The organism is Pseudomonas entomophila, from assembly GCF_029478665.1.
Lineage (GTDB): Bacteria > Pseudomonadota > Gammaproteobacteria > Pseudomonadales > Pseudomonadaceae > Aquipseudomonas > Aquipseudomonas entomophila_F.
In genome coordinates this window covers 1-55760 of sequence record NZ_JARPQB010000057.1, presented here as the reverse complement: position 1 = coordinate 55760, position 55760 = coordinate 1, and the positions used below count along the sequence as shown (strand labels likewise).

At 63.5% G+C, this 55760-nt stretch carries 60 protein-coding genes (1 of these 60 running past the window's edge); 39 read left to right on the top strand and 21 right to left on the bottom strand.

Annotated elements, in window-relative coordinates; all coding sequences use genetic code 11:
- From P5705_RS22930 to P5705_RS22910, 5 genes are all read right to left on the bottom strand, one after another.
- Positions 1-546, bottom strand: the 5' portion of a protein-coding gene (locus tag P5705_RS22930) for a chemotaxis protein CheW (protein WP_431196972.1). The gene continues 120 nt to the left of window position 1, outside the view; only the first 546 of its 666 coding nucleotides appear in the window; it begins with the start codon at positions 544-546; its stop codon lies beyond the left edge, outside the window.
- Positions 543-1787, bottom strand: coding sequence for a CheR family methyltransferase (locus tag P5705_RS22925; RefSeq protein ID WP_277463146.1), 1245 nt, complete (start codon positions 1785-1787; stop codon positions 543-545). The genes P5705_RS22930 and P5705_RS22925 overlap by 4 nt, the downstream gene beginning before the upstream one ends.
- Positions 1784-2305: a chemotaxis protein CheW gene (locus P5705_RS22920; RefSeq protein ID WP_277463145.1), complete on the bottom strand. Its 522-nt coding sequence runs from the start codon at positions 2303-2305 to the stop codon at positions 1784-1786. The genes P5705_RS22925 and P5705_RS22920 overlap by 4 nt, the downstream gene beginning before the upstream one ends.
- A 5-nt stretch (positions 2306-2310) precedes the next feature.
- Positions 2311-3933, bottom strand: a complete 1623-nt coding sequence (locus tag P5705_RS22915) for a methyl-accepting chemotaxis protein (RefSeq protein ID WP_277463144.1) — start codon at positions 3931-3933, stop codon at positions 2311-2313.
- Positions 3934-4061: 128 nt separating this feature from the next.
- Positions 4062-4748, bottom strand: a complete 687-nt coding sequence (locus P5705_RS22910) for a tellurite resistance TerB family protein (RefSeq protein WP_277463143.1) — start codon at positions 4746-4748, stop codon at positions 4062-4064.
- 260 nt (positions 4749-5008) lie between these two features.
- Between P5705_RS22910 and ydcS the strand changes: the two genes are divergently transcribed.
- The 7 genes from ydcS (at position 5009) to P5705_RS22875 (ending at position 11271) form a co-directional block, all read left to right on the top strand.
- On the top strand, positions 5009-6148 hold the full coding sequence (gene ydcS, locus P5705_RS22905; RefSeq protein WP_277463142.1) for a putative ABC transporter substrate-binding protein YdcS: 1140 nt from the start codon (positions 5009-5011) through the stop codon (positions 6146-6148).
- A gap of 195 nt (positions 6149-6343) precedes the next feature.
- A complete protein-coding gene (locus P5705_RS22900) occupies positions 6344-7369 on the top strand; it encodes an ABC transporter ATP-binding protein (protein WP_277463141.1) in 1026 nt (341 codons plus the stop codon).
- The gene (locus P5705_RS22895) at positions 7366-8304 is read left to right on the top strand and encodes an ABC transporter permease (RefSeq protein ID WP_277463140.1); all 939 of its coding nucleotides are present in this window, start codon (positions 7366-7368) and stop codon (positions 8302-8304) included. The genes P5705_RS22900 and P5705_RS22895 overlap by 4 nt, the downstream gene beginning before the upstream one ends.
- A complete protein-coding gene (locus P5705_RS22890; RefSeq protein ID WP_277463139.1) occupies positions 8294-9100 on the top strand; it encodes an ABC transporter permease in 807 nt (268 codons plus the stop codon). The genes P5705_RS22895 and P5705_RS22890 overlap by 11 nt, the downstream gene beginning before the upstream one ends.
- Before the next feature lie 17 nt (positions 9101-9117).
- Positions 9118-10542 (top strand): gamma-aminobutyraldehyde dehydrogenase, encoded by a 1425-nt coding sequence (locus P5705_RS22885; protein WP_277463138.1) that lies wholly within the window; start codon positions 9118-9120, stop codon positions 10540-10542.
- 145 nt (positions 10543-10687) lie between these two features.
- The gene (locus P5705_RS22880; RefSeq protein WP_277463137.1) at positions 10688-10942 is read left to right on the top strand and encodes a type II toxin-antitoxin system HicA family toxin; all 255 of its coding nucleotides are present in this window, start codon (positions 10688-10690) and stop codon (positions 10940-10942) included.
- Positions 10939-11271 carry a type II toxin-antitoxin system HicB family antitoxin gene (locus P5705_RS22875; protein ID WP_277463135.1) on the top strand — a complete coding sequence of 111 codons (333 nt, stop codon included), beginning with the start codon at positions 10939-10941 and terminating at the stop codon, positions 11269-11271. The genes P5705_RS22880 and P5705_RS22875 overlap by 4 nt, the downstream gene beginning before the upstream one ends.
- A gap of 1 nt (position 11272) precedes the next feature.
- Here P5705_RS22875 and P5705_RS22870 read toward each other — a convergent pair whose 3' ends face one another.
- From P5705_RS22870 to P5705_RS22850, 5 genes are all read right to left on the bottom strand, one after another.
- Positions 11273-12379, bottom strand: a complete 1107-nt coding sequence (locus P5705_RS22870) for an NADH:flavin oxidoreductase/NADH oxidase (protein WP_277463134.1) — start codon at positions 12377-12379, stop codon at positions 11273-11275.
- Positions 12380-12573: 194 nt separating this feature from the next.
- Positions 12574-13332, bottom strand: coding sequence for a collagen-like protein (locus P5705_RS22865; RefSeq protein ID WP_277463133.1), 759 nt, complete (start codon positions 13330-13332; stop codon positions 12574-12576).
- On the bottom strand, positions 13325-13600 hold the full coding sequence (locus P5705_RS22860) for a DUF1145 domain-containing protein (protein WP_277463132.1): 276 nt from the start codon (positions 13598-13600) through the stop codon (positions 13325-13327). Before P5705_RS22860 ends, P5705_RS22865 begins: the two co-directional genes overlap by 8 nt.
- Positions 13601-13700: 100 nt before the next feature.
- Complete coding sequence (locus P5705_RS22855) at positions 13701-14420, bottom strand: OmpA family protein (RefSeq protein ID WP_277463131.1); 720 nt, start codon at positions 14418-14420, stop codon at positions 13701-13703.
- 89 nt (positions 14421-14509) lie between these two features.
- The gene (locus tag P5705_RS22850) at positions 14510-15202 is read right to left on the bottom strand and encodes an OmpA family protein (RefSeq protein ID WP_277463130.1); all 693 of its coding nucleotides are present in this window, start codon (positions 15200-15202) and stop codon (positions 14510-14512) included.
- 159 nt (positions 15203-15361) lie between these two features.
- Here P5705_RS22850 and P5705_RS22845 point away from each other — a divergent pair, with 159 nt between their 5' ends.
- From P5705_RS22845 to P5705_RS22820, 6 genes are all read left to right on the top strand, one after another.
- Entirely contained in the window at positions 15362-15856 is a 495-nt protein-coding gene (locus tag P5705_RS22845; protein WP_277463129.1) for a DUF6231 family protein, read from the top strand.
- Between the two features lie 4 nt (positions 15857-15860).
- On the top strand, positions 15861-16337 hold the full coding sequence (locus P5705_RS22840) for a YchJ family protein (protein ID WP_277463128.1): 477 nt from the start codon (positions 15861-15863) through the stop codon (positions 16335-16337).
- A 2-nt stretch (positions 16338-16339) separates the two neighbouring features.
- Positions 16340-16816: an LEA type 2 family protein gene (locus P5705_RS22835; protein ID WP_277463126.1), complete on the top strand. Its 477-nt coding sequence runs from the start codon at positions 16340-16342 to the stop codon at positions 16814-16816.
- Positions 16817-16823: 7 nt separating this feature from the next.
- Positions 16824-17027, top strand: a complete 204-nt coding sequence (locus P5705_RS22830) for an SEC-C metal-binding domain-containing protein (RefSeq protein WP_176517944.1) — start codon at positions 16824-16826, stop codon at positions 17025-17027.
- A 181-nt stretch (positions 17028-17208) separates the two neighbouring features.
- Positions 17209-19644, top strand: coding sequence for a penicillin acylase family protein (locus P5705_RS22825; RefSeq protein ID WP_277463125.1), 2436 nt, complete (start codon positions 17209-17211; stop codon positions 19642-19644).
- A gap of 153 nt (positions 19645-19797) precedes the next feature.
- Positions 19798-20913, top strand: coding sequence for a succinylglutamate desuccinylase/aspartoacylase family protein (locus P5705_RS22820; protein WP_277463151.1), 1116 nt, complete (start codon positions 19798-19800; stop codon positions 20911-20913).
- A 19-nt stretch (positions 20914-20932) separates the two neighbouring features.
- Here the strand turns inward: P5705_RS22820 and P5705_RS22815 are convergent, their stop codons facing one another.
- Entirely contained in the window at positions 20933-21163 is a 231-nt protein-coding gene (locus tag P5705_RS22815; RefSeq protein WP_213659826.1) for a hypothetical protein, read from the bottom strand.
- Positions 21164-21261: 98 nt separating this feature from the next.
- Positions 21262-21828, bottom strand: a complete 567-nt coding sequence (dcd, locus tag P5705_RS22810) for a dCTP deaminase (RefSeq protein WP_044487781.1) — start codon at positions 21826-21828, stop codon at positions 21262-21264.
- 327 nt (positions 21829-22155) lie between these two features.
- On the opposite strand from dcd, the gene P5705_RS22805 reads away from it, so the two are divergent.
- Positions 22156-22365: a cold-shock protein gene (locus P5705_RS22805; protein WP_003254922.1), complete on the top strand. Its 210-nt coding sequence runs from the start codon at positions 22156-22158 to the stop codon at positions 22363-22365.
- Between the two features lie 21 nt (positions 22366-22386).
- On the opposite strand, the gene P5705_RS22800 is transcribed toward P5705_RS22805, so the two are convergent.
- Together P5705_RS22800 and apbC are read right to left on the bottom strand one after the other, a co-directional pair.
- Positions 22387-22515: a hypothetical protein gene (locus P5705_RS22800; RefSeq protein WP_277463121.1), complete on the bottom strand. Its 129-nt coding sequence runs from the start codon at positions 22513-22515 to the stop codon at positions 22387-22389.
- A gap of 32 nt (positions 22516-22547) precedes the next feature.
- On the bottom strand, positions 22548-23642 hold the full coding sequence (gene apbC / locus P5705_RS22795) for an iron-sulfur cluster carrier protein ApbC (protein WP_277463120.1): 1095 nt from the start codon (positions 23640-23642) through the stop codon (positions 22548-22550).
- A gap of 158 nt (positions 23643-23800) precedes the next feature.
- On the opposite strand from apbC, the gene metG reads away from it, so the two are divergent.
- From metG to P5705_RS22760, 7 genes are all read left to right on the top strand, one after another.
- Positions 23801-25840 carry a methionine--tRNA ligase gene (gene metG, locus P5705_RS22790; RefSeq protein ID WP_277463118.1) on the top strand — a complete coding sequence of 680 codons (2040 nt, stop codon included), beginning with the start codon at positions 23801-23803 and terminating at the stop codon, positions 25838-25840.
- A gap of 89 nt (positions 25841-25929) precedes the next feature.
- Positions 25930-26478, top strand: a complete 549-nt coding sequence (locus tag P5705_RS22785) for an Rnf-Nqr domain containing protein (protein ID WP_277463117.1) — start codon at positions 25930-25932, stop codon at positions 26476-26478.
- Between the two features lie 51 nt (positions 26479-26529).
- Positions 26530-27501, top strand: a complete 972-nt coding sequence (locus P5705_RS22780) for an RnfABCDGE type electron transport complex subunit D (protein WP_277463116.1) — start codon at positions 26530-26532, stop codon at positions 27499-27501.
- Complete coding sequence (locus P5705_RS22775; RefSeq protein WP_277463115.1) at positions 27498-28109, top strand: RnfABCDGE type electron transport complex subunit G; 612 nt, start codon at positions 27498-27500, stop codon at positions 28107-28109. The genes P5705_RS22780 and P5705_RS22775 overlap by 4 nt, the downstream gene beginning before the upstream one ends.
- Positions 28106-28627, top strand: a complete 522-nt coding sequence (locus P5705_RS22770) for an NADH:quinone oxidoreductase (protein ID WP_277463114.1) — start codon at positions 28106-28108, stop codon at positions 28625-28627. Before P5705_RS22775 ends, P5705_RS22770 begins: the two co-directional genes overlap by 4 nt.
- Positions 28628-28631: 4 nt before the next feature.
- Positions 28632-29270 (top strand): endonuclease III, encoded by a 639-nt coding sequence (gene nth, locus P5705_RS22765; protein WP_277463112.1) that lies wholly within the window; start codon positions 28632-28634, stop codon positions 29268-29270.
- 104 nt (positions 29271-29374) lie between these two features.
- Complete coding sequence (locus P5705_RS22760; protein WP_277463110.1) at positions 29375-29551, top strand: PA3496 family putative envelope integrity protein; 177 nt, start codon at positions 29375-29377, stop codon at positions 29549-29551.
- Positions 29552-29597: 46 nt separating this feature from the next.
- Here P5705_RS22760 and P5705_RS22755 read toward each other — a convergent pair whose 3' ends face one another.
- Positions 29598-30224 carry a response regulator transcription factor gene (locus P5705_RS22755; RefSeq protein ID WP_248918929.1) on the bottom strand — a complete coding sequence of 209 codons (627 nt, stop codon included), beginning with the start codon at positions 30222-30224 and terminating at the stop codon, positions 29598-29600.
- 371 nt (positions 30225-30595) lie between these two features.
- Here P5705_RS22755 and P5705_RS22750 point away from each other — a divergent pair, with 371 nt between their 5' ends.
- Complete coding sequence (locus tag P5705_RS22750) at positions 30596-31123, top strand: hypothetical protein (protein WP_277463109.1); 528 nt, start codon at positions 30596-30598, stop codon at positions 31121-31123.
- A 55-nt stretch (positions 31124-31178) separates the two neighbouring features.
- Here the strand turns inward: P5705_RS22750 and P5705_RS22745 are convergent, their stop codons facing one another.
- Complete coding sequence (locus P5705_RS22745; protein ID WP_277463108.1) at positions 31179-32396, bottom strand: argininosuccinate synthase; 1218 nt, start codon at positions 32394-32396, stop codon at positions 31179-31181.
- Positions 32397-32524: 128 nt separating this feature from the next.
- Positions 32525-33502 (bottom strand): flagellar protein MotY, encoded by a 978-nt coding sequence (locus P5705_RS22740; protein ID WP_277463107.1) that lies wholly within the window; start codon positions 33500-33502, stop codon positions 32525-32527.
- Between the two features lie 130 nt (positions 33503-33632).
- On the opposite strand from P5705_RS22740, the gene pyrC reads away from it, so the two are divergent.
- Both pyrC and rnt read left to right on the top strand, forming a co-directional pair.
- Entirely contained in the window at positions 33633-34679 is a 1047-nt protein-coding gene (pyrC, locus tag P5705_RS22735; protein WP_277463105.1) for a dihydroorotase, read from the top strand.
- Positions 34680-34738: 59 nt separating this feature from the next.
- Entirely contained in the window at positions 34739-35350 is a 612-nt protein-coding gene (gene rnt / locus P5705_RS22730) for a ribonuclease T (protein ID WP_275679263.1), read from the top strand.
- A gap of 164 nt (positions 35351-35514) precedes the next feature.
- Here rnt and P5705_RS22725 read toward each other — a convergent pair whose 3' ends face one another.
- Positions 35515-36117, bottom strand: coding sequence for a peroxiredoxin (locus P5705_RS22725; RefSeq protein ID WP_009684560.1), 603 nt, complete (start codon positions 36115-36117; stop codon positions 35515-35517).
- A 213-nt stretch (positions 36118-36330) separates the two neighbouring features.
- Between P5705_RS22725 and P5705_RS22720 the strand changes: the two genes are divergently transcribed.
- Together P5705_RS22720 and bfr are read left to right on the top strand one after the other, a co-directional pair.
- Entirely contained in the window at positions 36331-36552 is a 222-nt protein-coding gene (locus P5705_RS22720) for a bacterioferritin-associated ferredoxin (RefSeq protein WP_011532520.1), read from the top strand.
- Positions 36553-36754: 202 nt separating this feature from the next.
- Positions 36755-37228, top strand: coding sequence for a bacterioferritin (bfr, locus tag P5705_RS22715; RefSeq protein WP_166884408.1), 474 nt, complete (start codon positions 36755-36757; stop codon positions 37226-37228).
- A 169-nt stretch (positions 37229-37397) separates the two neighbouring features.
- Here the strand turns inward: bfr and grxD are convergent, their stop codons facing one another.
- Entirely contained in the window at positions 37398-37733 is a 336-nt protein-coding gene (grxD, locus tag P5705_RS22710; RefSeq protein ID WP_011532518.1) for a Grx4 family monothiol glutaredoxin, read from the bottom strand.
- 91 nt (positions 37734-37824) lie between these two features.
- Positions 37825-39933 (bottom strand): molybdopterin-dependent oxidoreductase, encoded by a 2109-nt coding sequence (locus P5705_RS22705; protein WP_277463104.1) that lies wholly within the window; start codon positions 39931-39933, stop codon positions 37825-37827.
- A gap of 363 nt (positions 39934-40296) precedes the next feature.
- On the opposite strand from P5705_RS22705, the gene argF reads away from it, so the two are divergent.
- Both argF and P5705_RS22695 read left to right on the top strand, forming a co-directional pair.
- Entirely contained in the window at positions 40297-41217 is a 921-nt protein-coding gene (gene argF / locus P5705_RS22700; RefSeq protein WP_277463103.1) for an ornithine carbamoyltransferase, read from the top strand.
- A complete protein-coding gene (locus P5705_RS22695) occupies positions 41214-42323 on the top strand; it encodes an ABC transporter ATP-binding protein (RefSeq protein ID WP_277463102.1) in 1110 nt (369 codons plus the stop codon). Before argF ends, P5705_RS22695 begins: the two co-directional genes overlap by 4 nt.
- An 86-nt stretch (positions 42324-42409) precedes the next feature.
- Here P5705_RS22695 and ybaK read toward each other — a convergent pair whose 3' ends face one another.
- A complete protein-coding gene (gene ybaK, locus P5705_RS22690; RefSeq protein WP_277463101.1) occupies positions 42410-42880 on the bottom strand; it encodes a Cys-tRNA(Pro) deacylase in 471 nt (156 codons plus the stop codon).
- 306 nt (positions 42881-43186) lie between these two features.
- On the opposite strand from ybaK, the gene P5705_RS22685 reads away from it, so the two are divergent.
- The 11 genes from P5705_RS22685 (at position 43187) to P5705_RS22635 (ending at position 55635) form a co-directional block, all read left to right on the top strand.
- Entirely contained in the window at positions 43187-44038 is an 852-nt protein-coding gene (locus P5705_RS22685; protein ID WP_213659810.1) for an MIP/aquaporin family protein, read from the top strand.
- 80 nt (positions 44039-44118) lie between these two features.
- Complete coding sequence (gene glpK, locus P5705_RS22680) at positions 44119-45618, top strand: glycerol kinase GlpK (protein WP_213659809.1); 1500 nt, start codon at positions 44119-44121, stop codon at positions 45616-45618.
- A gap of 142 nt (positions 45619-45760) precedes the next feature.
- A complete protein-coding gene (gene glpR, locus P5705_RS22675; RefSeq protein ID WP_277463100.1) occupies positions 45761-46516 on the top strand; it encodes a DNA-binding transcriptional repressor GlpR in 756 nt (251 codons plus the stop codon).
- A gap of 219 nt (positions 46517-46735) precedes the next feature.
- The gene (glpD, locus tag P5705_RS22670; RefSeq protein WP_277463099.1) at positions 46736-48265 is read left to right on the top strand and encodes a glycerol-3-phosphate dehydrogenase; all 1530 of its coding nucleotides are present in this window, start codon (positions 46736-46738) and stop codon (positions 48263-48265) included.
- A gap of 497 nt (positions 48266-48762) precedes the next feature.
- Positions 48763-49680, top strand: a complete 918-nt coding sequence (locus tag P5705_RS22665) for a glutamate/aspartate ABC transporter substrate-binding protein (RefSeq protein WP_277463098.1) — start codon at positions 48763-48765, stop codon at positions 49678-49680.
- A 144-nt stretch (positions 49681-49824) separates the two neighbouring features.
- On the top strand, positions 49825-50571 hold the full coding sequence (locus P5705_RS22660; RefSeq protein ID WP_194789279.1) for an amino acid ABC transporter permease: 747 nt from the start codon (positions 49825-49827) through the stop codon (positions 50569-50571).
- Positions 50572-51243 (top strand): amino acid ABC transporter permease, encoded by a 672-nt coding sequence (locus P5705_RS22655; RefSeq protein ID WP_277463095.1) that lies wholly within the window; start codon positions 50572-50574, stop codon positions 51241-51243. It begins immediately after the preceding gene.
- Positions 51240-51974 carry an amino acid ABC transporter ATP-binding protein gene (locus P5705_RS22650; RefSeq protein ID WP_011532505.1) on the top strand — a complete coding sequence of 245 codons (735 nt, stop codon included), beginning with the start codon at positions 51240-51242 and terminating at the stop codon, positions 51972-51974. Before P5705_RS22655 ends, P5705_RS22650 begins: the two co-directional genes overlap by 4 nt.
- 68 nt (positions 51975-52042) lie before the next feature.
- The gene (locus tag P5705_RS22645; protein ID WP_277463094.1) at positions 52043-53947 is read left to right on the top strand and encodes a sensor histidine kinase; all 1905 of its coding nucleotides are present in this window, start codon (positions 52043-52045) and stop codon (positions 53945-53947) included.
- On the top strand, positions 53944-55272 hold the full coding sequence (locus tag P5705_RS22640) for a sigma-54-dependent transcriptional regulator (RefSeq protein ID WP_277463093.1): 1329 nt from the start codon (positions 53944-53946) through the stop codon (positions 55270-55272). Before P5705_RS22645 ends, P5705_RS22640 begins: the two co-directional genes overlap by 4 nt.
- Before the next feature lie 27 nt (positions 55273-55299).
- Entirely contained in the window at positions 55300-55635 is a 336-nt protein-coding gene (locus P5705_RS22635; protein WP_277463092.1) for a GlpM family protein, read from the top strand.
- Positions 55636-55760 lie beyond the last annotated feature (125 nt).

Sequence of the window (55760 nt, the reverse complement as noted above, 5' to 3'; positions counted from 1 at the left end):
GCGGGCCGGATCCAGCCGGTGAATACCATCGATTTCATCCACCGGCACCACCACCGGCCCGCCGTCGGCCGCAAGAATCAGCATTCTCGGCAGCACCCGCCCATTGCGCTCGACAGTTGCCTCGGGCGGCACGCCCAGCAGGTCGGCCAGCGACAGGCAAGGCACCAGTGCTCCGCGCACGTTGGCAACGCCCTGCAGCACCCGCGAGCGCTGGTGCGGCAGCGAATGCACCTGCTGTTGCGGGGCGATTTCGGCCAGGCACGCGGTCGCCAGGGCCAGCCATTCCTCACCCAGACGGAACAGCAGCATGGAGCGGCCGACAGCGACCTCCTCCACGACGCTCGCCTCGACGTCCTCCCCCTCGATCAACGCATAGCGATCCAGCAGGCGGGTGGCCGCGGCGGCATACACTTCGCAATTGCGGCAGTGGACATGCCGTTCCAGCAACGGGCACCGCTTGTCGCCGCGCACGCCGATACGGTTCCAGCAATCGTCGATGACCTCGTCATCGCGGGCGATCAGATGCATCTGGTATCCGCCACTCATCGTTCAGACTCCCTTCCCGCCCGGGCCGCGCGCTCCTGCAAGCGCCGCGCGCCCGCCTCGTCGCCCTGCGAAGCCAGCAGCGCGGCCAGGTGCGCGAGGGTTTCCGCGTGCTGGGGTTCCAGGTAGAGGGCCTTGCGGTAATGGGTGATGGCCTGCGTGGCATCGCCTTCGGTGTCGCTGAGCAGGCCCAGCCAGTAGTAGACCTGCGCCTTGGGCGCGTGCTGGCGAAGATAGCGCTCACAGCTGGCCCTGGCCTGCTCGCTGTCACCGGTGTTGGCATGGCGGGCAATAGCGCCCAGCAACTGCGCCTCGCTCTCGTGGGGCTCGATGGTCGGCGTCAGCGCGGGAGTCGGCCTGACGCTGCGGGTTGGCAGCACGACCACTTTCGGCGGCGGTGCGATCGGTCGCACCGCCGGTAGCGAACGGCTTACCGGCGCGGCGGGCACCGGTTCCTGGCGCACGTAGGCGAACGACTGGGCGATCCCCAGTGGCCGCATGCCCAGGCGCGCCAGCAGGCTACCCTCGGCCGGGCCGATGAACAGCACGCCATGGGCATGAATGAGGTGCTTGAGCACCTCGAACACCCGCTGCTGGGTCGGCACATCGAAATAGATCAGCAGGTTGCGGCAGAACACGAAGTCGTACAGGCCGTCACGGCTCTTGAGCGCAGGGTCCAGCACGTTGCCCACCTGCAGGTTGACCTGTTGGCGCACGCGCTCATTGATACGCTGCAGCTCTGCGAGCGTACTGAAATGCCGCTCACGAAACGCCAGGTCACTGCCACGGAACGAGTTGCGGCCATAGTCCCCCTGCAGCGCCTTGGCCACGGAGTTGGGGCTGATGTCCATGCCATCGATGCGAAACGCAGCTGGGGCGACGCCTCCGTCGAGCAGGGCCATCGCAATCGAATAGGGCTCCTCGCCGGTCGAGCAGGGCAGGCTGAGGATACGCAAGGGGCGTGTCCCAGCCAGTTCGGCCACTCGCTTGTGGGCCAGGCCAACCAGGGCGCCGAACGATTCGGGATAGCGGAAGAACCAGGTTTCCGGGACGATGACCGCCTCGATCAGCGCTTGCTGTTCCTCGGTTGATTGCTGCAGGCGCAGCCAATAGTCGTCCAGGTCCGCCGCCAGCACCGCGACACAGCGCTGCTGCAAGGCACGCTCGATCATCGGAGCCCCCACCGACTCCACATCCAGGCCGATGCGCTCGCGCAGAAAGCGGAAGAACCGTTGCTCGCTCATGCTGGCACCTGCCCGTTCTCGGCGGGATACAGCAGCTCACGGACAGCGGGCGGGAGCAGGACGTCGACACTGATTCGCTGCAGCAACCCTTGGCTGTCCTGGCGCACCGGCCCCAGATAAGGGGCATCCGCGTTGTCCAGGCCATAGGGCTGGAACTCATCGGGCTGGCAGCGCAGGGTATCGGTGGCCTGCTCCAGCACCAGCCCCAGTTGCAGGTCGGGGCGCAACGGGTCGGCGCGGTAATGCACCAGCACCAGGCGCGTGCTGCCGCGCGCGGGCGCCGCGACACCGAAGCTCAGGGCCGACAGGTCGATCACTGGAATCAGCGCGCCGCGGTGGGCAAGCACACCGACGACCCAGGACGGCGCCTGGGCGATAGGTTTGAGTGCACGTCGCGGCAACACCTCGATCACCTCGCGCACGTCGAGGGCAAAGCGTTGCTCGGCAATGCGAAACTGCAGGTAGAGCGCGCCCTTGCCAACGGCCGCGCGCGTTTCACGGGGGTGCAGGTCGTTCATCGTCGTCAGACTTTGAAGCGCGACACACCGCCACGCAGGCCGGTGGCCACCTGGCTCAGTTCGTCGATGGCAAAACTGGCCTGGCGCAACGACTCGACGGTCTGGGTGCTGGCGTCGCTGAGCTGGGCCAGGGCCTGGTTGATCTGTTCGGCGCCCGTGGCCTGGGCCTGCATGCCTTCGTTGACCATCAACACCCGCGGGGCCAAGGCCTGGACCTGATGAATGATCTGGCCCAATTGTTCGCCTACCTGCTGTACCTCGAACATGCCACGGCGCACTTCCTCGGAGAACTTGTCCATGCCCATCACCCCGGCCGAGACCGCTGACTGGATTTCGCGCACCATCTGTTCGATGTCGTAGGTGGCAACGGCGGTCTGGTCGGCGAGGCGGCGCACCTCGGTGGCCACCACGGCGAAACCACGCCCGTATTCGCCGGCCTTTTCCGCCTCGATGGCGGCGTTGAGCGACAGCAGGTTGGTCTGGTCGGCGACCTTGACGATGGTCACTACCACCTGGTTGATGTTGCTGGCCTTCTCGTTGAGGATCGCCAGCTTGGCATTGACCAGGTCGGCGGCGCCCATCACCTGGTGCATGGTTTCCTCCATGCGGGCCAGGCCTTGCTGGCCGGAGCCAGCGAGGCTCGAGGCCTGGTCGGCCGACGAAGTGACCTCGGTCATGGTGCGCACCAGGTCGCGCGAGGTGGCGGCGATTTCCCGCGAAGTCGCGCCGATTTCGGTGGTGGTGGCCGCGGTTTCGGTGGCCGTGGCCTGCTGCTGCTTGGAGGTGGCGGCGATTTCGGTGACCGAGGTGGTCACCTGCACCGACGAGCGCTGGGCCTGGGCCACGAGGTTGGCCAGGGACTCGGCCATCTCGTTGAAGCCCCCTTCGATGGCGCCGAACTCATCCTTGCGGTCCAACGCCAGGCGCATGCTCAGGTCGCCCGAGCGCAGCTTGTCCAGAGCATGGACGATACGCTGCATGGGCGCGGTGATAGCGCGCAACAGCAACAGGCCGCAGATGCCAGCGGCAATGATCGCCAGCAGCAGCGAGACGATCATGCTGCCCTTGGCGGTGGCCACGGAGCTGACGATATCGTTGGTCGCCGCATCGGCCGATTCACGGTTGCGCTCGATCACCCCGTTCAGGTGCTTGCGCCCATCCACCCAGGCGGGTGTGAGCACATCGATGATCAGGCGTTGAGCCTCGGCATAGTTTTTCTGCCGATACGCGTCCAACACCTGGTCGACGATCTTCACGTAAGCCTCCTCGAGCTTGGTGAATTCGTCGAAGGCAACCTGGTCGTCCTTGTCGCGAATGGTCGCCTGGTAGCTGGCCATGTGCTGCTTGAGACGGTCGTCGAAACTCTTGAACAGTTCGATGTCCGCCGAGGTGAACTCCCGGTGGTTCGACAACCCCACCAGCTGTTGGCTGGTGACATAGCTGTCGACCCAGGCGCTGCGGATCATCGAGCTGTAATAGACACCGGGAATGCTGTCGGACCCCACCGCCTCTTCGCTGGACTCGATCGCCACCAGCCGGGAATAGGCGGCCACGATCATCAGCAGCATGATGGCGATGATCACGGCGAAACTTGCCAGGATCCGTTGGCGCAAGGTCCAGTTCTTCACATTCAGCCCTCAGGAATTCGATACGAGCGGGAAAAATCGCCGAAGTATAGCCCAGGCTTCCTACGCATTTACGGCTGAATACGGATAGATTCAGGCATCCATGCCTGACGAATTGGCCAAATGCCAGCTCACTGACCTGCGGCAAGCCTGACCTGGTTTTCCAGTTCCTGGCGCAGCGCCGGGTCTAGACGCAGTTGCCGTGCCAGCTCATCGAGGTAGGCGCGCTCCATGAAGTTCTCCTGATCGACCATCATCACACTGGCCAGGTACATCTCGGCAGCCATTTCCGGTGTTTGCGCGGCACGGGCCACTTCGGACGGGTCCAATGGCTTGTTCAGTTCGGCGTGCAACCAGTGCTGGAGTTCCTGGCTACTGTCCAGGCGGGTGAACTCCCCCTCGATCAACGCCCGCTCACGCTCGTCGATGTGGCCGTCGGACTTGGCCGCCGCCACCAACGCACGCAGCACCGCCTGACTGTGCTGCTCGACCTGGGCCGGCGGCAGGCGGTCCAGCGTCTGCGGCTCGTGGTTGCCCGCCCCCTGGCGCGCCTGCCAGTTGCCGTAGGCCTTGTAGGCCAGCACGCCCAGCGCGGCGAGGCCACCGTAGGTGAGGGCCTTGCCGCCATACTTGCGCGCTTTCTTGCTGCCCAGCAGCAAGCCCATGGCGCCCGCTGCCAGCGCACCGCCACCCGCGCCGGAAAGCAGGCTGCCCAGGCTGTTGCCAGCAGACTTGCCGGCCACGCCCTTGCCGGCCTGGTTACCGAGCAGTTCCTGACCCGATTTGAGCAGTTGGTCGAGCAGGCTCCGAGTATTCATCTGGCATGTCTCCGCTGTAGGAAAAGAGGCCCCCAGAGTAGGCCCGGGCAGCCGCTTCGCCACCCGTGCAAATGCTTCCGAATGTTGCGCGGGAAGTCGACAAAAAACGAACTAGACTCGATCTGGCCATCAAGACCAACAAGAAGGCCGCCCATGAACGACCCGCGTCTGCCCCGGCATTTCCTCGCCTGTTTCGAAGCCTGGACAATGCCCGGCCTCGACCTCTCCCCCGTCCACGCGACTCAGCAAGAGGGAACACCATGTCAGTGAACACGACTGTATTGTTCGGCGCTCTGGTGGCCACTGCCAGCCTGCAGGCCGCCCAACTGCCAGACAAGCTCGGCGCCGGTGAAGGGCAGCTGGATATCATCGCCTGGCCCGGCTACATCGAACGGGGTGAAAGCGACAAGGCCTACGACTGGGTCACCGGCTTCGAGAAGGAAACCGGCTGCAAGGTCAGCGTAAAGACAGCCGCCACCTCCGACGAGATGGTCAGCCTGATGACCAAGGGCGGCTACGACCTGGTCACCGCCTCGGGCGACGCCTCGCTGCGGCTGATCGTTGGCAAACGCGTGCAACCGATCAATACCGCGCTGATCCCCAACTGGAAGAACCTCGACCCACGCCTGCACAACGGTGCCTGGTACGTGGTCAAGGACCAGGTGTACGGCACCCCCTACCAGTGGGGCCCGAACGTGCTGCTGTACAACACCAACGTGTTCAAGCAAGCGCCGACCAGCTGGAGCGTGGTGTTCGAAGCGCAGGACCTGCCCGACGGCAAACCCAACAAAGGCCGCGTGCAGGCCTATGACGGGCCGATCTACATCGCCGACGCGGCGCTCTACCTCAAGTCCGCCAAACCCGAGCTGGGCATCCAGAACCCTTACGAGCTGACCGAGACACAGTACAAGGCCGTGCTCGACCTGTTGCGCCAGCAACAACCACTGATCCATCGCTATTGGCACGACGCGACGGTGCAGATGAGCGACGTGAAGAACGAGGGCGTGGTCGCCACCAGCTCCTGGGGCTACATGGTCAACGGGCTGCAGGCCGACAAGCAGCCAGTGGCTTCGGTGGTACCGAAAGAAGGCGCCACCGGTTGGGCCGACACCACCATGCTGCACAGCGAGGCCAAGCACCCCAACTGCGCCTACAAGTGGATGGACTGGTCACTGCAACCGAAGGTGCAAGGCGATGTGGCAGCCTGGTTCGGTTCGCTTCCAGCGGTGCCGGCGGCCTGTACTGGCAGTGAGCTGCTGGGGGCCGAGGGCTGCAAGACCAACGGCTTCGACAACTTCGACAAGATCGCCTTCTGGAAGACCCCGCAGGCCGAAGGGGGCAAGTTCGTGCCCTATAGCCGCTGGACCCAGGACTACATTGCGATCATGGGCGGGCGATAGGAGCGCCCCGGAGCAAGATTCAACCCATTGATCTGATATGACCTCTGTAGGAGCGGCTTCAGCCGCGATCACCCGCGCAGCGGGTGCCAGGCACCGCATCGCGGCTAAAGCCGCTCCTACAGACGACATGGCATATCGTCGGTTTGCCGGCGAAACGGGCCCGAATGAACTCGCATCAACCGATCAGGTAGCACCATGCCCCCAGCCGTCCAGTTCACCCAGGTTTCCCGCGCCTTCGGCGACGTCAAGGCAGTCGACCAGGTCAGCATCGATATCCAGGATGGCGAGTTCTTCTCCATGCTCGGCCCGTCCGGCTCGGGCAAGACCACCTGCCTGCGCCTGATCGCCGGCTTCGAACAGCCCAGCAGCGGCTCGATCCGTATCCATGGCGCCGAGGCCGCAGGCCTGCCGCCCTACCAGCGTGACGTCAACACGGTATTCCAGGACTACGCGCTGTTCCCGCACATGAACGTGCGCGACAACGTTGCCTACGGCCTGAAGGTCAAGGGCGTCGCCAAGCCCGAGCGCCACGCCCGTGCAGAAGAAGCCCTGGCCATGGTGGCTTTAGGCGGCTACGGCGAACGCAAACCGGCGCAGCTTTCCGGCGGCCAGCGCCAGCGCGTCGCCCTGGCCCGGGCATTGGTCAACCGCCCGCGGGTGTTGCTCCTCGACGAACCGCTCGGTGCCCTCGACCTCAAGCTGCGCGAGCAGATGCAGGGCGAGTTGAAGAAGCTGCAGCGCCAGCTGGGCATCACCTTCATTTTCGTCACCCACGACCAGACCGAAGCGCTGTCGATGTCCGATCGGGTCGCGGTGTTCAACCGTGGGCGCATCGAACAGGTCGACTCGCCGCGCAACCTCTACATGCAGCCGGCGACCACGTTCGTCGCCGAGTTCGTCGGCACCTCCAACGTACTGCGCGGCGAGCTGGCCCAACAGCTCAGCGGCAGCCCCCTGCCGTTCTCCATCCGCCCCGAACACATCCGCCTGGACGGCCAGGCCAGCGGCCACGAAGTGCAGGTCAGCGGCGAACTCCACGACATCCAGTACCAGGGCAGCACCACTCGCTTCGAGGTGAAACTGGACAACGGCCAGGTACTGGCCGTGAGTCAGGCCAATGACCAGTGGCTCGCCCATGCGCCGACCTGGCAAACCGGCCAGCGCGTACATGCCCGTTGGCCACGAGCGGCAATGACGGCATTGCAGGAAAGCGTCATATGAACCTTGCCTCGGCGCACCCGGCAAGTTCGCCCCTGCGGCGCCTGAGCAACGTGCTCTACCGGCGCCCCAACCTGTACCTGCTGATGCTGCTGATTCCACCCTTGCTGTGGTTCGGCGCGATCTACCTCGGTTCGCTGCTGAACCTGTTGTGGCAAGGCTTCTATACCTTCGACGACTTCACCATGGCGGTGACGCCGGACCTGACCCTGGCCAATTTCGCCGCACTGTTCAACCCGGCGAACTTCGACATCATCCTGCGCACCCTGAGCATGGCCGTGGCGGTGTCACTGGCCAGCGCCGTGCTGGCCTTCCCCATCGCCTACTACATGGCACGCTACACCACCGGCCGCACCAAGGCGTTCTTCTATATCGCGGTGATGATGCCGATGTGGGCCAGCTACATCGTCAAGACCTACGCCTGGACCCTGCTGTTGGCCAAAGGCGGCGTGGCCCAGTGGTTCATCCAGCAGCTGCACCTGGAGGCGCTGCTGCAACTGGTGCTCGCTGTTCCTGGCGTGGGTGGCAGCACCCTGTCGACCTCGCACCTCGGGCGCTTCCTGGTGTTCGTGTACATCTGGCTGCCATTCATGATCCTGCCGATCCAGGCCGCGCTCGAGCGCCTGCCGCCCTCGCTGCTGCAAGCCTCGGCCGACCTCGGCGCGAGACCAAGCCAGACCTTCCTGCAGGTGATCCTGCCGTTGTCGGTGCCGGGGATTGCCGCCGGATCGATCTTCACTTTTTCCCTGACCTTGGGTGACTTCATCGTGCCGCAGTTGATCGGCCCACCCGGCTACTTCATCGGCAGCATGGTCTACGCCCAGCAAGGCGCGATCGGCAACATGCCCATGGCCGCGGCCTTCACCCTGGTGCCGATCGTGCTGATTGCCGTGTACCTGTCCATCGTCAAACGCCTGGGGGCCTTCGATGCACTCTGAAAAAGCCTCGACAGGCCTGCGCCTGGCGGCGTGGGGCGGGTTGCTGTTCCTGCACTTCCCGATCCTGATCATCCTGCTCTATGCCTTCAACACCGAGGACGCGGCCTTCAGCTTCCCGCCCCAGGGCTTCACCCTGAAGTGGTTCGGCGCGGCCTTCGCCCGCCCCGACGTGCTGGAGGCGATCAAGTTATCGCTGCAGGTGGCCTGCCTGGCCACGCTGATCGCCCTGGTGCTGGGCACCCTGGCCTCGGCGGCGCTGTACCGACGCAGCTTTTTCGGCAAGGAAAGTATCTCGCTGATGTTGATCCTGCCCATCGCCCTGCCCGGCATCATCACCGGCATCGCCCTGCTGTCGGCCTTCAAGCGCCTGGGCATCGAGCCTGGCCTGTTCACCATCGTGGTCGGGCACGCGACGTTCTGCGTGGTGATCGTCTACAACAACGTCATCGCCCGCCTGCGGCGCACGTCGCAGAGCCTGATCGAGGCGTCGATGGACCTGGGTGCCGACGGCTGGCAGACCTTCCGCTACATCATCCTGCCCAACCTCGGTTCGGCGCTACTGGCCGGCGGCATGCTGGCCTTCGCCCTGTCGTTCGACGAGATCATCGTCACCACCTTCACCGCCGGCCACGAGCGCACCCTGCCCATCTGGCTACTCAACCAGCTCAGCCGCCCGCGCGACGTGCCGGTGACCAACGTGGTCGCCATGCTGGTGATGCTGGTGACCATGCTGCCGATTATCGGCGCCTATTACCTGACCCGCGGCGGTGAAAGCGTCGCGGGCAGTGGCAAATGACCCTGGAGGAGCCCCCGATGCAAACCCAAATGCTGATCAATGGCCGCCTGGTGGATGGCGAAGGACCGGCTTGGACCGTGCTCGACCCGGCCAAGGGCAGCGCCCTGGCGCAGATCAACGAGGCCACCGAAGCGCAGGTGGACACCGCCGTGCGCGCCGCCGACCAGGCGTTTGAACGCTGGTCGCAGACCACACCAAAGGAGCGGGCCGCCGTGTTGCTGGCCATCGCCGAGGTGATCGAACGCCATGGCGAGGAACTGGCCAAACTGGAATCGGACAACTGCGGCAAGCCCTACTCCGCCGCGCTCAACGACGAGATCCCGGCCATTGTCGACGTGTTCCGCTATTTCGCTGGTGCCGCGCGTTGCCTGGGTGGTTCGGCGGCCGGCGAGTACCTGCCTGGCCACACCTCCATGGTCCGCCGCGACCCATTGGGCGTGGTGGCGTCCATCGCGCCCTGGAACTACCCGTTGATGATGCTGGCATGGAAGATCGCCCCGGCCCTGGCCGCCGGCAATACCGTGGTGATCAAACCATCGGAGATGACCCCACTGACCGCCCTGCGCCTGGGTGAACTCGTCCAGGGCCTGCTGCCGGCCGGCGTCCTGAACATTCTCTTCGGCCGCGGCCAGACCGTTGGCAATCCGCTGGTCACCCATCCCAAGGTGCGCATGGTCTCGCTGACCGGCTCCATCCCCACTGGCGCGCACATCATCGGCGCCACCGCCGACAGCGTGAAACGCATGCACATGGAACTGGGCGGCAAGGCCCCGGTCCTGGTGTTCGACGACGCCGATATTGACGCGGCCATCGAGGGTATCCGCACCTTTGGCTTCTACAATGCCGGCCAGGATTGCACCGCGGCCTGCCGGTTGTATGTGCAGGACGGCATCTACGAGCGCTTCGTCGAACGCCTGGGCAAGGCGGTGGCCAGCCTCAAGCCCGGCCTGCAGAACGCCCCCGACACCGAACTCGGCCCCCTGATCAGCGCCCAGCACCGCGAAAAGGTGGCGGGCCTGGTCCAGCGCGCCATCGCTCAGCCGCACATTCGCCTGGTCACCGGTGGCAAGGCCATCGCGGGTGACGGTTTCTTCTTCGAACCGACCGTGCTCGCCGATGCCCTGCAGGACGACGAGATCGTCCGTCACGAAGTGTTCGGCCCGGTGGTTTCCGTCACTCGTTTCAGCGATGAGGCCCAGGCGCTGGCGTGGGCCAACGATTCCGAGTACGGCCTGGCCTCGTCGGTATGGACCCGCGACACTGGTCGCGCCCATCGCCTGGCAGCGCGCCTGCAATACGGCTGCACCTGGGTCAACACCCACTTCATGCTGGTCAGCGAAATGCCCCATGGCGGGCAGAAGCATTCCGGCTACGGGAAAGATATGTCGATGTATGGGCTGGAGGACTACACCTGCGTGCGCCATGTGATGTTCAAGCACTGAACCTGCTGTGATGAAGGCCGGCCGGGGTTCAGCTCCCGCCGGCTTTTTTACTGCCCCTTCAGTAGAGTTTTCCCTGTCTTTGCACCTGCTCCAGCCTACCGCCCATCCATTGAGCCGCGCACCTCTGGTATCACAGACTGATACCATGAATAATCATCAGCGCGCATTACTCGAACTCGTATTCAAGAAACCTGTTCCCCGAACACTCGACTGGCAGCGCCTGGAGTCGCTGTTGGTGTCGCTTGGCGCCAAGGTCGTCGAAGGCAGAGGGTCCCGCGTGCGTTTCGAGCTCAACGGCGAGGTCGCGACATTCCATCGCCCTCATCCCGACCGGCACGCCAAACCCTACCAGGTACGGGACGCCCGTCAGTTCCTGGAGCAGGCAGGAGTCACACCATGAACATCATGAACTACCGCGGCTATTCAGCCCGCATCGAATACAGCGACGAAGACCAGTTGCTGATCGGCCACATCGCCGGCATCCGCGATGTGATCGGCTTCCACGGCGAGTCGATCGCCGAGCTGCGCCAGGCCTTCGAAGAGGCTGTCGACGACTACCTCGACACCTGCGAGCGCCTGGGCCGTGAACCGCAGAAGGCCTATTCCGGAAAACTCAGCCTGCGCCTGGAACCAGCCCTCCACGCCAGCGTGGCCGCCAAGGCCGAACTGGCGCAGAAGAGCATCAACCAGTGGGTGAGCGATATTCTCAGCCAGGCAGCCTGCGGCTGAGTCAGTCGCGCAGGTCCGACTCGTGGATCGGGTTCGCCCGGCTGGTCGCCCGCTGGTACTGGGCCGGCCAGGTGGCCTTGTTGCCGCCCAGGTCATCGTCGGCATGCAATGGCCAGTACGGGTCACGCAGCAGTTCGCGGGCGAGGAAAATCACATCGGCCTGACCCGTGCGCAAGATGTGCTCGGCCTGGGCCGGTTCGGTGATCATGCCGACGGTGCCAGTGGCGATCTCCGATTCCTTGCGTACACGCTCGGCGAAGCGAGTCTGGTAGCCGGGGCCCGTCGGGATCTCGGCATTGACCGAGGTACCGCCCGAAGACACGTCGATCAGATCGACGCCCAGGGCTCGCAGGCGGCGGGCCAGTTCCACGGTTTCATCCGGGTTCCAGCCGTCCTCGACCCAATCGGTGGCCGACACCCGGACGAACAGCGGCAGATCGTCTGGCCAGGCCTTGCGCACGGCCTCGGTCACTTGCAGGGTCAGGCGAATGCGATTCTCGAAGCAGCTTCCGTAATCGTCGCGGCGCTGGTTGCTCAACGGTGACAGGAACTGGTGCAGCAGGTAGCCATGGGCGGCGTGGATCTCGACGACCTTGAAGCCGGCCTTCAATGCGCGCTCGGTTGCCGCCACGAACGCGCCGATGACGCCCTTGATCTCATCGGTGGACAGTTCGCGGGGTGGGGTATGCTTTGGATCGAAGGCAATCTTCGAAGGGCCTACCGGCTGCCACCCCCCTTCCTCTGGTTTGACGCTGCCTGGCTTGCCCAGCCAAGGCCTGTAGGTGCTGGCCTTGCGACCGGCGTGGGCAAGCTGGATGCCGGGCACGGCGCCTTGGGCGGTGATGAAGCGGGTGATGCGCTGCAATGGCGGGATCTGGTCGTCATTCCACAGGCCGAGGTCCTCGGCGGTGATGCGGCCATCGGCGGTAACCGCGACGGCTTCGCTGATCACCAGGCCCGCGCCACCGACGGCGCGGCTGCCCAGGTGCACCAGGTGCCAGTCGTTGGCCAGGCCGTCGACGGCGGAGTACTGGCACATGGGGGAAACGGCGATGCGGTTGGGCAGGGTCAGCTGACGCAGGGTGTAAGGCTCAAGCAGCAGGCTCATGAGAGCACCTCCCAGGGGACTCCGAATGGTTGTCCGGTCCGGGCGCTCTTGGTTGGGATTGGGCCGGTGCCGGTCTTTTTCAGACTAGACCATTGGGGGTGGGGTGGTTTGGCTTCGGTGTCAGCGTGTGGCTTTGGGGTTTTGTGGGCATGCCCATCACTGATGGAATGCCCCAAAACCCAAAACCAACCCACTCACAACCGCTGAATGATCAACTCTCCGGAAGCCCCCGCCAAACCAGGCTGCCCCTCCCGCCCAGGCCGCCCATTGGCCCCGGCATCGGTGCTGTAGACCAGGCAGCCCTTGCTCGCCCCACCAGCCCCGGCCCGGCCTGCGGCCCCCGGTTTGCCCGGTGCGCCGCCATCCAGACGAACCACGATCCGTTCATGTGGGAAACTGTCAGGCACCGCGAGACGAACCCGCCCACCCGATGCCCCATCGTGCCCATTGCCACCGTCATCGCCATTGGCCCCACGGCTGGCCTGCCCCCAGGTGCACCCACCCGCTTTGCCATTGGCGCCATCGAGCCCGACATACCCCGGTGCCCCCGCGCCCCCGCGGGCATCGATCGCCAACCGATCAGCCTCCAGTTCCGCCAATCGCAATTCCAGGTTACGGCCAGGGCGAGCACTGCGCTCGTAGGTGCCAGGCGCACCTGGAGCACTGATCTCGCTCCCCTCGCCCAGGGAGGCACGGGCCACTTCGATGCTCAACGCCCCCTCGGCTGGCGCAACAGCGATGCGCGCATCACGGCCCAATTCGAGCCGGTCTATATTCAGCTCGCTCAAGCTGGCCGGCAGCAGCAAGGTCCCCGAATCCGCTACCCGCAAATGCTGCAGATGTACGCTGGCCGCCTTGTTCGGCAGGCGCAACATGGAATGAGCGGCAACTTCGAGGCTTTCGGCCTGGGCCATGGGAGCCGCCAACGCGGCCAGCAACATCAGATTACGCATGGCTCGGCGCCTCCTGCGGCCTGGGAATGGACATGACATGGAAAATACCGGTCAGCAGGATTTGCAGCCGGTCGAACCAACGATGGCTGCGCCCGCGCAAGCTACCGTTGAAGAAGAGGATTTCGAGCACATGCAGCGTCAGCAGGATAATGCCCGCGGCGTTGATGAGAAGATTGAGCGGCAACGGCTGCGGCATGAACAGATTGACCAGCACCACCCACCAGAACACCACCGTCAGGACCTTGCCCAGGCCCAGGATGAACTTCATACCCCGCCCCCGATCGATTTGTTGTTATGTCGAAGCGGCCCGGTCGAGCGGGCCGCGACGGCAACAGTACCCCTAACGCCAGGCAACGCGCCAGAGGGGTTCAGTTGAGGTGCAGCTCCACCCGTCGGTTGTGCGCCCGGCCTTCGTCGGTGTCATTGTCGGCCACCGGTTCACTCTCGCCACGGCCCTGGCTGGTCACTTTCTCCGGCGCCAGCCCCTGGCTGATCAGGTACTCGGCGACGCTGCTGGCACGGCGCTCGGACAACCCCTGGTTGTAGCTGTCGGAGCCGACGCTGTCGGTGTGGCCAATGACCTTGATGCTGAGCACCGAAGGGTCGTTGAGTTTGGCAAGCAAGCTGTGCAGGCGCTCTTGAGCACCGGCCTCAAGCCTGTCGGAGTTGAAGGCGAACAGCACCTGGCCCTGATCGTCGAGGGTGATCACTTCGGATGTCGCGGCTGGCTCGGGTTGTGGCTGCGACGGTGGATACTGCGGCAGCGGGCAGCCCATGTGATCGACCCGGGTGCCGGCGGGTGTGTCTGGGCAACGGTCGCGGCGGTCGAAGACACCATCGCCATCCTCGTCACCGTCCTGGGCGTAACAGATCAAGCCACCGGCAATCGCCCCTGCGGCGCCGGCACCGGCCGCCCAGCTTGAGCTCTCGATGGCCCCCAGGCCACCGCCGACCAGCCCGCCCAGCAGGCTGCAGAGGGGCCAGGTCCTTTGATTGAGGGGCGCGCTGCCATCGCTGTGGGTGGCGCAGCCTGCCAGCAGGCTCGTGGCCACCACCAGCGGCAGCGCCGCCTTCGACAAAACACGCATGGTGAATGCTCCTGTGTCACCGGCCGCTTCCGGTCACACAGGAGTAAAGACGCGCCCGCGCCACTTCTCAAGGCACGGGCGCACGGCCATCAGCGCTGGATCTTGATCTCGGTTCGACGGTTCATGGCACGCCCATCGGCCGTGGCATTGTCGGCGACCGGCTGGGTTTCACCGGCCCCCACCACCGAAACGAAGCTGGCGCGCGGCACGCCGCTTTCGATCAAGTACTCGGTCACCGAGTGGGCCCGACGTTCGGAGAGTTTCTGGTTATACGTGTCGGAACCAACGCTGTCGGTGTGGCCGGTGACACTCAGGCGCGCGCTCGGCGCTTCTTTCTTCAGGCGCGTGGCGATGGTGTTGAGGCGCTCCTTGTCGGCGGCGGTCAGGCGCGCCGAATCGAACTCGAAGCGCACGTCACGGATGACGATGACTTCTTCCTTCTGTACCACCACCTCTTCGACCACCGGTGCCGGCGCCGGTGGGCAACCGTTGGCATCGACCTGCACGCCACGTGGCGTGCCCGGGCACTTGTCGCGGCTGTCGGGCACGCCATCGCCATCCTCGTCGCCATCGCCATGGGCCCAGCAGTACCCGGCCGCCAGGCCACCACCGAGCAAGGCGCCCCAGCCAGCCCAGCTGGAGCTTTCTATGGCGCCCAGGGCCGCGCCGCCCACGCCCCCGACGGCAGCACACTTCGGCCAGTCGGTTTTCTGCAAACCTGCACAACCAGTCAACACACTGGTGAGCAGAACCAGGGGTATCGCTGTGCGTACTATGCTCATCTTGTTGCTTCTCCTAGGGGAATCGGTGCTGAACCGACGCTCTGGGAGTAAAGACCGCCGATTCCCGCTCTGCCAGCAATAAGCCACGAGGCAGCCCTTGAGCGCTTTGCCATCCCGTCCGGGGCCGCTAGTCTTGAGCGATCTGAACGAGGAATGGCAATGACCGAGGTTTTCTCTCCACGCACACCCCAGCAGGCGCTGGCCGCCCTGCTCGAGCGCTTCACGCCCCACCGCCTGCTGCTGGTGGGCGCGCGCTTCCCGGCACTCGACGCCTTCGCCGCGGCGCATCCGGACACCCACATCGAAATCGCGGCCCCCGGCCCGCTGCCGACGTCAGTGGCCGCGCAGCGCTTCGACCTGGCCGTGCTGGTCGATTGCCTCGAACACCTGCCCAAGCGTGTCGGCCTGGAGTTGCTGGGTGGCATCCGCAATCTCAATGCCAGCCGGGTGGCGGTGCTCACCGACCTGGCCGCCAGTGGCTGGCACGACACCGACTTCTTTGCCCTGGCACTCTCCGCCAGCGAAAAATTCCAACGCGACGAACAGGTACTGAGCCTGTTCACCTATGATCTGCATGACTACAAGCAGGTCCCGGACTGGCTCAATGCCAGGTTCTGGGCCAACCCTGAAAACTTTGGCAAGTACTGGTGGTGATTCAATGAGTGTCTCGGTCTGCCCCTGCGGCACTGGCAACCTGCTCGACACCTGCTGCGGGCACTATCACGCCGGCACCCCGGCACCAGACGCGCAGTCGCTGATGCGCAGTCGCTACAGCGCCTACGTGCTCGGCCTGGTGGACTATCTGGTCGGCACCACCCTACCCGCCCAGCAGCCCGGCCTGGACCGTGCCGGCATGGCCGCCTGGAGCGCCCAGAGCACCTGGCTGGGGCTGGAGGTGGAAAGCGCCGAGGTATTCGGCGGGCAACCCGAGCATGCCTTCGTCACCTTCACCGCGCGCTGGCACGATACCGACGGTGACCACCAACACCGCGAACGCTCGGCCTTCGTCCAGCATGCCGGGCGCTGGTACTTCATCGACCCGACCGTGCCCCTGAGCGCCGGGCGCAACGATCCCTGCCCCTGCGCCAGCGGGCAGAAGTTCAAGAAGTGCTGCGCCAGCTATCTCGGCTCCTGAACATGCGTGCCCTGGCCCGCTTGCTCACGCTCAGCTTCCTGCTGGGCTGGCTGGCGGGCTGCGCCAGCTGGGGCGAGGACACCTGGCGCCAGCCCGAGGTGCACCTGGTCGAGGTGGAAAAGGTCAAGATGCACCTGCACCAGCAGGAGTTCGTGCTCCACCTGCAGGTCGACAACCCCAATGACGAACGCTTGTTCATCCGCACCATCGCCTATTCGGTGCACCTGGGCGACCTGCTGCTGGCGCAGGACGAGGTCAGCCTGTGGCGCAGTGTCGCTGGCCATGCCCGGCGTACCTTCAAGATCACCGCGCGCACCAACCTCTGGCAGCACCTCAAGCCCCTGGCCAAGCTGCTGCGCAGCAAGCAACCGTTGCAGTACCGTCTGCAAGGCGACCTGGCCACCGGCCTGTTCATCCATCGGGACCTGCACTTGTCGCGCAGTGGTGAGATAATCCCCGGCGATCTAATACCGGAGTAGCCCCGCAATGACCCAGCAACCCCATGTCCATGGCCCCGACTGCAACCACGATCACGACCACCAGCATGATCATGACCACGGCCATGTGCACGGCCCGCACTGCAACCACGGCCACCAGGAGCCGGTGCGCAACGCCCTGAAGGACGTCGGCCGCAACGACCCCTGCCCATGCGGCAGCCAGAAGAAGTTCAAGAAGTGCCACGGCGCGTAAAACAGCCGTAGGCGGCAAGCTTCCAGCGGCAAGAAAAGGCAACCCGGCCCAGTGCCTGCTTTTTCTTGCCGCCCGCCCCCGACCATTCGTAAATAAAGCCACTCGACACCTTGCACGGCGACTGCGCGCTCACTACCTTAGCGCCTTTCCAAACCCCGCCACGCCTTGCAGGAGCCCCGTCATGGCCGCCGCCGTCCTTCCTCCGTCCCGCCCCCGCTTCGGCGGCGCCGCCGCGCTGCTCGGCATGCTTGCACTCGCCGGCTGCCAGATGGGCGGCTACCAGGACAGCGTGCCCCCGACCACTGGCGTGCAGCCGCTCAAGGGCCTGGCGCAGAACGTCTCGATTCGACGCAACGACATGGGCGCCCCGCTGATCGAAAGCGCCAGCTTCCATGACGCGCTGTTCAGCCTCGGTTACGTGCATGCGGGTGATCGCATCGGGCAGATGGTCAGCATGCGTCTGCTCGCCCAAGGGCGCCTGGCCGAATTGGCCGGGCCCGATGCCCTGGAAATCGACCGCCTGATGCGCGCCGCCAACCTCAAGCAGAGCGCCGGCCAGCTCTACGCCGATGCCTCGCCACGGCTCAAGCGCTTCTTCGAAGTGTACGCCCGCGGGGTCAACGCCTACCTGTTCCGCTACCGCGACAAGCTGCCCGCCGAACTGGCCCGCAGCGGCTACCGCCCGGAGTACTGGAAGCCCGAGGACTCGGCGCTGATCTTCAGCCTCTATGCCTTCAGCCAGTCGGTGAACCTGCAGGAAGAACTCTCGGCCCTCACACTCGCGCAGAAGGTTGGCACGGACAAACTGGCCTGGCTGCTACCCGGCGCCCCCGACGAGCCACTGGCCGATGGCGAAGTCGACAAGCTCAAGGGCCTGAACCTGACCAGCCAACTGCCGGGCCTGGCCTCGCTCGCCGCCGCCGCCCAGCAACTGGCCGAGCTCGGCCTGCTGGGCAGCCCGGGTTCGTCCAACCTGGCCCTCGCCCCCGAGCGCAGCCGCAGCGGCAAGAGCCTGCTGGCCAGTGACAGCCGCGCCATCTGGGCGCTGAGCCCCGTGCAGATTCACACCGGCAAGTACCAGGTCGCCGGCCTTTCGCTACCCGGCCTGCCCATCGTGCTGACCGGCTACAACGGCAAGCTGGCCTGGAGCGGCAGCGCCGTGATGGCCGATAACCAGGACGTGTTCCTTGAACAAGTGCGCCGCCAGGGCAACCAGCTGACCTACCTGGCCGACGGCAAGTGGCAACAGGCCCGCGGGCGCAACGAAACCTTCTTCGTGCGCGGCCAGCGCCCCCAGCGCGAGGTGATGTACGACACCCGCCACGGTACCCTGTTGCCGGGCCACGGCAGCCTGGCACTGGCCCTGCACCTGCCGCAGCTCAAGGACGACCGCAGCCTCGACGCCCTGTTCGACCTGACCCGCGCCACGACCGTGGAGCGCGCCTTCGACAGCACCCGCGAAGTCGCCGCCGCCGCGCTCAATTTCGTGTTCGCCGAGCCCGGGCATATCGGCTGGCAAGTCAGCGGCCGCTACCCCAACCGCCGCGATGGCCAGGGCCTGCTGCCGTCGCCGGGTTGGGATGGCCGCTATGACTGGGACGGCTACGCCGACGCCATGCTGCACCCCTACGACCAGGACCCACCGGCCGGCTTCATCGGCCACGCCAACCAGCGCAGCCTGCCAAAGGGCTATGGCATGCAGCTGTCGAGCACCTGGTACTACCCCGAGCGTGCCGAGCGCCTGGCCCAGCTGGCCGGCAATGGCCGCCACGATAGCCGCAGCCTGATGGCCCTGCAAAACGACCAGGTCACGCCACTGGCCGGCAAGCTCAAGCAGATGTTCGACGCCCCGGGCATGGCCCTGCCACTGAAGCAGGCCATCGATGCCCTGCCAGCGACCCAGCGCGACAAGGCCCGCGACGCCCTGGCCCGGCTCAAGGCCTTCGACGGCCGGCTGAGCCCGGTTTCGGCCGATGCCGCGCTGTACGCGCTATTCCTTCAGGAAGTCACCCGCCAGACCTTCCTCGACGACCTCGGCCCGGAGTCCGGCCCGGCCTGGCAGGCGTTCGTCGGCAATGCCCAGCTGTCCTACTCGGCCCAGGCCGACCACCTGCTCGGTCGTGACGACAGTCCGTTCTGGGATGACCGCGGCACGCCGCAGAAAGAGGACAAACCCACCATCCTGGCCCGCAGCCTGGCAGGCGCGATCGATGCGGGCACCGCTCAGCTTGGTGCCGACCGCCGCGCGTGGCAATGGGGCAAACTGCACCAGTACCGCTGGCCGGCGCCCAACTACCAAGGGCTGGGCGACAGCCTTGCCCGCCCACCGATGGCCGCGGGTGGCGACTTCAGCACCCTGGCACTGACGCCATATGCCTGGGGCAACAGTTTCGACACCCGCCTGCCCGCCTCGGCGCGGATGATCGTCGACTTCGGCCAGGCCGAACCGCTGCAAGTGCTGACCAGCAGCGGCCAGTCCGGCAACCCGGCGAGCCGGCACTACAGCGATGGCCTGGACGCCTGGTTCAAGGGGCGCTTCACCAGCCTGCCGCTGCAACAGCAGAACTTCGCGCGCGCCTATGGCAGCCAGCGATTGACACTGGTGCCCGGCAAGTAAAGCGTTCGCCAGCAAGGCTGGCTCCTACCTGCAGGAGCCAGCCTTGCTGGCGAACCGGTGCTCGGAACGTTCCGGGCCGGACAATGATGCACGGAGCACGAACTTGTGCTTCTATCCATCATCCCGGACCAGACCGTTTCCATCAGGACCACCATGCACCATTCGACCCACGACCTGCTGTCTCCCGTCCCCGGCATCGCCCGCCAGCTGCACAGTTTCCACTTCGGCCCGCGCGGCGCTGGCAAGGTGTACATCCAGGCCTCGCTGCATGCCGACGAACTGCCGGGCATGCTGGTCGCCTGGCACCTCAAGCAGCGCCTGGGCGAACTCGAACAGCAAGGGCGGCTGAACCGCGAGATCATCCTGGTGCCAGTAGCCAACCCAGTGGGCCTGGAGCAGGTTTTGCTGGACGCACCCCTGGGTCGCTTCGAACTGCAGAGCGGCGAAAACTTCAACCGCAACTTCGTCGACCTGTCCGACAGCATCGGCGACCAGGTCGAAGCCCACCTGACCCAGGACCCGGCCCACAACCTGGCACTGATTCGCGAGTACCTGCGCCGCGGCCTGGACGCCCATCCCGCGCAGACCCCACTGCAATCCCAACGCCTCACCCTGCAGCGCCTGGCCTGCGATGCCGACATGGTGCTCGACCTGCATTGCGACTTCGAAGCCGTCGAGCACTTGTACACCACGCCGGAGGCCTGGCCCCAGGTCGAGCCGCTGGCGCGCTACCTGGGCGCACAGGCCAGCCTGCTGGCCACCGATTCGGGCGGCCAGTCGTTTGACGAGTGCTTCAGCCTGGTCTGGTGGCAATTGCAGCAACGCTTCGGCAAGCGTTTCCCTATTCCCCACGGCAGCTTCTCGGTGACCATCGAACTGCGTGGGCAGGCCGATGTCAGCCACCCACTGGCAAGCCAGGACTGCCAGGCAATCCTGGATTTCCTCACTCACAGCGGCGTGATCGAAGGTCAGCCCGCGCCGCTGCCCGCCCTACGCTACCCCGCCACCTCTCTGGCGGCGGTGGAGCCTTTGACCACCCCGTTGGGCGGGCTCTTGGTGTTCCACGCCAAACCAGGGCAGTACCTGGAAGCCGGGCAGTTGATCGCCGAGGTCATCGACCCACTGAGCGACCGGGTCACATCGTTGCGTAACACTCAGGCAGGCCTGCTGTACGCCCGCAGCCTGCGGCGAATGGCAACGGCGGGCATGGTGGTCGCCCATATCGCCGGCGAACAGGTATGCCGCAGCGGTTACCTGCTGGGTAACTGACGACCCTCGGGCGCCTTGATCACGCCACCGGTGCCGGTGGCGGTTCGTCGGGCAAGGTCGGCTCACCCGGCTCCATAGGCGGATGCTCACCAGGCTCAGCCGGCAGGGGCGTATCAGGATCGGGCTGGTGCGGGACGCCGCCCATCTGCATCGGTATGGGCGGGTGAGCGAGAAGCGACCAGGCGAGCAGGCCGATCTGGTTCGGCTGCAACACGGCCAGCTTTCTGCTGATGGCGGGGTCGAGTTTCATGGGCTGCTCCTGACGAGAGCCGGCGCGCGTGCTGCGCACCGGGCGCTGTTCTCTCGTTGGAGTGCCAGGCAGGGAAGTAATTCCCCGCGCTTGTCGGCTCAGGTGCGTGGCAGGGTGACGCCGCGCTGCCCCTGATATTTGCCGCCACGGTCCTTGTACGAGACTTCGCACTCTTCATCGGACTCGAGGAACAGCATCTGCGCCACGCCTTCGTTGGCGTAGATCTTCGCCGGTAGTGTGGTGGTGTTGGAGAACTCCAGTGTTACGTGGCCTTCCCACTCGGGTTCGAGCGGGGTGACGTTGACGATGATGCCACAGCGTGCATAGGTGCTCTTGCCCAGGCAGATGGTCAGGACATTGCGCGGAATGCGGAAGTACTCGACAGTGCGGGCCAACGCGAACGAATTCGGGGGGATGATGCAAACGTCGCTCTTGACGTCGACGAAGCTGCCGGCATCGAAGTTCTTCGGGTCGACGGTGGCCGAGTTGATGTTGGTGAACACCTTGAATTCATCGGCGCAACGCACGTCGTAGCCGTAGCTGGAGACGCCGAAGGAGATGACCCGGCTGTCGTGCTCACCGCGAATCTGGCGCTCGACGAACGGTTCGATCATGCCGTGTTCCTGCGCCATGCGGCGAATCCACTTGTCCGATTTGATGCTCATGGCGGGGTGTCCTGAAGAATTCGAGGTAAAAAACGAGATGCGCATCTTACCGGTCCCGACGCCCGGGTTAAAGTTCCTTGCCCCATCCCGCGCCGGACGGGGCCTGCACAGGCCGCCGATCCGAATTTCGCCAAAGCGCTTCTTGGCCATTGGCAGGCCGTGGAAAGTGGGTTAAGGTGGCGCCACTGTGCTGCACGTGACACCGAGAATCTCTAGTTTGATGCACGATACTCATCGGCCCATCGCTGAATTTTCTGCTCTCTTTGCGCTCAGTCCCGGTCAGGGTGTTTCCTGACCGTAATCAACTTTGTCCAAGGAGACAGAAACATGTCCAACCGTCAATCCGGTGTTGTCAAGTGGTTCAACGATGAGAAAGGCTACGGCTTCATCACCCCTCAGTCGGGCGACGACCTGTTCGTGCACTTCAAAGCCATCCAAGCTGACGGCTTCAAAACCCTGAAAGAAGGCCAGGCTGTTACTTTCGTCGCTACCCGCGGCCAGAAAGGCATGCAGGCTGAAGAAGTTCAGATCGCCTAAGTCGATCTCGCTTCCTAGCTTTCAAAAAAAAAACCCGCCATTGGCGGGTTTTTTTTGTGCCTCGGCGATCAACAACCTGTAGGAGCCAGCCTTGCTGGCGAACCAGACAACGCGGTGGATGGCACCGGCTGTGCCGGTGTTCGCCAGCAAGGCTGGCTCCTACAGGTGTCACGCCAGAGCCGTCAGTCCTCGCTGATGGTGATGTTCGGCATCGCCGGCGCAGCGGCCTCTTGCAACACGATCCGCGCCCCCACCTGCCGCGCCAGTTCCTGATACACCATGGCGATCTGGCTTTCCGGCTCGGCGATGGCCGTGGGCTTGCCACTGTCGGCCTGCTCGCGGATCAGCATCGACAACGGCAGCGAGGCCAGCAGCTCGACACCATATTGCGCCGCCAGTTTCTCGCCACCGCCTTCACCGAACAGGTGCTCGGCATGGCCGCAGTTGGAGCAGATGTGCACGGCCATGTTCTCGACCACACCCAGCACCGGAATGTTGACCTTGCGGAACATCTCCACGCCTTTCTTGGCGTCCAGCAGGGCCAGATCCTGCGGAGTGGTGACGATCACCGAACCCGCCACCGGGACTTTCTGCGCCAAGGTCAGCTGGATGTCGCCGGTGCCAGGGGGCATGTCGATCACCAGGTAATCAAGGTCATCCCAGGCGGTTTGCGTGACCAGTTGCAGCAACGCCCCCGAAACCATCGGGCCGCGCCAGACCATGGGTGTGTTGTCGTCGGTGAGGAAGGCCATGGACATGACTTCGACCCCATGGGCCTTGATCGGCACGAACCACTTCTGCTCGCGCACCTGCGGGCGGGTGCCTTCAGGGATGCCGAACATCACCCCCTGGCTTGGGCCATAGATATCGGCATCGAGGATACCCACCCGGGCGCCTTCACGGGCCAGGGCCAGGGCCAGGTTGGCGGCGGTGGTCGACTTGCCCACCCCGCCCTTGCCCGAGGCCACGGCAATGATGTTCTTCACGCTGGCCATGGCCGGCACCTGGGCCTGGGCCTTGTGGGTGGCGATCACACAATCGATGGCCACCCGGGCCGATGCAACGCCTTCGAGGTTCTCGATCGCGTTCTGCAGCACCTGCGCCCAGCCGCCCTTGAACAAGCCGGCGGCATACCCCAACTGCAATTGCACGCTGACCTGCCCGCCCTGGATGTCGATGGCGCGCACGCAACCGGCGCTGAGCGGATCCTGGTTCAGGTAGGGGTCGGTGTACTGGCGAAGCACGCCCTCGACGGCGGCACGGGTGACGGCACTCATGGAGACTCCCATTGGCAAACTGAATACGTGACAGACGCCTATGCTAACCCGTCAATCGTCAGCAGATGCGAACGCGGGGTGAAATAAATTCGCCAGCCCTTTATAGTGGCCGATCACCCTCATTTTTTACCCGTAGCCAGATAAGTAGCCGAGCCACCATGTCCGAGCCACGTCAGATTCTCGTCACCAGCGCCTTGCCCTATGCCAATGGATCCATCCACCTTGGCCATATGCTCGAGTACATCCAGACTGACATGTGGGTTCGCTTCCAGAAACTGCGCGGCAACCAGTGCATCTACGTCTGTGCCGACGACGCCCACGGTTCGGCGATCATGCTGCGCGCCGAGAAGGAAGGCATCACGCCAGAACAGCTGATCGCCAATGTCCAGGCCGAGCACAGCAGCGACTTCGCCGATTTCCTGGTCGACTTCGACAACTTCCACTCCACGCACAGCGAGGAGAACCGCGAGCTGTCGGGCCTGATCTACACCCGTCTGCGCGACGCCGGGCACATCGCCACCCGTTCGGTGACCCAGTACTTCGACCCTGAAAAGGGCATGTTCCTCGCTGATCGCTTCATCAAGGGCACCTGCCCCAAGTGCGCGGCAGAGGACCAGTACGGCGACAACTGCGAGAAATGCGGCGCCACCTACGCCCCGACCGAACTGAAGAACCCGAAGTCGGCGATCTCCGGCGCCACCCCGGTGCTGCGCGACTCGCAACACTTCTTCTTCAAGCTGCCGGACTTCCAGGCCATGCTGCAGCAGTGGACCCGTAGCGGCACGCTGCAGGATGCCGTGGCCAACAAGCTCGCCGAATGGCTGGACTCGGGCCTGCAGGAATGGGACATCTCCCGTGACGCGCCCTACTTCGGCTTCGAGATTCCAGGTGAGCCGGGCAAATACTTCTACGTCTGGCTGGATGCGCCGATCGGCTACATGGCCAGCTTCAAAAACCTCTGCGCGCGCCGCCCGGAGCTGGACTTCGATGCATTCTGGAACGAAGGCTCCAAGGCCGAGCTGTACCATTTCATCGGCAAGGACATCGTCAACTTCCACGCCCTGTTCTGGCCAGCCATGCTCGAAGGCTCGGGCTTCCGCAAGCCCACCGCGGTCAACGTGCACGGTTATCTGACCGTCAACGGCGCGAAGATGTCCAAGTCGCGCGGCACCTTCATCAAGGCCCGCACCTACCTCGATCACCTGCAGCCGGAATACCTGCGCTACTACTACGCCGCCAAACTCGGCCGTGGCGTCGACGACCTCGACCTGAACCTCGAAGACTTCGTGCAGAAGGTCAACTCCGACCTGGTCGGCAAGGTAGTCAACATCGCCAGCCGCTGCGCTGGTTTCATCCACAAGGGCAATGACGGCGTGATGGTGCCCGGCGATGCCGCACCCGAGCTGACCGAAGCCTTCCTCGCCGCCGCCCCGTCCATCGCCGAGGCTTACGAAAGCCGCGATTTTGGCCGTGCCATGCGCGAAATCATGGGCCTGGCCGACCGCGCCAACGCCTGGATCGCCGACAAGGCTCCGTGGTCGCTGGCCAAGCAGGAGGGCAAGCAGGACGAAGTTCAGGCCATCTGCGCCCAGGGCATCAACCTGTTCCGCCAGCTGGTGATCTTCCTCAAGCCGGTACTGCCACTGCTGGCCGCCGACGCCGAGGCGTTCCTCAACGTCGCCCCGCTGACCTGGAACGACCACCTGTCCCGCCTGGAAAACCATAAGCTCAACCCGTTCAAGGCACTGATGAGCCGCATCGAGCCGGCCAAGGTCGAAGCCATGATCGCCGCCAGCAAGGAAGACCTGCTCGCCGCAGAAGCCAAGGCACCCGCCGGCAATGGCGAACTGACGAAGGATCCACTTTCGGCCGAGATCGAGTTCGACACCTTCGCCGCGGTCGACCTGCGCGTCGCGCTGATCGTCAAGGCCGAAGCCGTGCCGGGCGCCGACAAGCTGCTGCAGCTGACCCTGGACATCGGTGACGAGCGTCGCAACGTGTTCTCCGGCATCAAGTCGGCCTACCCCGACCCGAGCCAGCTGGAAGGCCGCCTGACCATGATGGTGGCCAACCTCAAGCCCCGGAAAATGCGTTTCGGGGTATCTGAAGGCATGGTCATGGCCGCCGGCCCTGGCGGTGAAGAGATCTACCTGCTGAGCCCTGACAGCGGCGCCAAGCCTGGCCAGCGCATCAAGTGAAACTCCGAGCCCCGGCCCTTTGGCCGGGGCATTTCCATCCAGCGCCTGCTGCCGGATAATCACGGCATCCCGAGGCGGTAGGCATTGTCATGAGCGACTACGTCCTGGTTCTGGTCAGCGCCACGTTGATCAATCTCCTGGCCTTGCAGCCGGGGCAAGCCAAGCGCGATCGACTGCATGTGCTCGGCCTGTGCAGTGGTCTTCTGTTTCTGCTCGGGCTTCCTGGCGGTGTGTTGCTGGAGCGCTACGTGCTAGCCCCGCTGCAATGGCAGGGCTTGCAGTTGTACCTGTTCGTGCCGTTGATGATGGCCCTGGCCTGGGGCCTACCGCATCTGTTGCAACGGCTTCGCCCGAACTGGCCCACGAACGGCCTGCAACCCTTGCTGATGGGCAACGTCGCGCTGCTAGGCTTGATGTTGCAACTCACAGCAGAGGGCAACGACCCATGGCAGGCCCTGATCCGGGGAGCGTTGGCTGGCGCGGGCTTCTGGCTTGCTCTCATCCTGTTCAACGACCTGCGCGAGCGCAGCCGCCATGCGGAAATTCCCGTGGCCTTGCGCGGCTTGCCGATCGAACTGCTCGGGGCCGGCGTGATGGCCTTGGCGTTCTCCGGGTTCAACGGAATATTCGCACAATGAGTCTGATTCAACGCATCGACGCCCGCAAACGCCTCGAAGAGCTGCAAGGCCATGCCAGCGCCTGACCCGCGCCTGCGCAACGCCATGGGCGTGGTCCTGCTGGGCTGCGCCCCGGGGATTCTGGCATTGTTCTGGCTGCAGGGCTGGGGCGTGCTGACCAACCTGACGCTATGCGCCAGTGCCGCACTGCTCACGGAGGCGCTGCTACTCTCCTTGCGCAAACAGCCCCTGGAAAGCGCCCTGAGTGATTTCAGCGCACTGGTGACCGCGGTGTTGCTTGCCGCTGCATTGCCCAGCCAGGCTCCCTGGTGGCTGCCTTTTTGCGCCACGGTCGTTGCCATTGGCCTGGGCAAACAGGCCTTTGGTGGCGTCGGTCGCAACCTGTTCAACCCCGCCATGGTCGGCTACGCATTCGTCCTGCTGAGCTTCCCCCAGCAAATGCACCACTGGCCCGGGCAGGCGGTCGGCCTGATCGAGAGCCTGCGGCAGGCCTTCAATCCAGGCGAGCAGATCGACGCCTGGGCCAGCCCGACCGTGCTCGATGTGCTGAAGCACAATCGCAGCCTGACGATTGACGAGTTGTTCAACCAGAACCCGGCCTTCGGCTATCTGGGGGGACGCGGTAGCGAATGGGTGAACCTGGCATTCCTGCTGGGCGGCCTGTTCCTGCTGCAACGCAAGGTATGCACCTGGCACGCCCCCGCAGGCCTGCTCGGAGCCATCTTCCTGTGCAGCTTGCTGGGCTGGAATGGTTCAGGCTCCGACTCCCACGGCTCACCACTGCTGCACCTGCTCTCGGGCTCGACCATGCTTGCCGCGTTCTTCATTGCCACCGAGCCGGTTTCCGGTTGCCGGCGCCCACTTGCCCGCCTGGTGTTCGGCATGGGTTGTGGCCTGTTGATCTACCTGATTCGCATCTGGGGCAATTTTCCCGATGGCACCGCATTCGCCATCCTGCTGATGAACCTGACGGTACCAGGCCTGGATCGTTGGGCTGAGCGCCGAGAACAGGTGCAAGCATGAACGCTCGCGCACGCACGACCCTCGTGTTGATAGCAGTCGCCGGGCTAAGCGTGGCCCTCAGCCTGGCCTGGCGCCACTGGACCGCCGACAGTATCACTCAAGCCGAGCGCCAGTTGCAGGAGCGCCAGTGGTTGGCGGTGCTACCACAGGGCAGCTATGACAACCAGCCATTGCTGGCCCCGCTCAAGCTGGCGGACACCACCTTGCGCCATAGCCGCCTGCTTGCCGGCTACCGCGCAACGCGTGCCGGCAAGCCGGCAGCCGTCGTACTGCGCAGCGGGTTGCAGGGCTATGGTGGGCCGATCGAGTTGGCCATCGCTATCGATGCACAAGGCCGGCTGATCGGCGTTCGGGTCCTCCACCAGCAGGAAAGCCCCGGCCTGGGCGACCAGTTGGCCAACCCGACATCGCACTGGCTCGACCAGTTTGTCGGTAGTCGACGTGACGCCCCTCCCGAACAGGCCTGGGCGCTGAAGCGCGATCAGGGTGCATTCGACCAACTGGCCGGAGCGACGGTGACCTCGCGCGCCGTGATCGACGCCATTCAGGATGCGTTGCGTTACGTCGACGAGCATCAGCCACTGCTGAGCAGCGAGGACCGCCGATGAACAGATATGGGTTGCTGATTGCCAGCCTGCCCCCCCTGATCGGCGCAACCGGGACAATCATGCAGGGCGCGGCCATAGCCGTTTGCAGCCTGTTGCTGGTGAGCCTGCACCAAGGCTTGATGGCCCCGCTACGCAACGTTCTCCCCCCCCTGCCACGCCTGTATGCGAGCCTGATGCTGGCGGTATCCCTGGCAACCTGCCTGCAACTGGGGCTACGTGCCTGGGCTCTGCCCCTGGCGTTGACCCTGGATTACTACCCGACGCTCCTGGCCTTGCCCTGCCTCATCATTGACCTGCAGCTACCCGCCACGGGCCGTTGGCGCCCATTGCTGATCAACCTGTGCGGCCTGTTACTGGCCTGCCTGGCACTGGCCACCTGCCGCCAGCTGGCAAATGACTGGCTGGGGCTGCATATTGCCCAGCTCGCCCCTGGCGCCCTCCTACTGCTCGGCCTGCTGCTGGGCTTGTACAATCACCTGCGCCCGCCTACCTCACCCCGTCGTCAAGGAACCCTTTGACCCCATGAATGCCGCCAAACGCCTGGAGATCTTTCGCAGGCTGCATGAAGACAATCCCGACCCCAAGACCGAACTGGCTTACTCGACACCTTTCGAACTGCTGATCGCCGTCATCCTCTCGGCCCAGGCCACCGATGTGGGCGTCAACAAGGCTACCGCGCGCCTGTTCCCCGTGGCCAATACCCCACAAGCCATTCACGCGCTTGGCGTGGAGGGGTTGAGTGAGTACATCAAGACCATCGGGCTCTATAACAGCAAGGCGAAGAATGTCATCGAGACCTGCCGCCTGCTGGTCGAACACCACGATGGTGAAGTGCCTCAGACCCGTGAAGCACTCGAAGCCTTGCCCGGTGTGGGGCGCAAAACCGCAAACGTCGTACTCAACACCGCTTTCCGCCAGTTGGCCATGGCAGTCGACACGCACATTTTCCGCGTCAGCAATCGCACGGGCATCGCCCCCGGCAAGACCGTTCTGGAAGTGGAGAAGAAGCTGCTCAAGTTCGTCCCCAAGGACTATCTGCTCGACGCCCACCACTGGCTGATCCTGCATGGGCGCTACGTTTGCCAGGCCCGCAAGCCCCGCTGCGGCAGTTGCCGTATCGAGGACCTTTGCGAATACAAGCACAAGACTTCGGACGATTGAGACGATAGGTAAAAACTGCTGAATACGATTGAAAAAATCTTTTTTACCCGCTTCGTGATTCCCGTTATAAGGACGGCCAAGGGCCCTTTGGCTTGGAGTGACGCATGAGCACCGATAAAGAAGACTTGGATATCGACGAAGATTTCCAGAGCGCGGACGAGGACGTGGAACCGCAGGCCGAACCGGCCAAGACCAACCTCAGCAAGCGCCGCACCATTGACAACATGCTGGAAGAACGACGCCTGCAGAAGCAGTTGGCCGACTTCGACTACGACCTGTAGCACAGTCAAGAAAAAGCCTCCCGAACGGAGGCTTTTTCTTCGGCATTCAGGCCAGACCGTGACGCTGGGCCAGCTCGATGAGATCCACCAGAGACCGTGCATTGAGCTTGAGTAACAAACGCGTCTTGTAGGTACTCACCGTCTTGTTACTGAGGAACATGCTGTCGGCGATATCCTTATTGCTCTTGCCGCGCGCCAGTTGTTGCAACACCATCATCTCCCTGCCAGAGAGACGTTCGACCATCTCTACTTCCGTTCCGCCGCCCACCCCGGTCCTGCCCTTGTGCAACGCCTGATTGGGGAAGTAACTGTAGCCTGACAGCACAGCCTTGATCGCACTGAGCAACTCTGTCAGGTCTTGCTGCTTGCAGACATAACCAGCGGCGCCTGCCTGCATGCAGCGCATCGAGAAATGCCCCGGTGCCTGGGAGGTCAGTACCAGCACCTTGCTCGCAGGACTGACCAGGGTTACCCGGGCGACAACTTCCAGCCCATCGAGCTTGGGAATTCCAATATCCAGAATGACAATATCGGGTAGATGCTCCCGCGTCAGTTGCAAGGCATCCACGCCGTTATCGGTTTCCGCCACCACCTCGTAACCATGCCGCTCCATCAGCATGCGTACCGCCAGGCGAATGACCGGGTGATCATCCACGATCAGCACTTTGTTCATGCGATATCCATTATTTCGTTATTTTTAATTACGACACTCCACCATAACCGAACATCGCAACGCTTTATGCGACGGTTTCCTTGGCAGAGACATTCACAGAAACTACTTACTCAATTCAAAGAAATTTCCTACATGTCCACCGAAAATCGAGGGCGTGGTCTTGCAGGCTGCAGCATTTAAAAAATAGCACTGGCGCGGGATGGATAAAATCGCAAATCATTTACATTCCACGAAGGAAACTTCAACACCCTGCGCGGAATATTCGAGCCCATCACTCGATAAGTCGGTTTTCCTCACAAGGAACCAACACCGGCTTATCCTGTGGCGTCAAACCGGCTACTGATGAGCGATACCCCTCGCAGGCACTTATCATGAGTCAAGAATCAATCAGTCCACTGGCCATCATCGCCGTGTTCGCCGGTGTCATCGAAGCCTCGGCACTGGCTTCGCTGCCATTCCTGAGCGAAAGCAGTCAGACCATCTACACATGGTTCCTGGTGGGGTTTCCGTTTTTTTTGACTGTATTGTTTTTTCTGACGCTGAACTTCAACAGCAACACGTTGTTCGCCCCCGACAAGCCCAATGCGCCAGCGCCCTGCGCGCCCCCAGACAATGCATCGCCCTCCCAGGCCTCCAGCACACCTCCCGACAGCTTGGCGCCACGAACCATTGCCGAGAAGCCACTTGATTCAAGCGAAGAACCCATGGTCATCGCAATCTCCGGTCCGGACAGCCGCAAGCTGATCGAGAACCAGGTACTGCGCCTGATCAATCGCCCGCATCGAGCGACCCGGCGCTGGACGCTGTACAACCTCGATACACGCACTTGCATCCAGTTCACGGTCAGCCCCATGCAGGGCAATGTCGAAACACCACCGAACAGTCATCACCCTCCCTGAGCGACAGGCAATAAAAAACCCGGCAAAGGCCGGGTTTTTTCATCACCATCCAGACTCAGAGCAGCGAACGCCCCTTGTTGGCCGCGATACGCATGCGCAGAGCATTCAACTTGATGAAACCTGCCGCGTCAGCCTGGTTGTAGGCGCCACCATCTTCCTCGAAGGTCGCAATGTTGGCATCGAACAACGAATCGTCGGACTTGCGGCCCACGACAGTTACGTTGCCCTTGTACAGCTTCAGGCGGACGACGCCGTTCACATTGACCTGCGAGGCGTCGATCATCTGCTGCAGCATCAGGCGCTCAGGGCTCCACCAGTAGCCGGTGTAGATCAGGCTGGCGTACTTCGGCATCAGCTCATCCTTCAGGTGAGCGACTTCGCGGTCCAGGGTGATCGACTCGATGGCGCGGTGGGCCTTGAGCATGATGGTGCCGCCCGGGGTCTCGTAGCAGCCACGGGACTTCATGCCGACATAACGGTTCTCGACGATATCCAGACGGCCGATGCCATTGGCACCGCCGATCCGGTTCAGGTCGGCGAGCACGGTGGCAGGCGATTTCTCGACGCCGTCGATGGCGACGATGTCACCATTGCGATAGCTCAGCTCGATGTAGGTGGCCTGGTCCGGGGCGTTCTCCGGCGAGACGCTCCAACGCCACATGTCTTCCTCGTGCTCGGTCCAGGTATCTTCCAGGACGCCACCTTCGTAGGAGATGTGCAGCAGGTTGGCGTCCATCGAGTACGGCGACTTCTTCTTGCCGTGGCGCTCGATCGGGATGCCGTGCTTCTCGGCGTAGTCCATCAGTTTCTCGCGGGACAGCAAGTCCCACTCGCGCCACGGGGCGATAACCTTGACACCAGGCTTGAGCGCATAAGCGCCCAGCTCGAAACGCACCTGGTCGTTACCCTTGCCGGTGGCACCGTGGGAAATGGCGTCGGCGCCGGTTTCGTTGGCGATTTCGATCAGGCGCTTGGCGATCAGCGGACGGGCGATGGAGGTACCCAGCAGGTACTCGCCTTCGTAGACGGTGTTGGCGCGGAACATCGGGAAGACGAAGTCACGCACGAACTCTTCGCGCAGGTCGTCGATGTAGATTTCTTTCACGCCCATCGCCTGGGCCTTGGCGCGGGCCGGTTCGACCTCCTCGCCCTGCCCCAGGTCAGCGGTGAAGGTCACCACTTCACAGTTGTAGGTGTCCTGCAGCCACTTGAGAATCACCGAAGTATCAAGGCCGCCGGAATACGCCAATACGACCTTTTTTACGTCCGCCATGCCATCACTCCACGGGATTGTACGGAAAGGCGTTGATTCTACCGGCGTTGCCGAAAAATTTACAATGGGGCGACAGCTTGTGACGACAAAGCGACAGTAACTGTCGAGGGCGCGACCCGTGGTCGCACTCAGGCCTTGGTTGCGGACGCAGGTTTCACGGGGGTTGCGGCAGGCGCAGGAGGCGTGGCCGGAATCGGTGCGGCTGCGGCCGGCACCACAGGTGCGGCAGGCTTTTCCACGGGTTTCTCCACCGGGGTCACGCGGTCGAGCTGGATATTCACTCGGCGGTTGCGCGCACGGTTGGCGGCACTGTTGTTCTTGGCCAGTGGGTAGCGCTCGCCATGGAAGCGCACGGTGATCTGGTCGTCCGGCACACCATGGGCCTTCAGGTACTCGGCCACGGCCAGGGCGCGGCGGCGGGAGGTGTCGCGGTTGGTCAGGCGATTGCCGCTGTTGTCGGAATGGCCGTCGAGTTCGATATGGTTGACCGACGGGTCGGCCTTCAGGTAATCGAGGATCACGTCCAGGCGCGCGCGCCCCGAGGCGTCGAGCTCGATACCTGCGCCAGGGAAGCCGACCTGGGTCTGGCGGATCTGGTCGAAGTTCATCGGCAACAGTTTCGCGGCGCATGCCTGGTAGTCACCATAGGCCTTGGTGAAACTCACGGGCAGCACGTGCACTTCCATCGGCCGCCCGCCTTCGCCGGTATAGTTACGCACCACCGTGCTGCGCCCATCGAGCAGGCCATTGATCAAACGACTGGCCTGGCCCTGTGACGAGGTGAACAACACCCCGGTGCGGGCCATGCGCACGGGCCCAAGGTTCACGTCGCCGCGCCCCGGTTGCCAGGGTGCCGCCGCCGCCAGCAGGATGGCGGAGCCGGCACCCAGCACATTGCTGTCCGAACGCAGTTGGAAGGTCGGCTGCTCGCCAGCGCGGCGCACGAACTCACCGCTGCCGAAACCGTCGATCGGCTGGATCAGGCGACACTCGAACTGGTCACCCTCGACTTTCCAGGCGACGTTCTCCACGCGAGTCTGGAAAGTCAGGGCCCCGGCCGGCAAGCTGGCGACAAGGGTGAACAGGGCTAGGTAACGCTGGCGCACGGGCGGCTCCACAGATTCTGACGGCTTACCTCAAGGCTATCGGTCGCTCGTCGGAAAACTTGATAGCCGTGCTTGAACAAGGGTTTTCCGGTACGATTGGCTTCTGAGTTCGACCCGCCTGGAATTCCCAATGTCCGATCGCCTGACCCTCCTGCGCCCCGACGACTGGCACATCCATCTGCGCGATGGTGCCGTCCTGCAACATACCGTCGGCGACGTGGCGCGCACCTTCGCCCGCGCTATCATCATGCCTAATCTGGTACCGCCGGTACGCAATGCCGTTGAAGCCGACGCCTACCGCGAACGCATCCTCGCCGCTCGCCCGGCCGGCAGCCGCTTCGAGCCGCTGATGGTGCTCTACCTTACCGACCGTACCAGCCCCGAGGATATCCGCGCGGCCAAGGCCAGTGGCATCGTCTACGCCGCCAAGCTGTACCCGGCCGGTGCCACCACCAACTCCGATTCAGGCGTGACCTGCATCGACAACATCTTCCCGGCCATAGAGGCACTGGCGGAAGTCGGTATGCCGCTACTGGTGCATGGTGAAGTGACCCGCAGCGAGATCGACGTATTCGACCGCGAGAAGCGCTTCATCGACGAGCACATGCGCCGCCTGGTGGAACGTTTCCCCACGCTGAAAGTGGTGTTCGAGCACATTACCACCGCCGATGCCGCGCAGTTCGTCACCGAGGCCTCGGCCAATGTCGGCGCGACCATCACCGCCCAGCACCTGCTGTACAACCGCAACCACATGCTGGTCGGTGGCATCCGTCCGCACTTCTATTGCCTGCCCATCCTCAAGCGCAACACCCACCAGGTGGCACTGCTGGATGCCGCCACCAGCGGCAATCCGAAGTTCTTCCTCGGTACCGACTCGGCGCCCCACGCCAAGCACGCCAAGGAAGCCGCCTGTGGCTGCGCCGGTTGCTATACCGCCTATGCCGCCATCGAGCTGTACGCCGAGGCGTTCGAGCAGCGCAACGCGCTGGACAAGCTCGAAGGCTTCGCCAGCAAGCACGGCCCGGACTTCTACGGTCTGCCGCGCAACACCGACACGATCACCCTGGTGCGTGACGAGTGGACCGCGCCGGACAGCCTGCCGTTTGGTGATAACACCGTGATTCCGTTGCGCGCAGGTGAAAAGCTGCGCTGGCGCCTGCTGGAGGACAACGCGTGAGCGAAGACCTCTACGAAGACGACCAGGACAGCCAGGTCAGCAGCGGCTCGCGCCACCCCATGGCCGAGCGCTTCCGCGGCTACCTGCCGGTAGTAGTCGATGTCGAGACCGGTGGTTTCAACAGTGCCACCGACGCACTGCTGGAAATCGCCGCCGTGACCATCGGCATGGACGAGAAAGGCTTCCTGTTCCCCGAGCACACCTACTTCTACCGGGTCGAACCGTTCGAGGGAGCCAACATCGAAGCGGCCGCGCTGGAGTTCACCGGCATCAAGCTGGACCACCCGCTACGCATGGCGGTGAGCGAGGAAAGCGCACTCACCGACATCTTCCGTGGTGTGCGTAAAGCCCTGAAGGCCAACGGCTGCAAGCGGGCGATCCTGGTCGGGCACAACAGCAGCTTCGACCTCGGCTTCCTCAACGCCGCGGTGGCGCGCAACGATATCAAGCGTAACCCGTTCCACCCGTTCTCCAGCTTCGACACGGCCACCCTCGCCGGCCTGGCCTATGGTCAGACCGTACTGGCACGAGCCTGCCAGAGCGCGGATATCGACTTTGATGGTCGTGAGGCCCACTCGGCACGTTACGACACCGAGAAGACTGCCGAGCTGTTCTGCGGCATCGTCAACCGCTGGAAAGAAATGGGCGGCTGGCGCGATTTCAACGATTGAACTCGCCCCCTGTAGGAGCCGGCCTTGCCGGCGAACACCGGCAGCGCGGGTGCCATCCACTGCGCTGGCTGGTTCGCCGGCAAGGCCGGCTCCTACAGGGTTAAGCTTGACCGTTGGAATAAAAAAACCGGCCACATGGGCCGGTTTTTTTATGCGCGAGGCAATTACAGCTTGCCAGCGTTCTCGCTCAGGTAAGCCGCGACACCTTCCGGCGAAGCGTTCATGCCCTTGTCGCCTTTCTTCCAGTTGGCCGGGCAGACTTCACCGTGCTCTTCGTGGAATTGCAGGGCATCGACCAGACGCAGCAGCTCGTCCATGTTGCGGCCCAGCGGCAGGTCGTTGACGATCTGCGAACGGACAACACCGTTGGTATCGATCAGGAAGGCACCACGGAAGGCCACGCCGCCTTCGGACTCGACGTCGTAGGCCTTGCAGATTTCGTGGGTCATGTCGGCAGCCAAGGTGTACTTGACCTGGCCGATGCCGCCGTTGTTGACCGGGGTGTTACGCCAGGCGTTGTGGGTGAAGTGCGAGTCGATCGACACGCCGATCACTTCCACGTTGCGTGCCTGGAAGTCAGGGATGCGGTGGTCCAGGGCGATCAGCTCGGACGGGCAGACGAAGGTGAAGTCCAGCGGGTAGAAGAACACCAGGCCGTACTTGCCCTTGATGGCCGAGGCCAGGTTGAAGCTGTCGACGATCTCGCCGTTGCCCAGCACGGCCGGTACGGTGAAGTCAGGGGCTTTTTTGCCTACGAGTACACTCATTCGATTTCTCCTGATGAGGGGTAAAACCTTGTCCGGATGAGACGTGCCCACCCGGAATCCGACAAAGGCCGACCATCATACACGGCTTAGGGTGACAGGCCGAATCTCTACCACCGGTCGCTCAAGGACGGCCCTTTCAGAAAGTGCTTTGACAAGCATTCTCATTACCATTACTCTCCAACCCATCGACTCAACCCGCGATGGTTAGCCCTTATGTATGTGTGTCTCTGTGTCGGTGTCACCGACGGACAGATCCGCGATGCGATCTACGAAGGATGCTGCAGCTACAAGGAAGTTCGAGCCGCCACCAATGTCGCCAGCCAATGTGGCAAGTGCGCCTGCCTCGCCAAGCAGGTGGTGCGTGAAACCCTGACCGAGCTGCAACTCAGCCAACAGGCCGTGCTCCCCTACCCCGTTGAATTCAACGCGGCGTAACAAGACAGAATTTGAAGAACCGGACCTCGCGTCCGGTTTTTTTATGTCTGTAATTCAATAAGTTAGCGCCATAACGCGGTTCACAAACATTCTTATTCCGATTAAATTTCACTTATTATTCAATAACTTAGGTTTGACATAGGGGGTAGCCAGGCTCAGACTTGTATTCATTGGCTCAACTTCCACAGGGCAGGACCCCATCATGAAAGGCGACGTAAGCGTCATCCAGCATCTCAACAAGATCCTCGGAAACGAGCTGGTCGCAATCAACCAGTACTTCCTGCATGCGCGCATGTACGAAGATTGGGGCCTGAACAAGCTCGGCAAGCACGAGTACAAGGAATCCATCGACGAGATGAAGCACGCTGACAAACTGATCAAGCGTATTCTCTTCCTCGAAGGCATCCCCAACGTCCAGGACCTGGGCAAGCTGCTGATCGGCGAGCACACCAAAGAGATGCTCGAGTGCGACCTGAAGATCGAGAAAAAGGGCCACGCCGACCTCAAGGCCGCCATCGCCCATTGCGAGACCGCCGGTGACTTCGGCTCCCGTGAACTGCTCGAAGACATCCTCGAATCCGAGGAAGAGCACATCGACTGGCTGGAGACTCAGCTGGGCCTGATCGACAAGATCGGCATCGAGAACTACCTGCAATCGCAGATGGGCGAAGAATAAGCTCAATCGCCGGTAGGAGCGGCTTTAGCCGCGATGAAGGCAATACGGTGCCTGGCACCCGCATTGCGGGTGATCGCGGCTAAAGCCGCTCCTACAGAAGCACGCGTCGAATCGGTTCAGAAAACAAAAAGCCCCGCAATCGCGGGGCTTTTTGCATGCAAGGACCGGATCAGGCCTCGGAAGCCTTGGCCTTGGCGGCAGCTTCCTTGATCAGGGTCTGCAGTTCGCCGTTGGCGAACATCTCGCTCATGATGTCGCTGCCACCGACCAGTTCACCGGCGACCCACAGTTGCGGGAAAGTCGGCCAGTTGGCGTACTTGGGCAGGTTGGCGCGGATTTCCGGGTTCTGCAGGATGTCGACGTAGGCGAACTTCTCGCCACAACCCATCACGGCTTGCGCCGCCTTGGCCGAGAAGCCGCACTGCGGGGCATTCGGCGAGCCTTTCATGTAAAGCAGAATGGTGTTGTTGGCGATCTGCTCTTTGATTGTTTCGATGATATCCATGAAGCACCTCGGCTGAACTTTCCGACGTGATCGTCGGCACGGTGGCGCATTGTAACGGAAAGCCGAGCGGCATGCTCGGCCTTGCCGATCCTCAGGCGGCTTCCACCTCCACCGGCACGCCATTGAGTGCGGCATTGCCGGAAACACCGTCGCGCAGGTGCTCGTCGGTCAGGTCGTTGGCACTGACGCCGGGCTGCGCACTGGCGATCCGCAGCTGCGCGCCCTGGCGGGCATGGCCGTAGCCATGGGGCAGGCTGACCACGCCTGGCATCATCTCTTCGCTGGCCTGGACCTGCACTTCGAGCACACCGGTACGCGAACGCACTCGAACGGTCTGGCCGTCCTGCAATTGCCGCAGGTGCAAGTCATCCGGGTGCATCAACAACTGATGGCGTGGCTTGCCTTTCACCAGCCGATGAAAGTTGTGCATCCATGAATTGTTGCTGCGCACATGGCGGCGACCGATCAGCAGCAGTTGCCCAGGGGCCAGCGGCGCCTGCCGGGCAAGGCGCTGCAGGTCGGCGAGCAGCACCGAGGGCGCCGCCTCGACCGCCCGGCTGGCCGTGCCCAGGCGCGCCGCAAGGTTCGGCCGCAACGGCCCCAGGTCCAGGCCGTGCGGATGCTGCTCGAGCGCCTGCACGGACAACTGCAGCGGCGACAAGTCGCCATGACGCCCTTTGCGCAGGGCGATGTCGATCATCTGCGCCGGAGGGAGCGTCGCCTTGAGTTCGACCTGCGCCCGCCTGGCGAAAGCCTTCGCCAACCCGACGAAAATCTCCCAGTCATGCAAGGCGCCTTCCGGCTTGGGCAGGATCGCCCGGTTGAAACGGGTGACATTGCGTACTGCCAGCAGATTGAACGTGGAATCGTAGTGGTCGTTTTCCAGCGCCGAGGTTGAGGGCAGGATCAGGTCCGCATGACGGGTGGTCTCATTGATGTACAGATCGATACTGAGCATGAAGTCGAGCCCCGCCAGTGCCTCGTCCAGGCGCCGACCGTTGGGCGTGGACAGCACCGGGTTGCCGGCCACCGTCACCAATGCCCGCACCTGCCCTTCGCCGGGTTCGAGGATTTCCTCGGCCAATGCCGAGACCGGCAACTCGCCAGCGTACTCCGGCAACCCGGAAACCCGGCTCTGCCATAGGTTGAAATGCCCACCCGCGGTGCTGGCGACCAGATCCACCGCAGGCTCGGTGCACAAGGCCCCCCCATTGCGGTCGAGGTTGCCGGTGACCAGGTTGATCAGTTGTACCAGCCAGTGGCACAGCGAGCCGAACGCCTGGGTGGAAACACCCATCCGGCCATAGCACACAGCCCTTTCGGCGGCAGCGAAGTCACGAGCCAGTTGACGGATATCGTCCTGCGCCACGCCACACAACTCACTCATGGCGCCAGCGTCGAAGGGAGTGATGGCCTCGCGCACCTGCTCCAGGCCATTGACCGGCAGGTGCGAGCCACGGCCCAGGTCTTCGGCGAACAAGGTGTGCAATACCCCACACAACAGCGCCGCATCACCACCGGGGCGAATGAACAAGTGCGTGTCGGCCATCGCCGCCGTCTCGCTGCGCCGAGGGTCGACCACCACCAGCCGCCCTCCTCTGGCCTTCAGTGCCTTCAAGCGTTTCTCTACATCCGGCACGGTCATGATGCTGCCGTTGGAAGCCAGCGGGTTGCCGCCAAGGATGAGCATGAAGTCGGTGTGATCGATGTCCGGGATCGGCAGTAGCAGGCCATGCCCATACATCAGGTGGCTGATCAGGTGCTGGGGTAACTGGTCCACCGAGGTGGCGGAATAGCGATTCCGGGTCTTCAGAAGCCCCAGGAAATAGTTGCTGTGGGTCATCAGGCCGTAGTTATGCACGCTGGGGTTGCCCTGGTACACCGCCACGGCATTGCGCCCATGGCTCTGCTGGACCGCCCACAGGCGCTCGGCGGCAAGCTCGAAGGCCTCGTCCCAGCTGACCGCCTGCCATTGTTCGCCGATGCGCCTATGGGGCTGGCGCAGGCGATCGGGGTCTTCCTGGATATCCTGCAGGGCGACCGCCTTGGGGCAGATATGACCGCGGCTGAACGGGTCCTGCGGGTCGCCTTTGATCGAACTGATACGCGCCCGCCCATCGGCTTCATGGGTGACTTCGATGTTCAGGCCGCAGATGGCCTCGCACAAGTGACAGGCTCGGTGATGCAGGGTCTTGGTCATGGCCGCCTCTGTCTTGTTGTTCTGGATGAACGACTATGCGCTGCCCACCGCAGGCGTGCCAGCGAGGTTCGTGCCGTGAATCGGGCGACATCAGGCGCACGATTCGCGACGGCGGGTTTGCCAAAGCCTCGCCGAGCCGTGTACAACCTCTGTAGCAAATAAAAAACAGTCTGGCTCCAAGGGTTTGCGACACCCTCTGATACAGAGCCACTGTTTCCCCTCTTGGTTTAAGGCGACATTTAATTATAGTATTGCGCCTTTCCCTATTCCGTCCGCCCCGTGCGGTTTACGCCGCAGGTCACCCCCGTTGTCAAAAAAACCATACGGTCGACCTGCACACCGTTGCAGATAAGGTAGTCAATCATGAGCGCAAGGCACTTTCTCTCCCTGATGGATTTCACTGCTGACGAACTGCTCGGCGTGATCCGTCGAGGCATCGAGCTGAAGGACCTGCGCAAGCGCGGCGTATTGTTCGAGCCGTTGAAGAGCCGCGTGCTGGGGATGATCTTCGAAAAATCCTCCACCCGTACCCGCGTATCCTTCGAAGCCGGCATGATCCAGCTCGGCGGCCAGGCCATCTTCCTGTCGCCCCGCGACACGCAGCTGGGCCGTGGCGAACCCATCGCCGACAGCGCGATCGTGCTGTCGAGCATGGTCGATGCGGTAATGATCCGCACCCACGCCCACAGCACCCTCACCGAATTCGCCGCCCACTCGAAGGTGCCGGTGATCAATGGTCTTTCGGACGAGTCGCACCCTTGTCAATTGCTGGCCGACATGCAGACGTTCATGGAGCATCGCGGCTCGATCCAGGGCAAGACCGTGACCTGGATCGGCGATGGCTTCAACATGTGCAACTCCTACATCGAGGCCGCCGTGCAGTTCGACTTCCAGCTGCGCATCGCCTGCCCCGAAGGTTACGAGCCCGATCCACGCTTCCTGCAACTGGGTGGCGAGCGCGTGCGGATTATCCGTGACCCCAAGGAAGCCGTGCGCGGCGCCCACCTGGTCACCACGGATGTCTGGACTTCCATGGGCCAGGAAGAGGAAACTGCACGGCGCCTGGCGCATTTCGCGCCTTACCAGGTCACCCGCGAGCTGCTCGACCTGGCGGCACCCGACGCCCTGTTCATGCACTGCCTGCCCGCCCACCGCGGCGAGGAGATCAGCCAGGACCTGCTCGACGACCCACGCTCGGTCGCCTGGGACGAAGCTGAGAACCGCCTGCATGCACAGAAGGCCCTCCTGGAATTCCTTGTAGAACCGGCTTACCACCACGCATGAGTCAACCCCTACTGCTCAACCTGCGCAACCTCGCCTGCGGCTATGGCGACCAGCGCATCGTCCAGAACCTCAACCTGCACCTGAACGCAGGCGACATTGGTTGCCTGCTGGGGTCTTCCGGTTGCGGCAAGACCACGACGCTTCGCGCCATCGCCGGCTTCGAGCCGGTGCACGAAGGCGAGATCCAGCTGGCTGGCGAGGTCATCTCCCGCGCAGGGTTCACCCTGGCACCGGAGAAACGCCGAATCGGCATGGTGTTCCAGGACTATGCGCTGTTCCCCCACCTCACCGTGGCGCAGAACATCGCCTTCGGCATTGGCAAGCACCCATGCCAGGCGCAAGTCATCGAAGAGATGCTCGAACTGGTCAAGCTCGGCGGCCTCGGCGGGCGCTACCCGCACGAGCTGTCCGGCGGCCAGCAGCAACGCGTGGCGCTGGCCCGCGCCCTGGCGCCCGAGCCACAGCTGTTGCTGCTCGACGAACCGTTCTCCAACCTCGACGTGGAACTGCGCCGACGCCTCAGCCATGAAGTGCGCGACATTCTCAAGAGCCGTGGCACCAGTGCCATCCTGGTGACCCATGACCAGGAAGAAGCCTTTGCCGTCAGCGACCATGTCGGCGTGTTCAAGGAAGGCCGTCTCGAGCAGTGGGACACGCCCTACAACCTGTACCACGAACCGCAGACGCCCTTTGTCGCCAGCTTCATCGGCCAGGGCTACTTCATTCGTGGCCAGATGAGCAGCCATGACGCGGTGGTTACCGAGCTCGGCGAGCTGCGTGGCAATCGCGCCTACACCATGGCGCTGGGCAGTTCGGTGGATGTGCTGCTGCGCCCGGACGACATTCTCCACGCGCCCGACAGCGAGCTGCGTGCGCAGATCGTCGGCAAGAGTTTCCTCGGCGCTTCGACCTTATACCGCTTGCAACTGGCCACTGGCAGTCAGCTCGAGGCGATCTTCCCCAGCCACATCGACCACCAGGTCGGCCAGGACGTCGGTATCGCCGTGGCGGCTGATCACCTGGTGTTGTTCCCGGTGCCGGGCAGCGTCGCGGCCCAGTTGCCTCGCCAGGAAAACGGCGTGCGCCGCTACAGCTCAGCGCACTGACCCTTGTAGGAGCCGGCTTGCCGGCGAATGCGATCGACAATGCAACGTCGTTGCCAGGGCACTCGCGTTCGCCGGCAAGCCGGCTCCTACGGGCGACCGATCTCGGCGAACTGGGCTTGGGTGTGGGTGGCAAGCACTGACGCGGCCAACTCGACTTCCAGTCCACGACGCCCAGCACTCACATGAATGGTTTCGTGATGTTGCGCCGACTGGTCGATGAACGTGCGCAAACGCTTCTTCTGCCCCAGCGGGCTGATGCCACCCACCAGGTAACCGGTTGCTCGCTGGGCAGCCTGCGGGTCGGCCATCTCGCATTTCTTCACCCCTGCGGCATGGGCCAGGGCCTTGAGGTCCAGCGTGCCAACCACTGGCACCACCGCCACCAGCAACTCCCCTTTCTCGCTGCTGGCCAGTAGGGTCTTGAACACCCGAAGCGGATCGAGCCCCAGCTTTTCCGCAGCCTCCAGGCCGTAGGAAGCGCTTTTCGGGTCATGTTCGTAACTGTGCACGCGGTGCTCGGCACGCGCCTTCTTCAGCAGGTCCAGGGCAGGGGTCATCAATGGCTCCAGGCGGTCACGGGTCGACGGGTACTTTAGGGCAATTCAATCAGACCGAACAGCACAAGCCCCAGGCTAGAGCAGCGGCTGAATGTTCGCACCACGGCGTGGCAGTCAGATTGTGGCCGAACGTTCATTTTCGACCTTTGACATCAGCGTTTCTTGTCTATATTTTTTCGTTTGTGAATAAATGGTGCACCTATAAGGTGCACTTCCCGTACCTGCCCGGCGTCCATGGGGATAGACTCCGGGCTTTTTGCTGTCGAGCGCCCAGCGCCTCACAACAACAAAAAACCGAGGTCATACATGACGACTGCTCTACGACAACCCACGCTTTCTGGCCAGTGCCTCGCCGAATTCCTCGGCACCGCCCTGCTCATCTTCTTCGGCACAGGTTGTGTCGCCGCGCTCAAGGTCGCCGGCGCCAGCTTCGGCCTCTGGGAGATCAGCATCATCTGGGGGGTCGGCGTGAGCATGGCGATCTACCTGACCGCCGGCGTTTCCGGCGCGCACCTGAACCCGGCGGTGAGCATCGCCCTGGCCCTGTTCGCCGGCTTCGACAAACGCAAGCTGCCGTTCTACATCCTCGCCCAGGTGTGTGGCGCGTTCTGCGGCGCCGCCCTGGTCTATACCCTGTACAGCACCCTGTTCTTCGATTTCGAACAGGCCCACAGCATGCTGCGCGGCAGCCAGGCCAGCCTGGAGTTGGCCTCGGTGTTCTCTACCTACCCGCATCCGTCGCTCTCGATCAGCCAGGCGTTCCTGGTCGAAGTGATCATCACGGCCATCCTGATGGCCGTGATCATGGCCCTGACCGACGACAACAACGGCCTGCCCCGTGGCGCCACCGCACCGCTGCTGATCGGCCTGCTGATCGCGGTGATCGGCAGCGCCATGGGCCCGCTGACCGGCTTCGCGATGAACCCGGCGCGTGATTTCGGGCCCAAACTGATGACATTCCTGGCCGGCTGGGGCGAAATCGCCTTCACAGGCGGGCGCGACATCCCGTATTTCCTGGTTCCGGTGTTCGCCCCGATTCTCGGCGCCAGCCTGGGCGCGGCCCTCTACCGTGGCCTGATTGCCCGCAACCTGCCGACGACGCAAGCCGCGAACCTGCAGACAGACGATAATCCTCAGGGTGACACCCAGGCTTCCTGATGCCAGCGCCGGGCGCCTGGGTCGATTGACCCGCGCCCGCCACGCCCTGACCTACTCCCATTTCGTGCAAGGCCATCGACATGACTGACAACCTGGACAAGAACTACATCATCGCCCTGGACCAGGGCACCACCAGTTCGCGCGCCATCATCTTCGATCGCGATGCCAATGTGGTCGGCACCTCGCAGCGCGAGTTCGCCCAGCACTACCCGCAGGCCGGTTGGGTCGAGCACGACCCGATGGAAATCTTCGCCACCCAGTCCGCCACCATGGTCGAGGCCCTGGCCCAGGCCGGCATCAGCCACGCCCAGGTCGCCGCCATCGGTATCACCAACCAGCGTGAAACCACCGTCGTCTGGGACAAGGAAACCGGTCGCCCGGTCTACAACGCCATCGTCTGGCAGTGCCGCCGCAGCACCGAGATCTGTGCCCAGCTCAAGCGCGATGGCCACGAGCAGTACATCCGCGAAGCCACCGGCCTGGTCACCGACCCTTACTTCTCCGGCACCAAGCTCAAGTGGATCCTGGACAACGTCGAGGGTGCCCGTGAACGTGCCGAGCGCGGCGAGCTGCTGTTCGGCACCATCGATACCTGGCTGATCTGGAAGTTCTCCGGCGGCAAGGTGCACGTCACCGACTACACCAACGCCTCGCGCACCCTGATGTTCAACATCCACACGTTGCAGTGGGACGAGAAGCTGCTCGACATCCTCGGTATTCCACGGCAGATGCTGCCTGAAGTGCGCCCATCGTCCGAGGTCTATGGCAAGACCAAGAGCGGTATCGACATCGCCGGTATCGCCGGCGACCAGCAGTCGGCGCTGTTCGGCCAGATGTGCGTGGAACCCGGCCAGGCCAAGAACACCTATGGCACCGGCTGCTTCCTGCTGATGAACACCGGTGACAAGGCGGTCAAGTCATCCCATGGCCTGCTCACCACCATCGCCTGCGGCCCGCGCGGCGAAGTGGCCTATGCGCTGGAAGGCGCGGTGTTCAATGGTGGCTCCACCGTGCAGTGGCTGCGTGACGAACTGAAGATCGTCAACGACGCCCACGACACCGAGTACTTCGCCAGCAAGGTCAAGGACAGCAACGGCGTGTACCTCGTACCAGCCTTCACCGGCCTGGGCGCCCCTTACTGGGACCCGTATGCCCGTGGCGCCCTGTTCGGGCTGACCCGCGGTGTCAAGGTGGACCACATCATCCGCGCTGCCCTGGAATCGATCGCCTACCAGACCCGCGACGTGCTCGACGCCATGCAGCAGGATTGCGGCGAGCGCCTGTCCGAGCTGCGTGTGGACGGCGGCGCGGTGGCCAACAACTTCCTCATGCAGTTCCAGGCAGACATTCTCGGCACTTGTGTCGAGCGGCCGAAGATGCGTGAAACCACCGCGCTGGGCGCCGCCTACCTGGCGGGCCTGGCGTGCGGCTTCTGGAGCGGCCTCGACGAACTGCGCGACAAGGCGATCATCGAGCGCGAGTTCAGCCCGCAGTTGGCTGAAGCCGAGAAAGAGAAGCTGTACAAGGGCTGGCGCAAGGCCGTGGATCGCACCCGCGACTGGGAAGATCACGACGCCTGATTTCAACCTTGCTGGCGAACAGCTGAAAAGCGTTCGCCAGCAAGGCTGGCTCCTACAGAAATGGCGGTCCATTCAGACTGGTCGTATACCCCTTCCTACGGCATCATTGCAGAATTTGTCCGGCTGCCCCAAAGGACCGCCCATGAATCTGCCCCCTCGCCAACAACAAATCCTCGAGCTGGTCCGTGAACGTGGCTATGTCAGCATCGAGGAAATGGCGCAGCTGTTCGTCGTCACCCCACAGACTATCCGCCGCGATATCAACCAGCTCGCCGAGGCCAACCTGCTACGCCGCTACCACGGTGGCGCGGCCTACGACTCGAGTATCGAGAACACCGCCTACGCCATGCGTGCCGACCAGATGCGTGACGAAAAGCAGCGCATCGCCGAAGCCGTGGCCCGGCAGATCCCCGACCACGCCTCGCTGTTCATCAACATCGGCACCACCACCGAGTCCATTGCTCGGGCCCTGCTCAACCACAACCACTTGAAGATCATCACCAACAACCTGCACGTGGCCGCGATCCTGGCCGCCAAGGATGACTTCGAAGTGTTGGTGGCTGGCGGCACCGTGCGCCGGGACGGGGGCGTGGTTGGCCAGGCCAGCGTCGACTTCATCAACCAGTTCAAGGTCGATTTCGCCGTTGTGGGGATCAGCGGCATCGATGAGGACGGCAGCCTGCTGGACTTCGATTACCAGGAAGTGCGGGTATCCCAGGCGATCATCGCCAATGCCCGGCAGGTGGTTCTCGCCGCGGACTCCAGCAAGTTCGGCCGTAATGCCATGGTGCGGCTGGGGTCGATCAGCCTGATCGACTGCCTGGTGACCGACCAGGCTCCGTCCCCTGCCCTCACCCAATTGCTCAACCAGTACAAGATCCGCCTCGACGTGGTCTGAGCCCCTCCCCGTGTAGGAGCCAGCTTGCTGGCGAACCATCCGATGGTTCGCCAGCAAGCTGGCTCCTACAGGTCGATGTTCATTAATGTTCATTTTCCCGCCATACAATCAGTTTTTTCTATGAAAGCTGACTGGCGACAGGCTTTCCATTGCGCTAATATTTTCGGAAACGAACATCAATGTTCACTTTCGCTGTGAAGAGCCTCAGGAGGCCTTGCCGTGTCCCAGCCCGTTTCGTCCCAGCCATCCCCCGCCGACTGCTATGACCTCGCCGTGATCGGCGGTGGCATCAATGGCGTGGGCATCGCCGCGGATGCCGCCGGGCGCGGCCTGAAGGTGTTCCTCTGTGAAAAGGACGACTTGGCGCAGCACACCTCCTCGGCCAGCAGCAAGTTGATCCATGGTGGCCTGCGCTACCTGGAACATTACGAGTTCCGCCTGGTGCGCGAGGCCCTGGCCGAGCGTGAAGTGCTACTGGCCAAGGCGCCGCACATCGTCAAGCCAATGCGTTTCGTCCTGCCGCACCGGCCGCACCTGCGCCCGGCCTGGATGATCCGCGCCGGCCTGTTCCTGTACGACCATCTGGGCAAGCGCAAGCGCCTCGGCGCCTCGCGCAGCCTGCGCTTCGGCCCGGGCTACCCCCTCAAGCCAGCCATCACCCGCGGTTTCGAATACGCCGACTGCGCCGTGGATGATGCCCGCCTGGTCGTGCTCAATGCCATGGCCGCGCGCGAAAAAGGCGCGCACATCCACACCCGCACCCGCTGCCTGCGCGCCGAGCGCATCGATGGCCTGTGGCAGGTGGAGTTGCAGCACGCCGATGGCAGCCTGCAGACCATCCAGGCACGTGCCCTGGTCAACGCCGCCGGCCCCTGGGTCGCCAGTTTCATCAAGGACGACCTCAAGCTCGATGCCCCCTACGGTATCCGCCTGATCCAGGGCAGCCACCTGATCGTCCCGCGCCTGTACGAAGGCGAGCACGCCTATATCCTGCAGAACGAAGACCAGCGGATCGTCTTCTGCATTCCTTACCTTGACCGCTTCACCCTGATCGGCACCACCGACCGCGAATACAGCGGCGACCCGGCCAAGGTGGCGATCACCGACCAGGAAACCGACTACCTGCTCAAGGTGGTCAACGAGCACTTCAACCACCAGCTCAGCCGCAGCGACATCCTGCACACCTACTCCGGCGTGCGCCCGCTGTGCAACGACGAGTCCGACAACCCGTCGGCGGTCACCCGTGACTACACCCTGGCGCTGTCCGCGGCGCAGGGCGAGGCACCGCTGCTGTCGGTGTTCGGCGGCAAGCTGACCACCTATCGCAAGCTGGCCGAGTCGGCCATGGCCGAGCTTCAACCGTTCTTCACCCAAATGAGCGCAAGCTGGACCGCAACCGCAGCACTGCCCGGCGGTGAGGACATGACCACACCTCAGGCACTGGTCGATGACCTGCTCACACAACATCAGTGGCTTGCACCAGACATCGCCAAACGCTGGGCAGTCACCTATGGCAGCCGCGTCTGGCGCCTGCTCGAAGGCGTGAAATGCCCGGAAGATCTGGGCCAAGCGATTGGCGGTGGCTTGTTTGCCCGTGAAGTCGACTACCTGCGCGACAACGAGTGGGCCGTCAGCGCCCAGGATATCCTGTGGCGACGCACCAAGCTGGGCTTGTTCACCAGTGATAGCGAGCAACGCACACTGCTGAGCTACCTCGAGCACGGCAGCGCACGCGACAACGCTGCCTGACTCTCTCTCACGGCGACCGCCTGGCGGTCGCCGTCGCCTCAAGCTCCCCGCCCATAAGCCTCCTTCGCCAACGCCGTGCACGCCCCTGGGCGTTTAGCCCTTCCATCAAGGCGGCCGCACGTTCGAAGCAAAGCTCCTCGACCGACATTTGTACCTCGCTCTCGCATCCGGCCAATTGTTCATGAAACCGTGCGGCCAAGGCCTTGGACCGCTCGGGGTAGCGATTGCGGACATACGCTTTCCAGCCAGCCACTCATTCGGACCACCGAACACCGACAAGTCATTCGTTCGGAATTCCGACCGCGGGGGAATCGGGAAAAACCTTCACACAGCGTTCATCCCCAGGCTTTCAGGGGGGTTATGATCCGCGTCAGGGCTTGGCACGAGTCATGCTCTACACTTGGTAGCCGAATGCAAATCGCTTCATGCTGTATTCGTTGAACGAAAGAGTCCGCCAACGGCTCCATAAAAAAAACAAACACGTCGAGGTAAATTTGATGCGCATCGTTCGTCAATTGCTGGGCGCCGCCATCGCGGCCGCGGTCATCGCGTCGCCAGTCATGGCTGAAGAACTGACCGGCACTCTCAAGAAGATCAAGGACTCGGGCACCATCACCCTGGGTCACCGCGACTCCTCCATTCCGTTCTCCTACCTCGCCGGCAAGCCGGAACCCGTGGGCTACTCCCACGACATCCAGCTGGCCGTGGTCGACGCCCTGAAAAAGCAACTGGGCACCGACATCAAGGTCAAGTACAACCTGGTCACCTCGCAGACCCGCATCCCGCTGGTGCAGAACGGCACCGTCGACCTGGAGTGCGGTTCCACCACCAACAACGTCGAGCGCCAGCAGCAAGTCGGTTTCTCGGTGGGCATCTTCGAGGTCGGCACCCGCCTGCTGACCAAGGTCAAGGATGGCCAGCCATCCTATAAAGACTTCGCCGACCTGGCCGGCAAGAACGTGGTGACCACCGCCGGCACCACCTCCGAGCGCATCCTCAAGGCGATGAACGCCGACAAGCAGATGAAGATGAACGTGATCTCGGCCAAAGACCACGGCGAAGCCTTCAACATGCTCGAAAGCGGCCGCGCCGTGGCCTTCATGATGGACGACGCCCTGCTGGCCGGTGAAATGGCCAAGGCCAAGAAGCCAACCGACTGGGTCATCACCGGCACCCCGCAGTCGTACGAAATCTACGGCTGCATGGTGCGTAAGGAAGACGCTGCCTTCAAGAAAGCCGTCGATGACGCCATCGTTGCTTATTACAAGTCCGGTGAAGTCAACAAGAGCTACGACAAGTGGTTCCAGCAGCCGATTCCACCGAAAGGCCTGAACCTGCAGTTCCCGATGAGCGACGAACTGAAGAAGCTGATCGCCGAGCCGACCGACAAGGCCGCGGACGAGAAGAAGTCCTGACCTTCAGATAGTGGCCTGAAGCGCATCCGCGCGAATCCATCCAACAGGCCACTTAGTTAGTGTCTAACCTTTACATCCGAGGGCGTCGAACGCCCCCGGATGTATCGAGGTGCCCGTGAAACAATCGTCTGAGGGGAAATCCCGATGAATTACAACTGGGACTGGGGCGTGTTCTTCAAGTCCACCGGCGTGGGCAGCGAAACCTACCTGGACTGGTACATCACCGGTCTGGGCTGGACTATCGCCATCGCCATCTCCGCCTGGATCATCGCGTTGCTGCTGGGGTCGCTCCTCGGCGTGATGCGCACCGTGCCCAACCGTCTGGTGTCAGGGATTGCCACCGCCTACGTCGAGCTGTTCCGCAACGTGCCGCTGCTGGTGCAGCTGTTCATCTGGTACTTCCTGGTACCGGACCTGCTGCCCGAAGGCCTGCAGGAGTGGTTCAAGCAGGACCTCAACCCGACCACCTCGGCGCTGATCAGCGTGGTCATCTGCCTGGGCCTGTTCACCGCCGCGCGTGTTTGCGAGCAGGTGCGCACCGGCATCCAGGCGCTGCCTCGCGGCCAGGAGGCGGCCGGGCGCGCGATGGGCTTCAGCCTGCCGCAGATCTACATGAACGTGCTGCTGCCCCAGGCCTACCGGATCATCATTCCGCCGCTCACCTCGGAATTCCTGAACGTGTTCAAGAACTCCTCGGTGGCCTCGCTGATCGGCCTGATGGAGCTGCTGGCACAGACCAAGCAGACCGCCGAATTCTCGGCCAACCTGTTCGAAGCATTCACCCTGGCCACCCTGATCTACTTCACCCTGAACATGGGCCTGATGCTGCTCATGCGCATGGTCGAGAAGAAAGTCGCGGTACCGGGCCTGATTTCCGTGGGGGGCAAGTAAATGGACATGGATTTCAGTGAAATCATCCCGGCCCTGCCCGCCCTTTGGGACGGCATGGTCCTGACCCTGCAACTGATGGTCATGGGCGTGGTCGGCGGCATTGCCCTGGGTACCCTCCTGGCCCTGATGCGCCTGTCGTCGAACAAGCTGCTGGCCAATATCGCTGGCACCTACGTCAACTACTTCCGCTCCATCCCGCTGCTGCTGGTGATCACCTGGTTCTATCTGGCGGTGCCGTTCGTGCTGCGCTGGATCACCGGCGAAGACACCCCCGTGGGCGCTTTCACCTCCTGCGTCGTGGCGTTCATGATGTTCGAAGCCGCGTACTTCTGCGAAATCGTCCGCGCTGGCGTGCAGTCGATCTCCAAGGGGCAGATGGGCGCCGCGCAGGCGCTGGGCATGAGCTATGGCCAGTGCATGCGCCTGATCATCCTGCCCCAGGCGTTCCGCAAGATGACGCCATTGCTGCTGCAGCAGAGCATCATCCTGTTCCAGGACACTTCGCTGGTGTACACCGTCGGCCTGATCGACTTCCTCAACTCGGCTCGCTCCAACGGCGACATCATCGGGCGCTCCCATGAGTTCCTGATCTTCGCCGGCGTCGTCTACTTCCTCGTCAGCTTCTCCGCTTCCTGGCTGGTCAAGCGCCTGCAAAAAAGGATCACCGTATGATTTCCATCAAGAACGTCAACAAGTGGTACGGCGACTTCCAGGTACTGACCGACTGCAGCACCGAAGTCAAGAAAGGTGAAGTGGTGGTCGTGTGCGGCCCGTCCGGTTCGGGCAAGTCCACGCTGATCAAGTGCGTCAACGCCCTGGAACCGTTCCAGAAGGGTGACATCGTGGTCGATGGCACCTCCATCGCCGACCCGAAGACCAACCTGCCCAAGCTGCGTTCACGGGTGGGCATGGTGTTCCAGCACTTCGAGCTGTTCCCGCACCTGTCGATCACCGAGAACCTGACCATCGCCCAGCGCAAGGTACTCGGCCGCAGCGAGGCGGAAGCCACCAAGAAAGGCCTGGCCCTGCTTGACCGCGTCGGCCTGGGTGCCCACGCCAAGAAGCACCCCGGCCAGCTGTCCGGTGGCCAGCAGCAGCGCGTGGCCATCGCCCGCGCGCTGTCGATGGACCCGATCGTCATGCTGTTCGACGAACCGACTTCGGCGCTGGACCCGGAAATGGTCAACGAAGTACTGGACGTGATGGTCGAGCTGGCCCACGAAGGCATGACCATGATGTGCGTAACCCATGAAATGGGCTTCGCCCGCAAGGTCGCCAACCGGGTGATCTTCATGGACAAGGGCAACATCATCGAGGACTGCCAGAAGGAAGACTTCTTCGGCAACCCGAATGCCCGCCACGAGCGCACCCAGCATTTCCTGAGCAAGATCCTGCAACACTAAGTCGGCCACAGTGACGCTGCCCGGCTCGTCGCCAGGCAGCGGATGCTGGTCGTGACAAGGCCACTGTGATGAAATGCGACCCTTCGCTCCTTCGCCCTGCCCAGCCCACCGTGAAATCCCGCCTGATTCGCCAATTGTTGCTGCCGCCCCTGGTCATCCTGTTGATGGTCGGATTGGGCTTGGCCGGCTTCCTGATCAGCGAGAACAACGGCATCCGCACCCTCAGCGAAACCGGCGAGCGCCAGCTGGAGCTGCATGCGCGCACGGTCGAGAGCGAGATCAGCAAGTACACCTACCTGCCCAGCCTGCTCGAGCTGGAAGACAGCGTCTCGCAACTGCTCACCGACCCGGACGGCGGCTACCGCCAGACGGTCAACGAATACCTCGAAGGCCTGAACCGGCGCAGCCGCAGCCGGGCGATCTTCGTCCTCGACACCAATGGCCGGGTGCAGGCCACCAGCAACTGGCGCGATGCCGACTCGTTCCTGGGCGAGGACCTGTCGTTCCGCGCCTACTTCCAGGACGCCGTGCGCGGTGAGCCCGGGCGCTTCTACGGCATCGGCAGCACCACAGGCGAGGCCGGCTACTACCTGGCCCACGGGCTGGAGGAGCACGGCAAGATCATCGGCGTGGCGGTGATCAAGGTGCGCCTCGATACCCTCGAGGAGCGCTGGCAACGTGCACGCCTGGAGGCTTTCGTCAGCGACGAGAACGGCATCATCATTCTCTCCAGCGACCCGGCGCGGCGCCTCAAGTCGGTGCGCCCGCTGTCGCCGCAGATCAAGGAGCGCCTGGCGCGCAGCCTGCAGTACTACTGGTGGCCGCTCAACGAGCTGCAGCCACTGGCGCGCGAAACCCTGGCCGATGGCGTGGAGAAACTCACCTTCCCGGCCAACAGCGAAACCATCCAGGGCAAGCAGCGCGAGGTCGCTTATCTGGCCCAGACCCGACGCCTGTCCGACACCCCCTGGCACTTCACCCTGCTCACCCCATTGCAGGACCTGCGCCGCGAATCCATGGTGCAGGGCATCCTGGTGGGGGTGGCTTTCGCCTTGCTGGCGATCCTGGGTATCGCCTGGAACGAACGGCGCAAGGTGATCGCCACCCGCCTGGCCGCGCGCGAGGCCCTGGAAGAAGCCAACAGTCAACTGGAACGCAAGATCACCGAACGAACCGCCGACCTGCGCGCCAGCAACGAACGCCTGAAAGGCCAGATCCGCGAACGCCGGCATGCCGAACAAACGTTACGTCACGCCCAGGACGAACTGGTCCAGGCCGGCAAGCTGGCGGCCATCGGGCAGATGTCCACCAGCATCGCCCACGAGCTCAACCAGCCATTGGCGGCACTGCGTACGCTGTCCGGCAACACCGTGCGCTTCCTCGAGCGCGGCGCGCTGGAAACTGCCAGTGCCAACCTGCGCACCATGAACGACCTGATCGACCGCATGGGCCGCATCACCGCCAGCCTGCGCTCCTTCGCCCGGCGTGGCGACGACAGCGGCCAGGCCTCGCTGGAAAAGGCCGTGGAAGCCACGCTCCAGGTGCTGGGCAACCGCATCAGCGCCTGCAATCTGCAATTGCACCGCGAGTTCGACGACCAGCAATTGGCCATCGACCAGACCCGCCTGGAGCAGATCCTGGTCAACCTGATCGGCAACGCCCTCGACGCCATGGCCACCCAAGCACTGCCGCAGCTGTGGCTGGAAGGCGAGTTGCAGGGCGACAAGTACCGCCTGCGGGTACGCGACAATGGCCATGGCATCGATCTCGAGGCGCGCAAGCACCTGTTCGAACCCTTCTTCACCACCAAACCGGGCGAGCACGGCCTGGGCCTGGGCCTGACCCTGTCGGCGAGCCTGGCCACCGCCGCCAAGGGTACACTGAGCGTCGAACACCCCACCGTCGGTGGCACGGCCTTCGTTCTTGCCCTGCCCCTGGTCACGCCCCCTAGCGAATTGGCTGAGCCCCTATGAACCAAGCACCTCTCACCGTACTGATCGTCGAAGACGACCCGCATGTGCTGCTCGGCTGCCAGCAGGCGCTGGCCCTGGAAGACATCGCCTGCGAGGGCGTCGGCAGCGCGGAGCAGGCGCTCGAACGCATCGGCGACGATTTCGCCGGTATCGTGGTCAGCGATATCCGCCTGCCCGGCATCGACGGCCTGGAGCTGCTCAATCGCCTCAAGGCCCGTGACCGCAGCCTGCCGGTGGTGCTGATCACCGGCCACGGTGATATCGACATGGCGGTCGGCGCCATGCGCAACGGCGCCTACGACTTCATGGAGAAGCCCTTCTCGCCCGAGCGCCTGGTCGACGTGGTACGCCGTGCCCTGGAACAACGCGGGCTGTCCCGCGAGGTGTTCGCCCTGCGCCGCCAGTTGGCCGAGCAGAGCAGCCTGGAGGGCCGGATCATCGGCCGTTCGCCGGCCATGGAGCACCTGCGTGAACTGATCGCCAACGTCGCCGATACCTCGGCCAACGTGCTGATCGAAGGCGAGACCGGCACCGGCAAGGAACTGGTCGCCCGCTGCCTGCACGACTTCAGCCGACGCCAGGGCCAACCGTTCGTGGCGTTGAACTGCGGCGGCCTGCCAGAGAACCTGTTCGAGAGCGAGATCTTCGGCCACGAGGCCAACGCCTTCACCGGTGCCGGCAAGCGTCGCATCGGCAAGATCGAGCACGCCAATGGCGGCACGCTGTTCCTCGACGAGGTCGAGAGTATGCCGATCAACCTGCAGATCAAGCTGCTGCGCGTGTTGCAGGAGCGCACCCTGGAGCGCCTGGGCTCGAACCAGAGCATCCCGGTGGACTGCCGGGTGATCGCCGCCACCAAGTCGGACCTCGCCACGCTCGGCCAGAGCGGCCACTTCCGCAGCGACCTGTACTACCGCCTCAACGTGGTGACGCTGGAACTGCCGCCATTGCGCGAGCGCCGCGAAGACATCCTGCAACTGTTCGAACACTTCCTGCAGCAGTCGGCATTGCGCTTCGACCGCGAAACGCCGGAGATCGACAGCCAGACCCTGTCGCGGCTGATGGCCCACGACTGGCCAGGCAACGTGCGCGAGCTGCGCAACGTCGCCGAGCGCCACGCCCTCGGCCTGCCGGCATTCAAGAAAAGCCCGAGCGGCGGTGCCAGCCAAGGCCTGGGGTTCGCCGAGGCGGTCGAGGCGTTCGAGCGCAACCTGCTCGGCGACGCCCTGCAGCGCACCGGCGGCAACCTCAGCCAGGCCAGCCAGGAGCTGGGCATGGCCAAGACCACGCTGTTCGACAAAGTGAAGAAGTACGGCCTCGGCTGATCGGCAATCTCAACCTGGAAATCAAACGTGGACCTGGTATTCAAAGCGGCCCTGGGCGCCGGCGTGGTGGTGCTTCTGGCGATCTTGTCGAAGACCCGCAACTACTACATTGCCGGCCTGGTGCCGCTGTTTCCCACCTTTGCCCTGATCGCCCACTACATCGTCGGCAAGGGGCGGTCGCTGGAGGATCTGAAGGCCACCATCCTGTTCGGGATGTGGTCGATAATTCCGTACTTCGTGTACCTGGCGACGCTCTACGTGCTGGTCGATCGCATGCGCCTGGAGGCCTCACTGGCGCTGGCCACGGTGGCCTGGCTGGTGGCGGCGACGGTGCTGGTGAGTGTTTGGGTGCGGCTGCACTGAACGCCCTGCCCTCACACAGAACTGTAGGAGCGGCTTCAGCCGCGATGCGGGCATCGCGGTGTCTGGCACCCGCCTTGCGGGTGATCGCGGCTGAAGCCGCTCCTATGTATGGACTCGCCCACACT

Coding starts and splice junctions, on each gene's coding strand:
- P5705_RS22805 (WP_003254922.1), top strand. CDS start 22,156: ATGTCCAACCGTCAATCCGGTGTTGTCAAGTGGTTCAACGATGAGAAA.
- P5705_RS22650 (WP_011532505.1), top strand. CDS start 51,240: ATGATTTCCATCAAGAACGTCAACAAGTGGTACGGCGACTTCCAGGTA.
- P5705_RS22855 (WP_277463131.1), bottom strand. CDS start 14,420: ATGCGTGTTTTGTCGAAGGCGGCGCTGCCGCTGGTGGTGGCCACGAGC.
- P5705_RS22860 (WP_277463132.1), bottom strand. CDS start 13,600: ATGAAGTTCATCCTGGGCCTGGGCAAGGTCCTGACGGTGGTGTTCTGG.
- P5705_RS22825 (WP_277463125.1), top strand. CDS start 17,209: ATGGCCGCCGCCGTCCTTCCTCCGTCCCGCCCCCGCTTCGGCGGCGCC.
- P5705_RS22705 (WP_277463104.1), bottom strand. CDS start 39,933: ATGACCAAGACCCTGCATCACCGAGCCTGTCACTTGTGCGAGGCCATC.
- bfr (WP_166884408.1), top strand. CDS start 36,755: ATGAAAGGCGACGTAAGCGTCATCCAGCATCTCAACAAGATCCTCGGA.
- P5705_RS22725 (WP_009684560.1), bottom strand. CDS start 36,117: ATGAGTGTACTCGTAGGCAAAAAAGCCCCTGACTTCACCGTACCGGCC.
- argF (WP_277463103.1), top strand. CDS start 40,297: ATGAGCGCAAGGCACTTTCTCTCCCTGATGGATTTCACTGCTGACGAA.
- P5705_RS22870 (WP_277463134.1), bottom strand. CDS start 12,379: ATGAGCCTGCTGCTTGAGCCTTACACCCTGCGTCAGCTGACCCTGCCC.
- grxD (WP_011532518.1), bottom strand. CDS start 37,733: ATGGATATCATCGAAACAATCAAAGAGCAGATCGCCAACAACACCATT.
- P5705_RS22920 (WP_277463145.1), bottom strand. CDS start 2,305: ATGAACGACCTGCACCCCCGTGAAACGCGCGCGGCCGTTGGCAAGGGC.
- P5705_RS22780 (WP_277463116.1), top strand. CDS start 26,530: ATGCCAGCGCCTGACCCGCGCCTGCGCAACGCCATGGGCGTGGTCCTG.
- nth (WP_277463112.1), top strand. CDS start 28,632: ATGAATGCCGCCAAACGCCTGGAGATCTTTCGCAGGCTGCATGAAGAC.
- P5705_RS22925 (WP_277463146.1), bottom strand. CDS start 1,787: ATGAGCGAGCAACGGTTCTTCCGCTTTCTGCGCGAGCGCATCGGCCTG.
- P5705_RS22775 (WP_277463115.1), top strand. CDS start 27,498: ATGAACGCTCGCGCACGCACGACCCTCGTGTTGATAGCAGTCGCCGGG.
- P5705_RS22885 (WP_277463138.1), top strand. CDS start 9,118: ATGCAAACCCAAATGCTGATCAATGGCCGCCTGGTGGATGGCGAAGGA.
- P5705_RS22845 (WP_277463129.1), top strand. CDS start 15,362: ATGACCGAGGTTTTCTCTCCACGCACACCCCAGCAGGCGCTGGCCGCC.
- P5705_RS22685 (WP_213659810.1), top strand. CDS start 43,187: ATGACGACTGCTCTACGACAACCCACGCTTTCTGGCCAGTGCCTCGCC.
- metG (WP_277463118.1), top strand. CDS start 23,801: ATGTCCGAGCCACGTCAGATTCTCGTCACCAGCGCCTTGCCCTATGCC.
- P5705_RS22720 (WP_011532520.1), top strand. CDS start 36,331: ATGTATGTGTGTCTCTGTGTCGGTGTCACCGACGGACAGATCCGCGAT.
- P5705_RS22910 (WP_277463143.1), bottom strand. CDS start 4,748: ATGAATACTCGGAGCCTGCTCGACCAACTGCTCAAATCGGGTCAGGAA.
- P5705_RS22895 (WP_277463140.1), top strand. CDS start 7,366: ATGAACCTTGCCTCGGCGCACCCGGCAAGTTCGCCCCTGCGGCGCCTG.
- pyrC (WP_277463105.1), top strand. CDS start 33,633: ATGTCCGATCGCCTGACCCTCCTGCGCCCCGACGACTGGCACATCCAT.
- P5705_RS22660 (WP_194789279.1), top strand. CDS start 49,825: ATGAATTACAACTGGGACTGGGGCGTGTTCTTCAAGTCCACCGGCGTG.
- P5705_RS22875 (WP_277463135.1), top strand. CDS start 10,939: ATGAACATCATGAACTACCGCGGCTATTCAGCCCGCATCGAATACAGC.
- P5705_RS22645 (WP_277463094.1), top strand. CDS start 52,043: ATGAAATGCGACCCTTCGCTCCTTCGCCCTGCCCAGCCCACCGTGAAA.
- P5705_RS22640 (WP_277463093.1), top strand. CDS start 53,944: ATGAACCAAGCACCTCTCACCGTACTGATCGTCGAAGACGACCCGCAT.
- apbC (WP_277463120.1), bottom strand. CDS start 23,642: ATGAGTGCCGTCACCCGTGCCGCCGTCGAGGGCGTGCTTCGCCAGTAC.
- P5705_RS22655 (WP_277463095.1), top strand. CDS start 50,572: ATGGACATGGATTTCAGTGAAATCATCCCGGCCCTGCCCGCCCTTTGG.
- ydcS (WP_277463142.1), top strand. CDS start 5,009: ATGTCAGTGAACACGACTGTATTGTTCGGCGCTCTGGTGGCCACTGCC.
- P5705_RS22840 (WP_277463128.1), top strand. CDS start 15,861: ATGAGTGTCTCGGTCTGCCCCTGCGGCACTGGCAACCTGCTCGACACC.
- P5705_RS22665 (WP_277463098.1), top strand. CDS start 48,763: ATGCGCATCGTTCGTCAATTGCTGGGCGCCGCCATCGCGGCCGCGGTC.
- P5705_RS22850 (WP_277463130.1), bottom strand. CDS start 15,202: ATGAGCATAGTACGCACAGCGATACCCCTGGTTCTGCTCACCAGTGTG.
- P5705_RS22820 (WP_277463151.1), top strand. CDS start 19,798: ATGCACCATTCGACCCACGACCTGCTGTCTCCCGTCCCCGGCATCGCC.
- glpR (WP_277463100.1), top strand. CDS start 45,761: ATGAATCTGCCCCCTCGCCAACAACAAATCCTCGAGCTGGTCCGTGAA.
- P5705_RS22745 (WP_277463108.1), bottom strand. CDS start 32,396: ATGGCGGACGTAAAAAAGGTCGTATTGGCGTATTCCGGCGGCCTTGAT.
- P5705_RS22785 (WP_277463117.1), top strand. CDS start 25,930: ATGAGCGACTACGTCCTGGTTCTGGTCAGCGCCACGTTGATCAATCTC.
- P5705_RS22695 (WP_277463102.1), top strand. CDS start 41,214: ATGAGTCAACCCCTACTGCTCAACCTGCGCAACCTCGCCTGCGGCTAT.
- P5705_RS22760 (WP_277463110.1), top strand. CDS start 29,375: ATGAGCACCGATAAAGAAGACTTGGATATCGACGAAGATTTCCAGAGC.
- P5705_RS22890 (WP_277463139.1), top strand. CDS start 8,294: ATGCACTCTGAAAAAGCCTCGACAGGCCTGCGCCTGGCGGCGTGGGGC.
- P5705_RS22865 (WP_277463133.1), bottom strand. CDS start 13,332: ATGCGTAATCTGATGTTGCTGGCCGCGTTGGCGGCTCCCATGGCCCAG.
- P5705_RS22815 (WP_213659826.1), bottom strand. CDS start 21,163: ATGAAACTCGACCCCGCCATCAGCAGAAAGCTGGCCGTGTTGCAGCCG.
- ybaK (WP_277463101.1), bottom strand. CDS start 42,880: ATGACCCCTGCCCTGGACCTGCTGAAGAAGGCGCGTGCCGAGCACCGC.
- rnt (WP_275679263.1), top strand. CDS start 34,739: ATGGCCGAGCGCTTCCGCGGCTACCTGCCGGTAGTAGTCGATGTCGAG.
- P5705_RS22770 (WP_277463114.1), top strand. CDS start 28,106: ATGAACAGATATGGGTTGCTGATTGCCAGCCTGCCCCCCCTGATCGGC.
- P5705_RS22900 (WP_277463141.1), top strand. CDS start 6,344: ATGCCCCCAGCCGTCCAGTTCACCCAGGTTTCCCGCGCCTTCGGCGAC.
- P5705_RS22830 (WP_176517944.1), top strand. CDS start 16,824: ATGACCCAGCAACCCCATGTCCATGGCCCCGACTGCAACCACGATCAC.
- P5705_RS22755 (WP_248918929.1), bottom strand. CDS start 30,224: ATGAACAAAGTGCTGATCGTGGATGATCACCCGGTCATTCGCCTGGCG.
- P5705_RS22750 (WP_277463109.1), top strand. CDS start 30,596: ATGAGTCAAGAATCAATCAGTCCACTGGCCATCATCGCCGTGTTCGCC.
- P5705_RS22835 (WP_277463126.1), top strand. CDS start 16,340: ATGCGTGCCCTGGCCCGCTTGCTCACGCTCAGCTTCCTGCTGGGCTGG.
- dcd (WP_044487781.1), bottom strand. CDS start 21,828: ATGAGCATCAAATCGGACAAGTGGATTCGCCGCATGGCGCAGGAACAC.
- glpK (WP_213659809.1), top strand. CDS start 44,119: ATGACTGACAACCTGGACAAGAACTACATCATCGCCCTGGACCAGGGC.
- P5705_RS22880 (WP_277463137.1), top strand. CDS start 10,688: ATGAATAATCATCAGCGCGCATTACTCGAACTCGTATTCAAGAAACCT.